The organism is Streptomyces sp. NPDC001507, from assembly GCF_042894765.1.
In the GTDB taxonomy this organism is placed as follows: Bacteria; Actinomycetota; Actinomycetes; order Streptomycetales; family Streptomycetaceae; genus Streptomyces.
This window is the reverse complement of record NZ_JBIAVV010000003.1, coordinates 170,301-226,695: the sequence shown is the minus strand read 5'-3', so window position 1 is coordinate 226,695 and position 56,395 is coordinate 170,301. Positions and strand designations below refer to the sequence as shown.

The window sequence follows — 56,395 nt, the reverse complement described above, 5'->3', positions numbered from 1 at the left end:
GGGCCTGTTCAGCCTGGGTCCCGGCAAGCTCTTCAACTACACCATGATGATCATCTTCTACCCGATGTCGGCCCTCAACTGGATCCTGGCGGCGCTGAGCTGCGCACTGTTCCTGGGCCTGGGCGCCTCGGGCGTGAACATCGACCCCGCCGTGTGGCTGATGCTCTACGGCAACGCCTCCGCGCTCCAGATCGGCCTCTACATCTGGAACCGCCGGCACAACGTCTCCCCGCACGAGCCGGAGGGCTCCGGCGGCGTCGCCGGCATGGTGATGTCGGCGCTCTCCGCACCCGTCTACGCCCGTTCCCTCATGGACGCCCTGCTGCGCCGCAAGAGCAGGTTCGTGGTCACGCCAAAGGGCGAGTCGGCGAGCCCCGACACCCTCTTCGGGACCTTCCGCATCCACTGGTTCTTCATCCTGGTCTTCGGCGGCTCGCTCGCCGCCGGCTTCGTCGAGGGCCACTCGCAGCCCGCGATGATCACCTGGGCCACGCTGGCGCTGCTGATCACGGCCGCCCCGATCTTCGCCTGGCGGTACACGCTGCGGAAGGAACGCCGGGCGCCCGGGGCGGTGCCCGAACCCGAGGACGCGATACCGGCGGGACACCTGCCCGCGGGACACCCACCGCAGCAGCGGCCGACCTGGACGCCACCCGCCGGCACCCCCGCGGAACAGACCCTGCGGATCGCGCTCGGCGGACTGGGAGGTCGTGAGGAATGAACGACAGCGCCGGCCGTCGCCGGGCCCGCCGGCTCGCGATCAGTACGGTGGTCGTCCTCGCCCTGGCCGGGATGAACGGGCCCTGGCTGTACCGCTTCGGGACCGACCGGTACCACCAGTACAAGATCAACAGAGCGGAGTACAAGGCCGCGAACGGCCACTGGGACATCATCGAGTTCCCGAAGGAGTACCGCCAGGACACCATCCACGCGGTGCTCCTGCACACCGGGAAGGTGCTGCTGGTCGCGGGCTCGGGCAACAACCAGGACAACTTCGACGCCAAGATCTACGACAGCCGGATCTGGGACCCGGTCAAGGGCACGATCAAGAAGGTGCCCACCCCGGCCGACCTGTTCTGCACCGGCCACACCCAGCTCGCCAACGGCAACATCCTGATCGCGGGCGGCACCAAGCAGTACGAGAAACTCAAGGGCGACGTCAAGAAGGCCGGCGGCGTCATGATCCTCTACAACGAGAACCCGGACAAACCGATGACCCTGCCCAAGGGCACCCGGTTCACCGGCAAGCAGAACGGCAAGACGTTCGTCTCCGACGACTCGGCGCTGATCCCGCGCGCGACGAAGGTCTTCGACAAGAAGACCGGCAGGTTCCTGCGGAACAACCCCGGTTACGCCCGGGTCGTCGTGGAGGCGCCCGAGCAGGGCACCAGGTACGAGACCGGCACCCAGGACAACTACAGCATCGGGGGACTGACCGGCGCCGACGCCCGCAACACCTACGGCATCGCCAACAAACTCGGCATGGACAAGCGGGACTTCGAGGGCATCAAGAACGCCTACGAATTCGATCCGGTCGCCGAGAAGTACATCAAGGTCGACCCGATGAACGAGGCACGCTGGTACCCGACGCTCACGACCCTGTCCGACGGGAAGATCCTCAGCGTCTCCGGCCTCGACGACATCGGGCAGCTGGTGCCCGGCAAGAACGAGGTCTTCGACCCGAGGACGAAGACCTGGACGTACACGAAGTACAAGCGCCAGTTCCCCACCTATCCGGCGCTGTTCCTGCTCCAGAACGGCAAGCTCTTCTACTCGGGTTCCAATGCCGGATACGGACCGGACGACGTCGGCCGGGACCCCGGCATCTGGGACGTCGACACCAACGAGTTCACCAGGCTGTCCGGGCTCAGCGACCCGAACATGCTGGAGACGTCCGGGACGGTGCTGCTGCCTCCGGCGCAGGACGAGAAGTACATGGTGGTCGGGGGCGGCGGGGTCGGCGAGTCCAGCCTGTCGACGAACAGGACGCGGCTGATCGACCTGAAGGACCCCGACCCGAGGTTCGTGGACGGCCCCTCACTGGAGAAAGGGACGCGGTACCCGCAGATCTCCGTCCTGCCCGACGACTCCGTGCTGGTGTCGGGCGGCTCCGAGGACTACCGGGGGCGCGGCGCCTCCGACATCAGGCAGGCGCGGCTCTACGACACCGCGACCGACTCCTTCCGGAGGGTGGCCGACCCGCTCGTGGGCCGCGACTACCACTCCGGGTCGATCCTGCTTCCCGACGGCCGGGTCATGTTCTTCGGCTCCAACCCGCTCTTCGCGGACAAGGCGAACACCAAGCCGGGGGTGTTCGAGCAGCGGATCGAGATCTACACGCCGCCGTACCTGTACCGGGACTCACGGCCGTCACTGAGCGGCGGCCCGCAGACCATCGCGCGGGGCGGGACCGGCACGTTCACCTCGCGGCACGCGTCGACGATCAGGAAGGTGCGGCTGATCCGGCCGAGTGCGACCACGCACGTGACGGACGTCGACCAGCGGTCGGTGGCCCTCGACTTCAAGACGTCGGGCGACCGGATCACGGTGACGGTGCCGGAGAACCGGAACCTGGTCCCTTCGGGCTGGTACATGATTTTCGTGGACGACGACCAGGGGACGCCGAGTGTGGCGCAGTGGGTGAAGGTGCCGTAGCGCTCCGCGCTGCCGCCGCGCTCCCGCGGGTGGGTCCTTCGGGCGCGGGAGCGTGGTGGCTGGTCGCGCCCGCGTGGCGGAGCCGCACATCGACTCCGCCCCGCGCCCCTGGGTGGGCCGCGCCACCGCCACTTCCCCGTCCCCGGGGCTCGTCGCGCCCCTAGGTATGTGAGGCTCGCGCCAGTTTCAAGGCGTAGGTCGGCCACCAGTTGCCTGCCTGGGGGCCTCCCTTGCAGGTGCCGTCGGACTCGCCGGGGCGCTTGACCCACAGGTAGGCGTCCACCAGGGGGTCCGCCGTCTTGGTGGTGGGCGTCTCCCCCAGTGCCCGCCCTGGCGGGTTGCACCAGCGTTCTTCCGGGTTGCCCCCCGTGTAGGGGCCGTTGCCGTTTCTGCTGGTGTCGATGACGAAGTGTTTGCCGCCCACCTTCGCCGAGAGCTGCTTGCCGTAGGTGATGGAGTCCTGGGTGGAGTAGAAGTTGGAGACGTTGACCGCGAAGCCGTCGGCCTGGCCGACGCCCGCCTGCTGGAGGGACTGGTAGATCTGGTCGGGGTGGCCCCAGCCCGCGTTGCCCGCGTCCAGGTAGACCTTGGTGTTCTTCAGGGACTTGAGTTTCGTGATCGCGCCGCGCAGGAGGTCGTAGCGCTCCTCGGCGAACCGGGCCGGGGTGCAGCCGTCGACGAGGTGCAGTACCGCGTCCGGTTCCAGGACGACGGTGGCCGGGCGGTCCTGGATGCCGTTCGCGACCCCGTCGATCCACGCCCGGTACGCGTCGCCGTCGGCCGCGCCGCCCTGGCTGTACTGGCCGCAGTCGCGGTGCGGGATGTCGTAGAGGACCAGCAGGGCCGTGCGGTCGGACTTCTGGGCGGCCTCGGTGAAGCCGCGCGCCTCCTGCTCCGGGTTCTCCGGGCCGATCCACTCGCCGGTCGGCTGTGCCGCTATCTTGCGGATCTGCTCGGCGTCGCCGTCCTTGCCGGCCTGCGCGTAGGCCTTCACCTGGCGGGCCGCGTTGGAGTCCGGGTTCACCCAGAACGGGTCGGCCTCCTTGGGTTGTTGGGTGATCGCCGCCCGCGGACTCGCGGCCGGCCGGTCCCCGTCCGAGCCGCCGCCCGAGGAGCAGCCGGCGAGCAGCAGCGCCGCCCCCAGTGCCCCGGCCCGGGCCGCCGAGCGGGCCCCCCTGCTGTCGTACATCCAATTCCCCCCTGGGTGCACTTGGCCAGAGCCCAATCGTGACATACCCACCGCACTCGTCACGAGATCGCCCAACCCTTGTCGGTGAGCTGTTACAGCCCGGGGTGACAACCGGCGCGGATGCTCGGCGGGCGGACACCTAGGCCCGGGCGCCCGTTGCCTCTAGAGTCGCTTGCGGGCGGCCCGGGCCCCGGCCCGCCCACCAGCCTCCCGCGCCTGACGCCGGGCTACTCCCGCGGCCCGTGCGCGCGCGGTTGAGGACCAGCCCGGTCGGTGGCTTCAGGGGGAGCGGGCCGCCGACCGGGCCGGGCCGGCGAGCCCCGGCCGGACCCCCGGTCAGGGCCTGCGGCGCCTGACGACGAACACCAGAGCGCCGCCGAGCAGCAGCGCGCCCGCGCCCGCCGCGGCGGCGACGGGCAGCATGCTGCTGCTTCCCGTGCTGGCGAGGGAGCCGGCCCCGGCCGTGTCGGCGACCGTCTGGGGGGTGACGTCGTTGCCGCCGGCCTTGCCGTCGGTGCCCGGGGTGGTGGCGGACGCGGAGGGCGAGGGGGTGGCACCGCTGTCGTCGCCCTCGACGTTGACGGTGACGGGCGCGGTGTTGTTGTCGGGGTTGTGGTCGAACTCCAGGGCGGTGTCGTACGACGTCGTCGCCCGGACCTCACCGGTGGTGGTCTTCGCACCCTCGCGGATCTTCAGGCCGAAGCCGAAGGTACGGGTGTCCCCGACCTCGAACTGGTTCGGCTCGGGGAAGCAGACGTACTGCGCGGCGCCAGGCGTCCGCTCTCCGGTGCTGGACTGCGCCTCGGGGTCCCACACCCGGCACCGGTCGGCGATCTCCACGGCCTTGGTGCCGGTGGGGACGGTGAACAGCAGCGCGGGCTGGTCGTCGCCGACGTTGTTGGCCATCCGGGCCGGTCCTTCGTCGCTCAGCGTGAGGTCCACGTGCACCAGGTCGCCCGGCGCGCCCGCGACGGTGTCGCCGCCCGCGGCCATGTCCGCCGTGTTGTCGACCATGACGTACTGGCTGCCGACCTTCGTGGCGCCGGTGTCCGCGGCCCCGGCGGCCACGAGGGAGAGCTTCGGGCCGCTCCCGGACGGCGCCTCGGCGTCCCTCACGGGCAGGGCCTCCCGGCGGATGTACTCGTACAGGGCCTGCTTGCTCACGTCCAGCTTGAGCGGCTGGTCCAACCGGTAGCTCTTGCCCGGCTCGACGGTCGTGTCGAAGGTGCACAACGCCTGCTGGGTGGAGCCGTACGGATCACCGGAGACCGTGGAGTAGGAGCAGTTGGAGAACCTGTCCGCGTAGGAGAGGCCGGGGGTGGTGAGCACCTGCAGCTGGACGCCGTTCGCGGGCAGGGAGCCGGTGTTGCTGATGGTGAGCGGGGACCCGATGGTGGAACCGGGCTTGTCGCCCTTGCGGTCGGCGAGCTTGTTGACCTTCAGCTCCACGTCACCCGCGGTCACTTCGACGTCCTTCGAGATCACGGTGCCGTTCGACGACGTGCCGCTGAGGGTCACCGTGCCCTTGGTGCCCAGCGGGGTGCCGCCCTTCGCCCGCAGGTCCACGAAGCCGCCTCCGTTGTCGCCCTCGTGGAGGTCGCCGAGCGCGGGCGCCGTGTAGGTGTCGACCGTCTTCCCGTTGACGGTGACCCAGTCCTTGACCTGGCTGAAGTCGAGCTTGACCGTGACGTCCTTCGCGGCGCCCGGCCCGTCGTTGTCCAGGCCCCAGCTGATCTGCGGCGGATCCTGGGTCGGCACCGGCACCCCGATGTTGTCGTTCACCACGAAGATGTGCACCACAGGACCGTCCGCGGCCTGTGCGGACATGGCGGGCAGCCATGCGGCGACGGCGGCCGCGAAGGCGGCCAGTACCGCCCCCGCCTTGCGCTGACGGTTGGTCATTCCGTGCCCCTCCCCACGGGACGCCTCTCGCCCCGCCACCCTTCAGACACCCCGGGGACGCCAAGGGTTGTCCGGGAGTTCGGGTCACCGCCGCGCGCTCTACGGACCGGTGCCCGTCAGGTACGCCGAGACCACCACGTTCGCCGTGTAGCGGTGCGTCGTCCGGTCGAAGGTGCCGCCGCAGGTGATCAGGCGGAGTTCGGCGCGTCCCGACTGCCGTGGGCCGTAGGCCTGTTGGGCGTCGAAGTGGTCGCGGGGCAGGACCCGGACGTCGTCGACGGTGAACTCCGCGACCGTGTTGTCGGCGCGGACCACGCGGATCGTCTCGCCGGGGCGCATCGTGCTGATCTTGTAGAAGACGGCGGGCCGGGTCTCGGTGTCGACGTGCCCGACCAGGACCGCGGTACCGGCCGCGCCGGGGTCGGTCCCGGAGCCGTACCAGCCGACCACGCCGGGCTGGTCGAAGGGCGGCGGATCGACCCCGCCGTCCTCGTCGAGGCCGCGGGCGACCACGGGGGCCTGCACGCCCAGTTCCGGTATGTCGACGCGCTCGGGCACGGCAGCGGGCAACGGCTTGGCCGCGGGCGGGAGTTCGGGATCCGAGGGCGGGCGGCCGACGGCGGCCACGTCGCCCGTGGTGGGCCCCGTCATCGCGTCGGGTATCTCGGTCACTCCGCGGCCCCACAGCCACAGCCCGAGCAGCAGGACCGCCCAGGCCACCCCGGTCAGCAGCCGTCCGGTGCCGGGGGAACGTTCGGTGTCGTCGGACATCGTGCTCCCGTCCTCAGCGCGCGCCCTGGCGGCGGCGGGCGCTCAGCAGCCCCACGGCGGCCACGGCGAAAGCGGCGAGGAGCAGGCCGGTGACCGCCTGCGCGGTGTCGGGACCGGCCGAGCGGGCGTCCGCCGAGGAGAGCGGGGCGGTACCGCCGCCGCCCGCGTGCACGGGTGCGAACGGCGAGGCGGGCACCACGCCGGGCACGTCCTGCCGGAACGACTGGGACGACGTCTGCGGTACGACGGTGACGCTGCCGGTGACGGCCGAGCCGCCGCAGCTGACCTGCACGGTGTAGGTGCCGGCGCCGGCCGTGGAGCGGACCTGGGCCTGGCCGGTCAGGTCGCCGCCGGTGCCGCCGAGGCGGGCGTCCGCGACGAAGGCCGTCGAGACGGCGGTGCCGGTCGTACCGGAGCAGCCGCTCGCCCGCAGCGCCACCACGGATCCGGCGGGCGGGGAAGCGGGGGTCACGGTGACGCCCTGGCCGTCCGCCGCGAGGGCGGCCGCCGGGGCGAGACCGGCGGCGCAGGCCAGGAGTCCGGTGCAGAGCGTGAGGGGAATAGAGCCCATCGTGAACCTCCAGATATCTGGAGGCTCCCCCGCACGGGGCGCCCCCGCATCCTCGGGGGGCGCCTTGTTGCTCCGTACGGGTGGTCTCAGGTTTGATCCCCGCCGGTCGCAGCCGGTTCAGAGGCGATCCGGATGGATCCGGAGCCGGTCAGATCCGGTCGACGAGGTCCGCGATCGAGTCCACGACCTCGGAGGGCCGGAACGGGTAGCGGTCGACGTCGTCCGGCTGGGTGACGCCGGAGAGCACCAGGAAGGTGCGCATCCCGGCCTCCAGACCCGCGAGGACGTCGGTGTCCATGCGGTCGCCGATCATCGCGGAGGTCTCCGAGTGGGCGCCGAGCGCGTTCAGCCCGGCCCGCATCATCAGCGGGTTGGGCTTGCCGACGAAGTACGGCTTCTTGCCGGTCGCGGCGGTGATCAGCGCGGCGACCGAGCCGGTGGCGGGCAGGTCGCCCTCCACGGACGGGCCGACGTTGTCGGGGTTGGTGGCGATGAACCGGGCACCGTCGTTGATCAGCCGCACGGCCTTGGTCAGCGCCTCGAAGGAGTAGGTGCGGGTCTCGCCGAGGATCACGAAGTCGGGCTCGTGGTCGGTGAGGATGTACCCGATGTCGTGCAGGGCGGTGGTCAGACCGGCCTCGCCGATGACGTAGGCGCTGCCGCCGGGCCGCTGGTCGTCCAGGAACTGGGCGGTGGCAAGCGCCGAGGTCCAGATGTTCTCCACCGGCACGTCGAGCCCCATCCGCCGCAGCCGTGCGTGCAGGTCACGGGCGGTGTAGATGGAGTTGTTGGTGAGCACCAGGAAGGGCCGTCCGGACTCCCGCAGCTTCTTCAGGAAGGCCTCCGCTCCGGGAATCGGTACCCCCTCGTGGATGAGGACCCCGTCCATGTCGGTGAGCCACGACTCGATGGGCTTGCGCTCTGCCATGTGGTGCGTCTCCTGGCGTGCGGATGGCGGACGTGCGGTCACGCGTGAGCTGTCCTGCGTGCGGTGTCGTGCGTGAGCCGGGGGCGCCGGAACCACGGTGTACCGACGGCCCCCAGCCTAGTCAGGACTGCGTGGGTACGACCCCGTCGATCATCCGGTCCAGGGGCGTAGCGGTCGTGCTCGGTGTTCCGGAGCGCGGTCAGCTGCCGGTGGCGGACTTCCAGGCGTCCACGTACGACGTGAGGTTCCTGTCGATGTCGTTCCAGTCCGGCGTGAACACGTCGACACCGGCCATGAGCCGGGTCAGCGCGGCCGCGTTGGCGTCGGTGGCCTTGACGTCGGTACGGGCGGTGAAGCCGCCGCCGATCGAGCTGACCTCCTCCTGCTGCTTCTCGGCGAGCATGAAGTCGAGGAGCTTCCTGCCGTTCTCGCTGTGCGGGGCGCCGGTGAGCAGGCCGGACGCGTAGGGCAGCGCGAAGGTGGTGGGCTTGCCGCCCCGGGCCGCCGGGAACCAGATGCCGAGGTCGGGCATGGTCCTGGTCTGGGCGTAGTTCATCTGGACGTCTCCGTTGGCGGCCAGCAGCTCGCCCTTGTCGACCTTGGGGGCGAGTTTGCCGGTGGAGGCGGACGGTCCTACGTTGTTGGCCTGCAGCCTGCCGAGGTAGTCCAGGGCCTGCTTCTCGCCGCCGAAGTCGTGGATCGCCTTGATCAGCACGGCGGTTCCGTCACCGGCGACACCGGGCGTGGAGTACTGGAGCTTGTTCTTGTACCTGCCTTCGAGCAGCTGCTCCCATGTCGTCGGCGCCTGCTTCAGCTCCTTCTTGTTGTAGACGAAGCCGAAGTAGTTGTTGACGACGGAGGTCCAGGTGCCGTCGGCGCCCTTGTCGGCGGCGCCGACCTGCGCGGAGCCGGCGGGCCGGTACTTCTGCAGCAGCCCCTTGCTGTCGGCCTGCTGGATGAACGGCGGGAGCGTGACCAGCACGTCGGCCTGCGGGTTGCTCTTCTCCCGCAGGGCGCGCTGCACCACTTCGCCGGAGCCGCCCTCGACGTACTTGACCTTGATGCCGGTCTGCTTGGTGAAGTCGGCGAAGACCTTGTCGTACCAGCCGTCGTTGTTCTCGCCCTTGAGACCGTCCGCGCTGTAGACGGTGACGGCCTTCTCGTCGGCTGCGGCCGAGGAGCCGCCGCAGGCGGAGAGCAGCGGGGTGGCGAGGAGGGAGACGGCTACGGCGATCTTGAGCGTGTTTCTGGGCATGGCGAGGCGAACTCCTTGCGTCGGTCAGGGGTGTGGATCAGCGGTACGAGGCCCGGTTGCGGACGCGGGAGACGGCGAACAGGACGATCAGGGTCGCCGTCATCAGGACCACCGCGAGTGCGGAGCCGGCGAACAGGGCGCCGCGGTCGGTGGCCGAGTAGATCAGGACCGGAAGCGGGGTCCAGTCGGGCGGATAGAGCATCATCGTGGCGCTCAGCTCGCCCATGGAGAGGGCGAAGCAGAGTCCCGCGGCGGCGGTGAGCGAGGGCAGCAGCAGCGGCAGCCGGACCCGCCACAGCACATAGGCCGGCCGGGCGCCGAGAGAGGCGGCGGCCTGCTCGTAGGCGGGGTCGAGGCGGGCGATCGCGGCCGACACCGACTGGTGGGCGAAGGCCGTCACCAGCACGGTGTGCGCGAGGATCACGATCCACCGGGTGCCGTTGAGCAGCATCGGCGGCTTGGAGAAGGCCACCAGCAGCGACAGCCCGACCACGACCGACGGCACGGCGACCGGCAGCACGAACAGGGCGTCGACGACCCGCCGCTGCCGCTTGTTCAGCCCGGCCGCGGCGAGCGCGGCCCAGGTGCCGACGGCCAGCGCGAGCAGACTCGCCGTGACGGCCGTGAGGAGGCTGGTGATCAGGGCCTGCAGGGCGTCGCCGCGGGCGGCGGACCTGAAGTTGGCCACCGTCGTCCCCGAGGGCAGCACACCGGACCAGTGGGTGGCGAACGAGGCACCGAGAACGACGAGGAGGGGAAGGGCGAACAGCGGCAGGAAGAGGACGGCGAACACCGCCCACACCACCCACCTGGCCCCGCGGTCATGCACCAGCACGACGGCTCACCACCCGGTAGAGGCCGTAGAGACCCACGGAGATCACGACGTTGACGACGGCGACGACACAGGCACCCGGGTAGTCGGACTCCAGGATCGCCTTGCTGTAGACGAGCATCGGCAGGGTGGTCACGCCCTTGGCCCCCGTGAAGAGCACGATCCCGAACTCGTTCAGGCAGAGCACCAGCACCAGACTCCCGCCGGCCGCCAGCGCGGGCAGCGCCTCCGGCAGGATCACCCGGCCCACGATCCGCGGCGCCCGCGCCCCGAGACTCGACGCCGCCTCGATCTGCGCGGTGTCCACCTGCGAGAACGCGGCGAGCAGCGGCCGCATCACGAACGGCGTGAAGTAGGTGACCTCGGCGAGCAGCACCCCCCACGGCGTGGTCAGGAACTGGAACGACCCGATGATCCCGGTCGTGCCGTAGATGAAGAGCAGGGCGAGGGTGATGAGGAAGGACGGGAAGGAGAGGTAGACGTCGACGAACCGGGCAACGGCTCTGGCCCCGGGAAACGGGATGAACGCGATGACCAGCGCCAGCCCGAAGCCGAGCACCATGCATCCGACGGTGGAGGAGACGGCGATCCAGACGGTGGTCCACAGAGCGTTCCGGAACGACTCGGAGGCGAACACGTCGGCGTAGGGCTGGAGGGAAGTGCCACCCGTGTCCGGGTGGACGGACTGCTGGACGACGAGGGCCAGTGGATAAAGGAAGAAGAGAGCCAGCAATGCAACTGGCGCCAGGATCAACGCGCCCCGAAAGGGGCGCGGGGAACTGCGCGACAGGCCCCCACCGGCCCGCTGCCGGGCAACAACCTCACCCACGGCCGACCCCCGCGGGCAGCAACACCGCAGCCTCCGGCGCGAAGTGCAACGCCACGTCGTCCCCGAACCCCGGCGGATCCTTCAACTCCCTCAGATCGGCCATCACCGCATGCCCGCCCACCTCGACGTACAAGCGATGCGTGGCCCCCCGCCACTGCACGTCGGTCACCCTGCCGACCAGCCTGTTCGGCCCGTCGCCGAGCCCGACCAGATGGGGCCGCACGCACAAGGTCGCCCGGGCCCCGGACGCGGCCCCCGCCGTGTCCACCTCCACCCCGACCCCTGCGAAGTCGACACCCCCCGCCGCCACGGTCACCGGCAGCAGGTTCGCCCCGCCGACGAAGGACGCCGTGAACTCGTCGGCCGGCGCCCGGTAGAGCTCCGTCGGCGTCCCGCACGCCCGCAGCCGTGTCTTGTCCATGACCGCGATCCGGTCGGCCAGCGTCAGCGCCTCGACCTGGTCGTGGGTGACGTACAGGATCGACACGTCCGGCAGCTCCCGGTGCAGCCGGGCCAGTTCCGCCAGCATCCCGGACCGCAGCTGCGCGTCGAGCGCGGACAGCGGCTCGTCCAGCAACAGCACCCCCGGCCGGATGGCCAGCGCCCGTGCGATGGCCACCCGTTGCTGCTGGCCGCCGGACAGCTCCCGCGGATAGCGGCGCGCGTACGCCGCCATCCCGGTCATCTCCAGCGCCTCGGCGACCCGTTCCCGGATCTCGCCCCCGGCCGTCCTGCGCGCCCGGAGCCCGAAGGCCACGTTGTCGGCGACCCGCATGTGCGGGAACAGCGCGTACTGCTGGACGACCATCCCGATCCCCCGCCGGTACGGCGGCAGCTCGGTCACGTCACGGTCACCGAGGAACACCCGCCCGGAGACGGGCCGTACGAACCCGGCGACCGCTCGCAGCGCGGTGGTCTTGCCGGAGCCGGACGGCCCGAGCAGGGCCATCACCTCGCCGGGGGCGACGGTGAGGTCGAGGGAGTCGAGGACCACGTTCCCGTCGTAGGCGACGCTCACCGAGTCGAAGCGGATGCCGCTGGTCATCCGAGCGCTCCCGGCAGGTCCGCGACGCTCTCCAGCACATGGGTCGCCCCGGCCGCCCACAGCGCGTCCGCGTCGTGCGCGCCGGTCAGCACCCCGGCGACCAGGCCCGCTCCGGCGCGGACGCCGGTGAGCATGTCGTAGGAGGTGTCGCCGGCGACGGCGACCTGGCGGACGTCGTCGGCGGCGGCCGTGCGCAGCAGCGCGGTGAGGACCATGTCGGGGTAGGGCCGGCCGCGGCCCCCGGCGTCGGCGGGGCACAGGGTGAGCGGCACCAGGTCCCGCCATCCGAGGGCGGCGAGGATCGCGTCCTGGGTGGCGCGGGCGAACCCGGTGGTGAGGACGACGGTACGGCCGTCCGCCCGGAGCTTCTCGATGGTCTCGCGGGCGCCGGGCAGGGCGTGCACCCTGCCTGCGTCGACGAGTTCGGCGTAGGCCGCCTCGAAGGCCCGGTTGGCCTCCTGGGCCCTGGTCTCCTCCCCGAACAGGTGCCGGAAGACGGAGATCTTCGACTCGCCCATGGTGGCGCGGACGTAGTCGATCATCTGGTCGGGGTCGGCGCCCAGACGGTGGGCGGCGGCTGTGAACGCGTGCTCGACGAGCCCGCCGTCCGCGACGGTCGTACCGGCCATGTCGAGCACGACGAGCCGGATGTCCTCGGTGGTCCCTGCCTTGTCGGTCATCTCTGTCACCAGCCCAGTTCGTCGGCGGTTGTCTCGGCTATCGCGGGCGAGCAGGTCATGCCGCGCCCGCCGGGCCCGGTGACCAGCCACACCCCGTCGGCCACCTGCTGCCGGTGCACGACCCGGGTCGGGTCGGTGCACTGCGCGTACACCCCGGCCCAGCGGTGCCGGATGCGCGGCAGTGGCCGGCCGAGGAGGGCTTCGACGACCCCGGTGAGGTGCTCGTAGGGCTCCTCGACGGTGTCGAAGGGGAAGGGGTGCTCGTACTCGTGGGTGTCGCCGATGGTCAGGCCGCCGTCGGCGCGCTGCACCATGAGCAGCTGCATGCGGTGGGCCGCCGCCGTCTCCGGCTGCGGTGAGCGGGCGTTGAGCTCGTCCAGGGCCGGGGAGGCGTAGGCCGGGTAGTAGCGGAAGCTGTCGGCGTCGGCGACCGAGGTGGGGAGGGGTTCGCCGAGCGGGTCGGTCTGCATCATCTGGAGGCGGACCCGGCGCACGGGCAGGCCGGGTCCGGCCAGCTCGCGGACCAGGCCGCCGAGCCAGGCGCCGGTGCACAGGACGACGGCGTCGGCGTGGTGGACGTCACCGTGGTCGTCACGGACCGTGCCGGGTCCGGTCACCTCGCGGACCTCGCGGCCCGGCAGGAAGGTGTAGTCCGGGGACTTCAGCAGCTCGGCGCGGAGGGCGAGCTGGGCGGTGCGCGGCTCGACGGCCGCGTCCCGCTCGCAGTGGAGGGCGGCGTCGAAGTCCCCGCGCAGGGCGGGGTTCAGGGCGCGGGCCTCGGCCGGGGTGAGCAGCTTGTGGCCGCGGGCGGCCGCGTCCTCGCGGGCCACCGCGGCCTCCGCGACGGCGAGTTCGTACGCGCCGCGCACCGGGGTCAGCGACCCGTTGGCGCGGAAGCCGAGCGCGGGCACCCGGCCGCCGATCTCCTCCCACAGCTCTCTGGCCCGCAGGGCGGTCTCGAGTTCCGCGCCCGCCGCGCGCCCGCTCACCCAGATCTGCCCGAAGTTGCGCAGTGAGGCGCCGCGGGCCTCGGCCTCGCGCTCGATCTGCACGACCTCGTGGCCGCGTTCCATTGCCTGCCAGGCGTGCATGGTGCCCACCACGCCTGCTCCGACGACTGTCACTCTCACGGCGGCCACGCTCCTCGCGACTGGGGAACCGGAAAGGTCCGGCTGACAACGAGAGCGTGAACCGGTCAATACGTTTGGGCTAGACCCGTTATCTTTTCGTGATACCCAGCCAAGATCAGAAGCAGCCGAAATCGGTACTTTTCAGCCGCCGAGGTGGGCCGAGAACGAGAACCGGTCCCCCCGGTACAGCGACCGCACCCGCTCCAGCGGCCGTCCCTCGGTGTCCCGTGACACCCGGTGGATCAGCAGCATCGGAAGGGCCGGCGGGGTGCCGATGAGCAGCGCCTCGCGCGGGGTGGCCAGCACGGTCTCGATGCGTTCGTCGGCGTCCCCGAAGGCGATGCCCTTCTCGTGCAGGTAGCCGTAGAAGGAGGAGTCGGGGTGGAAGTCGCTGTCGAGGTGCGGGACCCGGGCGACGGCGACGTACGTGCTCTCCAGGCCGACCCGCTCGTCGTCGGCGAGCAGCACGCGCTCCAGGTGCCAGACGGGTTCGCCGCGCTCCAGGCCGGTCTCGGCGGCGAGGGCGGCCGGGCAGGGGAAGCGGTCGAGGGTGACGAGGCTACGGCCGGGGGTACGGCCCTGCCGCCGTACCCCCTCGGTGTAGCTGGCGAGGGAGAGCGGCTGCTCCAGCTTGGGCCCCGCGACGACCGTGCCGCGACCCTGCCGGCGCAGCTTGCCCTCCAGGACCAGCTCGCGCAGCGCCTGCCGGACGGTCTCGCGGGCGACCCCGTACTCCTCGGACAGATCGCGCTCGGTGGGGATGACGCTGCCCTCCGCCAGCGCGCCGACGAGCTGGTCGATCCGCGCCTTCACCGCGTAGTACTTCGGGATGCGGCCGTGCTCCGGGATGCCGGAGCGGACGGGGGCGCCGGGGGCCTGGTCGTTCGGGTAGTCCACGCAGGGATCGTCGCAGACGACGCCGGTCCGGCCGGACGGGGGCGCCGCCCGCACCGTCACCCGGCAGGGGTCACCGCCGCCGGCGGGCCAGCAGGAACGCGCTCGCTCCTACGACGAGCAGGGCGACGGAGGCCGTGAACAGCCCGTGAGCGAGGCCCAGGCCGGTGCGGGCCAGTTCACGGGCGCGTTCCCCGGCCTCCCAGGGTCCGTCGGCACCTTCCCAGGAGTCTCGGTTGTCCCAGGCTTGCCGGCGGCGGTCCCAGGCTTGCCGGCGGCGGTCCGGGTTCCCGCCGGCCTCGTCGGTGAAGGGCGGGGCGCTGTCGCCGGGGGACGCGGCGGGGGTGGCTCCTGGGCTGGCCCCCTGGCTGCTGTCGGGACCGGGACTGGCGGGGCCGGTCCCCGAGGGTCCCGGACTCTGCGAGGGCGTGTCCGGGCCGGGCTGCGTGGAGCCGCCGGACGGGACGGCGGGGGCGGCGGTCGCGGGGGGCGGCGGCGGTTCGCCTCCGATGCCGAAGCGGTAGTCGTTCGACTCCCCCACCCACGCGCCGTCCGACCCCTGCCGCTGCACGGCGGCCGCGTTGACCGTGACCCCGTTGCGTACGGCGTCGGAGGTGATCGCCAGTCTCACCCTGACCGAGACGGTCGCCCCGGGCGCCACGGTGAGCCCCGGGAAGTCGGTCCCGTCGAAGACGCCGACCAGCTCGGACTCGTCGGTCTTCGTCAGCGGGACCGGGCGGGTGCGCGGGCCGTCGTAGAACTCCAGCTCGGTCTGGGACGGCTTGAGGGCCTTCTTGTCGTCGACGAGGACGACGACCGGGTGGACGTCGGCGCAGGTGTGGGCGGTGGTGTTGGTGAGGTCGAGGTACCAGGTGCCGAAACCGCCGCCGGGCTCGTAGGACGTGGGGCCGTCGTGGAGGCGGGTGGTGAGGGGGAAGCCCTGCCGGCCGGCGTCCGCGCAGGAGGACTCGGCGATCGCCTGCGGCGCGGGGACGAGTACGACGGCTGCGGCGGCCAGGCAGAGGGACAGGGGGGTGCTCAGTCGCATGCGCATGAACAGGTGAGCCTGCCGGGCACGGACCGGCGTCCCCGGCTGCCACACCGCGAAAACACCCACACTCCGCCCGATCGGCCGCCCCTCACCACCCGGCCGGCGGTGCCGAACGGCCGACGGCCACCTGCGGGCCGGTGGGGGCCGGCGCGCAGTTCCCCGCGCCCCTGGGTCGGCTGCGCCACCGATACTCAAAACGCCCCGCCGGACACCCCGCCGGTTCGCCTGATCGCCGCTCCCCCACCCCGCCGGTTCCCTGATCGCCGCTCCCCCACCCCGCCGGTCCGGCTGAACGCCGCTCCCCCACCCCGCCGGTTCCCTGATCGCCGCTCCCCCACCCCGCCGGTCCGGCTGAACGCCGCTCCCCCCACCCCGCCGCAACGGCGACCAGCCACGACGGCGGATCCCGGCGGCGCCGAACGGCCGGTGGGCACCTGCCGGCCGGCGGGGGCTGGCCGCGCAGTTCCCCGCGCCCCTTGGGTGACTGCGCCACCGGTACTCAAAACGCCCCGCCGGATGCCCCACCGGTCCGGCTGATCGCCGCTCATCCCCCCACCCCCGCCGCAACGGCGACCAGCCACGACGGCGGATCCCGGCGGTGCCGAACGGCCGACGGCCACCTGCGGGCCGGTGGGGGCGGTCGTGCAGTTCGCCGTGTCCCTTCTGGCCGGGCGGTGGTCAGCCGTCCGCGCGGCCGAAGAGTGGGGCGAGGAGCAGTTGGGCCGCGCCCTCCGCGACGCCCCGGCCGCCGCCGGGAGCGAGGCGGACCGGGACGGTCGTGCGCAGGCTGCCCTCCCGCCGGGTGTGGGCGTCGAGGACGGCGGCGACCCCCCGTACGAAGGGCTCCGGCGCGGCAGCGATCGTGCGGCCGCCGAGCAGCACGAGGTCGATGTCGAGCAGGCCGGCCAGGTTCGCGGCGCCGACGCCGAGGACCCGCGCCGCCTCGGCCACGTCGCCGCGGGCCACCGCCGCCAGGCACAGCGCCTCGATGCAGCCGCGGTTGCCGCAGTGGCAGGGCGGCCCGTCGAGCTGGACGACCTGGTGCCCGAACTCCCCGGCCCCGGTGCGCGCCCCCCGGTGCACGGTGTCGCCGATCACCAGGCCCGCGCCCAGCCCCGTACCGAGGAGCAGGCAGGCGAAGGAGCCGCCCTCGCCGCCGACGGCGAGTCCGAGGGCCGCCGCGTTGCTGTCCTTGTCGACGACGACCGGCACCCCGAGCCGTTCGGCCAGCGCGTCCCGCAGCGGGAAGCCGTCCCAGGAGGGGAAGCCGGTGACCCGGTGCAGCACCCCGTGGGTGTGGTCGAGCGGACCGGGCGCCCCGACCCCGACCCCGAGCAGGGTGTCGCCGCCGCGCTCGACCAGCTCACCGGCCACCTCCACGACCGCGCCGAGGACGGCCTCCGCCCCGGCGCCCATGTCCACCGCCGCCTGCCGCTCGGCGACCACCGTGCCGTCGAGGTCGACGAGCACCGCCCGCAGTTCGTCCCGGTCGAGCTGGATCCCCACCGCGTGCCCGGCGTCCGGCACCAGCCGCAGCACGGTGGCCGGCTTGCCCCCGGTGGACGCGCGCCGCCCGGCCTCCGCGGCGAGGCCCTCCTCCCGCAGCCGGGCGGTGATCTTGCTGACCGCCTGCGGGGTGAGCCCGGTCCGCTCGGCCAGTTCGAGCCGGCTGATGCCGCCCTCCCCCGCCGTGCGCAGCAGATCCAGCACCAGCGCGGTGTTGTGACTGCGCATGGCCGGCAGATTGGCCCCGACCGCACCCGGTCGCCCGCCGGCCGCCGTACCCGGCCGCCCGCTCCTCGTCCTGTTCACGCCACTCATTCTCCCTCCCACTTGCACTTTGGCAACAGCGTTGCGAAAGTAGGACGCATGACAGCAGCTGCCACTCCCCTTCGCGTCGGCCTCATCGGCTACGGCCTCGCCGGATCCGTCTTCCACGCCCCCCTGATCGCCGCCGCCGAGGGCCTCGCCCTGGACACGGTGGTCACCTCGAACCCCGAGCGGCAGGCGCAGGCGAAGGCCGAGTTCCCCGGCGTCCGGACGGTCGCAGGCCCCGACGAGCTGTTCGACCGCGCCGCCGAGCTCGACCTGGTCGTCATCGCGTCCCCGAACAAGACGCACGTCCCGCTGGCGACGACCGCCCTCAAGGCGGCCCTCCCGGTCGTGGTCGACAAGCCGGTCGCCGGCACCGCCGCCGAGGCGCGCGAGCTGGCCGCCCTCGCCGACGAGCGCGGCCTGCTGCTCTCGGTCTTCCAGAACCGCCGCTGGGACAACGACTTCCTGACCCTGCGCAGCCTTCTCGACGAAGGTGCGCTGGGCGACCCCTGGCGCTTCGAGTCCCGCTTCGAACGCTGGCGTCCGCAGCCCAAGGGCGGCTGGCGCGAGTCCGGCGACCCGGCAGAGATCGGAGGTCTCCTGTACGACCTCGGCAGCCACGTCGTCGACCAGGCCCTGGTCCTCTTCGGCCCCGCCACCGAGGTGTACGCCGAGTCGGTGATCCGCCGGGCCGGCGCCGAGACGGACGACGACACCTTCATCGCCGTCACGCACGCGAACGGCGTCCGCTCCCACCTGTACGCCTCGGCCACGGCGGCCCAGCTCGGCCCGCGCTTCCGGGTGCTGGGCTCGAAGGCGGGCTACGTCAAGTACGGCCTGGACCCGCAGGAGGACGCCCTGCGCAAGGGCGAGCGCCCGGGCACCGCGGCCGCCTGGGGCCAGGAACCGGAGTCGTTGTACGGCCGTGTCGGCGCTGGGGGTGCCCCCTCTGGGGGAGAGTCCCCGGTCACCGGCGGCGGCAGCACCGTCCCGACCCTCCCCGGTGACTACCCCGCGTACTACGCGGCCGTGGCCAAGGCCCTGCGGGGCGAGGGCCCCAACCCGGTGACCGCGCTGGAGGCGGCCGCCGCCCTGGACGTACTCGAAGCAGCCCGCCGTTCGGCACGCGACAAGGTGACGGTGACCCTCTGATGCACCACCCGCAGCTCACCCCGAGGACCACTCCCGAACTCACGCCGCCCGTGGAGGAGTTGGAGAAGCAGGAACGCCGCCTGGTGTTCCGGCAGTTCACGTACGACGACGCGTGGGCGCTCGGCTCGCTGCTGGTGGAGATGGCCCGGGAGCGCCAGGCCCCCGTCGCCATCGACATCCACCGCGCGGGCCAGCAGCTCTTCCACGCGGCCCTGCCCGGCTCCACCCCCGACAACGACGCCTGGATCGCCCGCAAGCGCCGCGTGGTCGAGCGCTACGGCTCGGCCTCCTACCTGGTCGGCGCCCGCTTCCGCGCCAAGGGCACGACCTTCGAGGAGTCCTCCCGCCTGGACCCGGACGAGTACGCGGCCCACGGCGGCTCCTTCCCGATCACCGTGGAGAACGTCGGCGTGATCGGCACGGTAACGGTCTCGGGCCTGCCCCAGCTGGAGGACCACCGCTTCGTGGTGGAGGCCCTGGAGAGTTTCCTGAAGCTGTAGCAGGCCCCACTGGGGTGCCCCCTCAGGGGCGCTGGGGGTACCCCCGGCCGAAGGCTGGGGGAGGAACTGCGCGAGCGACCACATCCGGCCCGCGGACGACCGACGAGCGCAGTTCCCCGGCTCTCCCAGCGGAGCGGCTACGCGTCCTTGAACTCCTGCCGCTGACGACCCAGCCCCGCGATCTCCAGCTCCACCACGTCCCCGGCCCGCAGGAACGGCTTCGGCTCCGGCGCTCCCAGCGCCACCCCCGCCGGAGTCCCGGTGTTGATGACGTCCCCGGGGTACAGCACCATGAACTGGCTGACGTACCGCACGACTTCCGCCACCGAGAAGATCTGCTCGGCGGTGGTCCCGTCCTGCTTCAGCTCGCCGTTCACCCAGAGCTTCAGCGACAGGTCCTGCGGGTCGGCGACCTCGTCGGCCGTCACCAGCCACGGCCCGAGCGGGTTGAACGTCTCGCAGTTCTTCCCCTTGTCCCAGGTCCCGCCCCGCTCGATCTGGAACTCCCGCTCGGACACGTCGTGCGCGACCGCGTACCCGGCGACGTACGCCAGCGGGTCTTCGTCGTCGGCCACGTAACGCGCCGTACGCCCGATGACCACCGCCAGCTCCACCTCCCAGTCGGTCTTCACCGACCCACGCGGCACCAGCACGGTGTCGTTCGGCCCCACGACCGTGTCCGCGGCCTTGAAGAAGACGACGGGCTCGGCCGGCGGCTCGGCCCCCGTCTCGCGGGCGTGGTCGTGGTAGTTGAGCCCGATGCACACGACCTTCCCGATCCGCCCCAGCGGCGGCCCGATCCGCAGCCCGGTCGCGTCGAGCGCCGGCAGTTCCCCGGCGTCGGCGGCGGCCCGGACCCGCCCGAGCGCCGCGGCGTCGGCGAGCAGCGCCCCGTCGATGTCGTCGACGATTCCCGTCAGGTCCCGCAGGACACCCTCGGCGTCGAGCAGCGCGGGCCGCTCCGCCCCCGCTGTACCGACTCGCAGCAGCTTCATGGTCGTCACCATCTCCCTTGACAGCAGTCGCCCGGCCGATGGGTGCAGCCATCGGAGGACTGGTCGATCCTCCAAGATGAGCGTGCAGCGGGCAAGAGTCTGTTCACGTACTGGACCGTAGGCACCACGGCCCTCACCTGTACAGCACCGCCCGCTCCACCGCGCTCCACGTCGTACTGGTCACCACGTACAGCGCCGCGGCCAGCGGTACCACGGCCACGGTGACCAGCGTGGCGTACGACAGGTACGGCATGACCTTGGTGACCGCGCCGACCCCGGGCACCTGCTGGTCCGCCGCGCCCGCCACCGGCGTCGCCGTCGCCCGCCGGGCGCGGCGGAAGTTGAAGGTGGCGACGGCGGCGACCAGCGCGAACAGCACCAGATAGACCAGCCCACCACCGCTCCCGAAGCCGCCGTCGGCGAGGACGTCGCTCCACCGGCCGCCGAGCGGAGCGCCCAGCAGCGCATGGGACAGCAGACCGTTGCCGTGCCCGCCGATCGTCGAGCTGGAGAAGAGGTGGTAGAGGACGAAGAACGCGGGCAGTTGCAGCATCCCCGGCAGGCATCCGGACAGCGGTGACACCTTTTCCGCCGCGTGGAGTTCCAGCACCGCCTTCTGCAGGGCCTCCTGGTTCTTCCCGTGCTTCTCGCGCAGTTCGGCGATTCTCGGCTGGAGCGCGGCCCGGGCGCGCTGGCCGCGGGCGGCGGCGCGGGACAGGGGATGCACGAGCAGTCGTACCAGAGCGGTGAACAGGACGATCGCGGCGGCGGCCGCGGAGGCGTGGAACAGCGGCTGGAGCAGGTCGGCGAGATGCTCGACCAGGCCGGCGAAAGCGGACATGAAGACGGACATGGGTGGGAGCCCTCCGGGGGGTCTCGTCGTGCCGTGCGTGCCGTGGGTGAAGAGGTGGAACGGCATGACGACGCACGCGAGGCCACCCGGGGCCAGGGACCGGGGTTGGTCTACGGGGCCAGGGACCGGGGTTGGTCTACGCGGGGGTCGCCGGGAGGGCGGGTCCGGGTGCTCGCGGGCGGCTGCGGCCCTTCGCGTCCGGGTCGCGTTGCGGCAGGAAGGCCGTACGCCGGGCCCGGTCGCGGATCGCCGTACGGACCCGGGTGGGCGGCACGGCGGGCGCGGAGCGGGCGGCGAGGACCGAGCAGAGGGCGAGAGCCGAGCCGGCGGCGGCGGTCGCGGCGAGCGCGACGGTGGTGAAGAGGCTGCCGGAGTCGAGCAGGAGGAGGTCGAGCAGGAGGAGCAGCAGGAGCGCGGCGGGCCGGGACGGCAGCACCCAGCGGCTGTTCACGTTCATGCGCATACCAGCCACCCCCCTCTCCGTCTCACCACCGTTTATACATGATCCGTCTCCAGCGGCTCCAGGAGCCTCTTGGGCCTGACGAGCGCCCTGCTGACGCGGGCTCCTGGCCCCGTCTGCTGCCGGGCCTGGTCCTGGGCGGCGCGGGCAGCGGCCTCCTCAACGCCGCGCTCCCCCTTCAGGCGGTGGAGTCGGTCCCCGCCGCCCGAGCCGCGATGGGCTCGGGCGCCCAGCAGACCTTCCGCTCCATCGGCTCCTGCGCCGGCGTGGCCCTGACCATCGCCCTCGCCACGTCGCCCGGCGACGGCCTGGCCCAGGGGGCGGACGTGGCGATGGCGGTCTCGGCGGGGCTGGCGGCGCTGGGAGCGGCCGGGGTGGCGGGGCTGCGGGAACGGGCCGGCTACCCGGCGGCGACGACCTGACCGGCCGTGACCTGGGGCGGATTGGGCAGCAGCGACGCGAGCTGGTCCCGCACGAAGGCCGCGGCCCTCCTGACCGACTCCTCGGCGCCGGCCTGGTCGTCGTAGACGCTGGTGGAGAGCATCACTCCGTCCCCGGCGTCGACCCAGTAGTAGGCCACGAAACCGGGGACCTGCCGGAGGAGGGGAACGAACCCCTCGTCCACCCGGCGTCCCGCCTCGGCGGGATCCGTCACCCCTTCGTACCGTCGAACCACCGCGTACATAGCCGATCTCCTCACGGATCTCCCGAAGCCACCTCTTTCGCATCGACATATCCCCCGACGCGCGTCTCCCCCTCGCGGCACGTCCGGAAGCCCCCCGGACAGCCGCATGAATCACCGCAACCGCGCCCCCCGGCCTTGTGTCCTTCGCCCTACGCCCGCGGCCGCGTCGACACCAGCTTCCCCCAGACCACCATCCGGTACCGGGACGTGAACTCGGGCGTGCAGGTGGTGAGCGTGATGTAGTACCCCGGCTCCGTGTACCCGTACGACGGCTTCACGACCGACCGCGGTACGGGCCGTACGACCCCCGAGTCACGCGCCGACGTCCGCGGCAGGACCTGGTCCACGACGTACGTGTAGGTCGCCGACGCCGTCTCCACCTCGACCGGGTCCCCGAGCCGGAGCCGGGGCAGGTACCGGAACGGCTCACCGTGGGTGTTCCGGTGCCCGGCGAGCGCGAAGTTCCCGGCCTGGCCCGGCTGCTGGGTGCCGGGGTAGTGACCGACGTACCCGTGGTTGAGCACCTTCGGCTTGCTGACGCCCTCGGCGACCGGCACGCGCAGCCCGAGCCGCGGGATGACGAGGACGGCGTAGGCCTGGGAGGCGACGACCCGGGTGGTGTACGACGTCCGCGCCCCACCGGCCCCACCGGCCCCGGTGGTACGGCCGGACCCCGCGGACCCCGCCTTACCGGAACCGCCCTTCCCCCCGCCGCTCCCCGATCCCCCGGAGCCGTCCACCGCTCCTCCTCCGCCGCCCCACTCCCGCTCCAGGGCCTCGACCTTCCGCTCAGCCCCCTGCTTCGCCTCCCGGTTGGTCCACCACAGCTGGTGCACGACCAGGAGCATCAGCACCACGCCCACCGTGACGAGGAGTTCGCCCCCGGTCCACAGCGCCCGCCGACGCCGGGCCCGCCACCGCCGCTCACCATGCCCCACGACCCGCACCGCGCACCTCCCGCCGGCCCTGCTGGTCTCACCGACCCCAGGCCGGTGTCACCGGTCCCCGGCCGGTCCCGCACGATAGGGCGCCCGCCGCCAACTCACCAGAGCCGCGCGGCCACCCGTCACCGCACCTCCCCACACCCTCTTCCTCCACGGGTTTTAGAAACCACTGTCAGAAACGGCCGTCACAACCCTCGACAACCTCACGCACCACACCCGATGCTTCCTGTTGGCATGCGGGGGGACGAGTCAACGCCGGTCCGGGAACCGGTGTTTGAGCCGCACGGAGAGGTTGAGAAACAGCCATGATCCGACGCAGAACACTCCTGGCCGCCGCGGGCGGCGGCCTCCTGGGCAGCGCCCTGGCCACCGGCACGGCCCGCGCCGACGCCACCATCGCCGTCAGCCCGTCCACCTCCTGGGGCACCTGGGAGGGCTGGGGCACCTCCCTGGCCTGGTGGGGCAACGTCTTCGGCACCCGCGACGACTTCGCCGACATCTTCTTCACCACCAAGTCGACGACGTACAACAGCACCTCACTGCCCGGCCTCGGCCTGAACATCGCCCGCTACAACCTGGGCGCGTGCAGCTGGAACAGCGTGAACGGCGAATCGATGGTCGCCTCCGCCAACATCCCCTCCTTCAAACAGATCGAGGGCTATTGGCAGGACTGGAACAACGAGGACCCCACCTCCTCGGCCTGGGACTGGACCGCCGACGCCACCCAGCGCGCCATGCTCGTGAAGGCCGTGAACCGCGGCGCGACCGCCGAGCTCTTCGCCAACTCCCCCATGTGGTGGATGTGTTACAACCACAACCCGTCCGGCGCCGCCGACGGCGGCAACAACCTCCAGTCCTGGAACTACCGCCAGCACGCCTCCCACCTCGCCTCCGTGGCCCTCTACGCCAAGAACAACTGGGGCGTGAACTTCGCGACGGTGGAGGCCTTCAACGAACCGTCCTCCTCCTGGTGGACGGCGACCGGCACCCAAGAGGGCTGCCACATCGACTCAACGGTCCAGTCGGCCGTACTCCCCTACCTGCGCAGCGAGTTGAACAGCCGAGGCCTGACGGCCACGAAGATCTCCGCATCGGACGAGACGAGCTACGACCTGGCCCGCACCACCTGGAGCTCCTTCTCCTCCACCACCAAGGGCTACGTGGACCGCGTCAACGTCCACGGCTACCAGGGCTCGGGCGGCCGCCGCGACCTCCTCTACACCGACGTCGTGACGACGGCCGGCAAGGCCCTCTGGAACTCCGAGACCGGCGACAACGACGGCACCGGCTACACCATGGCCTTCAACCTGCTCTACGACTTCCGCTGGCTGCACCCCACCGCCTGGGTCTACTGGCAGGTCATGGACCCGTCCACGAACTGGGCGATGATCGCGTACGACGCGAGCACCCTGGCGGCCGGCGCGGTCACCACCAAGTACTACGTGATGGCCCAGTTCAGCCGCCACATCCGCCCGGGGATGAAGATCCTGGACACGGGCGTGAGCAACGCGGTGGCCGCCTACGACTCCTCGGCCAAACGCCTGGTGATAGTGGCCCTCAACACCGCCACCTCCGCCCAGACCCTCACCTTCAACCTCTCCGGCTTCACGACGGTGACCGGCGGCACGAACGGCCTGGTCCCCCGCTGGAACACGGTGACGACGGGCGGCGACGCGTACAAGTCGTACTCGGACACCTACCTGTCCGGAAAGACGGTGGCGGTGTCGGTGGCGGCAAAGGCGGTCCAGACCCTCCAGATCGACGGCGTGACGATCTGACCCGACCGGCCCGGCGGCGGGTCACGCGGCTCACCGCGCCCGCCGCCCCCCATCCGCTACCCGACCCGCACCCGCATCACCACCCGCACCTCGTCCCCCGCCGCCACCCCCTGCGCCTTCCGCACCGCACTCTTCAACGGCAGCAGATACCCCCCGTCCTTGGGAAAAAGGGACGTCTCGAACACCAAGCCACCCACCCCACCCACCCCACCCAAGGTCACTTCAACGGGCACGACCCCCCACCCGTACGAGGCCATGCCCGCCACGGCCCGCACCTCCTCACACTCCTCCTCGGGCACCGGCACGAAGTAGTACGGAGCGGGCCCCCGCCACTCCACCACACACCCGCCGAACTCGAACCGCACGGACGACTCCCCTCACCACCGACCGCATCGACTGCACCGACTGCCCCCGATCCCTATCTCTTCTTTGTCACCGCCGGGCAGTACCGTGTCGTTCATGCGCCCCGACACGCCTGCCGAGAACGTCGACCACACCGCCGAAGCGGCACGCCTGGAGCGGACCGCCGGCCGCTACCCCGAGGACGCCGAAGCCCTCCTCCTCCAGGCCGCGGCCCACCTGGAACTGGCCGACGACCGCCCCGCCGCCACCGCGCTCTACGACCGGCTCCTCGCCACCCCCGACACCCTGGAGAACGCGCCCCTGGTCCGGGCCCTCAAGGCGTCGAACCTGTGGGAGTACGACCACGAGGCAGAGGCCAGGGCGATCATCGAGGGCATCCGGGCCACGGCCCCCCGCGACCCCGCCCCCTGGGTGATCGTCGCGGAGTCCCTCGAATCCCACGACGAGCTGGAGGCGGCCCACGACACGTTCACGCAGGCGGCGACCCTCCTCCTCACGGACGTGGCCGAACCCCCCTACGCCACGCGCCCGGTGTTGTTCGGCCGCCACCGGGTCCGCCGCATGCTCGGCCTCCCCCACGACGACTGGGACGCCCGCGCCGACACCCTCCACTCGTCCCCCATCTCCCTGGACGAACTCCACGACCCCAAGCGCGTCTGGTCCCTGGGCTCCGACAACCCCCAGGAGCTGGAGGCAGAAATCTCCCGACTCCGAGCCGAACTCGGCACCTACCGAGAGGCCCTCTCCCGCCCCTTCCCGGTAGCAGTCCTCCACTGGCCGGCGGAAGAACTGACGGAACTCCTCTCGGCCTACCCCGACCTGGCCACGGAGTACCCGTCCCACCCCGAGCACCTCGCGACCATAGAGACCTCCCTACGCGAACTCTCCACCTCCGGCACCGGCAACCTCGGCATCGTCACAGGCACCGTCCCCTCCTACGAGGCCTTCGCCGCCTCAGAGGGCTCGTCCCCGTCCGACACCGCCCTCCTCCCGCAGTACGCAACAACACTGGCGGCCCGGGGGCGAGCGGTGGCCTGGCCGCCGCAGCGGACGTCGGACTGCTGGTGCGGGGTGGGGCAGGCGTACGCGGAGTGCCACGGAAGTCCCACCGCCTGAGTCGATCTCCCCGTGGGCGACGTCAGGGACGGCCGCCACCGGAAAAACGCAGGCTCCGCAGAATGCCGGCGACGACCGGGGCGTAGCACTTCTCCGAGTGGGCGACCTGAGGCCTCACTCCCCTACCCTCCCTGGCCGAAGCGGCTGGGAGGGGGTGGAGGAGGCCCCACTCCGGCGGCTCGCTGCTGGTCGTAGAGATCCACCAGCCGCCGGTTCTTCTCGTACCAGCGCCTCGTCAGAGAGGGAACGAACGCCGCCAGGACGGCCAGGGCCACGGCGAACAACGCCGCCAGCACCACAGCTGCGACAGGTCCGTGGCGCAGCGCCCACGCGAGAACGAGGCAGCCCACGCCGAGCACGGCGACGAGGACGACCAGCCCGCGGACGCCGTTGCTCTCGTAGGCGGCGAGGCCTCGGCGTTTCGACGCCAACTCGACGGCGGTGAGGGTGGTCTGCGGCGCCGCATGTCCAGTGCCGGGCGCCTGAACGGCCCACGCCATGAGAAGCGGGCCTCCGGCACGTAGTCGGTCATGGGTCTGCGTGGCCCGTTGACGAGCTGTCGGGGAGTCGTTCCGTACGAAGACCAGGCTCATCGTGCTCCTGCTCCGTACTTCGGTCGCCGCGAGGTCGTAGCCGAACTCGAACCCGATCGCGGTGATCATGTCGGACTGCCCCGCCTCCAGCCCGCTCAGGCTGAACTCGACGCGGCCTCGCCCGTCGAAGTGGCCCGGAATCTCCCCTTCCTTCATCGCGACGCCTCCCCCTTCTGCCGAGCCGCCCTGTCCTTCTCGCTCCGGACATGCCGCGCGTTTTCGAAGGCCGTCAGCAGTGCACCACCCGGGACGACCATGTCCTCCGCACCCCGCCGCCCCTTCTCCGAAGCCCAGTATCCGAGTGCGATGGGCTCACTCCAGCGGTACCCCCCGGCGTCGGGCAGCCAGCTGTCCGCCCGTCAACCGATATCGCTCACACGCAGCACTCGTCCCTGCGCGGAGACAAGGTATGTCTACCGGGTTCGCATGTGCGCGACGCCTTCCACGGCCTCCAAGCCGCCCAAGCACCCGGCGGCCCCCCACCCGCCAGACGCGCCCCAACTCCGGCCGCGACCGCAGCCCACCCGAGGCACAGTCCGGCAAGCCGCCCACTTTCCCCGGGCCGCCCGCTCGCTTCTACCCCGTGCCGGAGCGGCCCGGGTCAAGGGTGGCCCGCAGGGCCATCGGCGCAGCCGACGCGGACGCGGAGCGCAGCGGAGCTGGAGCGCCCTTGAGGCGGGGCGCGGAGGCACGACAATGGCCAAGAAGCGGGCGGTCCCACGATAACTGCAGAGAAACCGAAGTCTTCCCTCGGGACTGTCAGCGTCACCTGCTACAACAGAGCCACTGCTGTGCATGAGGGATTGGGGAATCAGCGTGGCTCAGCCGGGGGACCTGTCTCAGCCTGTCGCGGGTGTTTACGAGGAACTCGTCACCCGGCGCATGCAAGAGCAGATGGAGCAGCTGAGTGCTGATGGCTGGAAGGCCATCGATGACGAGGTCAGCGAGGAATCTTCACCCCATGTGCTCGCCCGACACGTCGGCAGAGCCATAGGACGACGACTCAGCCAGTTGCCGAATGACAAACGCGTCGCCGTTGCCAACCAGATCATCGAATCCCTTGCCACCAACTCTGCCGAGCTCGAAGACAGTGACGCTGTCGACCTGGTCGCCGACGGTCCCCGCCAGCTCCTGGCTCTCGCCGAGAGAGAGGCCCCCGGCGTCTACGCGATACGACCGCTGACACCACTGTCCGAAACCGCGCTCATCACCAACTCCCCCGAAGACCCGAGCCTCGGCAGCGAACTGCGCGCCGAGTTGGCCACGGCGGACCGCATCGACCTGCTATGCGCGTTCGTGAAGTGGTACGGCATCCGTGTTCTGGAGAGCCCCCTCCGCGAAGCTGCCCAGCGCGGTGTGCCTATTCGTGTCATCACCACGACGTACATGGGCGCCACCGACCGGCACGCCCTCGATCGTCTCGTCCGTGACTTCGGCGCGGAAGTGAAGGTCAACTACGAGACTCGCTCGACGCGCCTGCACGCTAAGGCTTGGTTGTTCCGCCGCAACAGCGGCTTCGACACCGCGTACGTGGGCAGTTCCAATCTCTCCAAGGCCGCGCTTCTTGACGGCTTGGAGTGGAACGTCCGCCTGTCGTCCATCGCCACACCTGCCGTGTTGACGAAGTTCGAGGCCAGCTTCGACTCGTACTGGAATGACATTGCTTTTGAGGCTTATGACCCGGATCGCGACGCCCGCAAATTGGACGAGGCGCTGGGCGTGGCGGGTGGCTCGACGTCCGGCCAGGACGACAAGATCAGCCTCTCGGGCCTTGAGGTTCGGCCGTATCCACACCAGGCCGACATGCTGGAACGGCTGCGTGTCGAGCGTGAGGTCCGCGGCCACCACCACAACCTGCTGGTCGCAGCGACCGGCACGGGCAAGACCGTCATGGCCGCCCTTGACTACCGCTCCCTGCATAAGCAGTGGGGCAACAAGCAGTACCCGCGGCTGCTCTTTGTGGCACACCGCAAAGAGATCCTGAAGCAGTCGCTGCGCAAGTACCGCGAAGTGCTCGATGACGCGTCCTTCGGCGAGCCCCTCTTCAGCGGCGAGTTGCCCCGCGACTGGGAGCACGTCTTCGCAAGCGTCCAGTCCCTTACCGACCAGCGACTCGAGCAGTTCGACCCGGAACACTTCGACATCATCGTCGTCGACGAGTTCCATCACGCTACGGCTACGACATATCGCCGCGTCCTCAACCACTTCAAACCGAAGCAACTCCTCGGTCTGACTGCCACTCCTGAGCGTGCCGACGGACTCAACGTGCAGGACGAGTTCTTCGAGGGCCGGATCGCCGCCGAGATGCGGCTATGGGAGGCGCTCGACAACGACCTTCTCTGCCCGTTCCACTACTTCGGTGTGCCCGACGGCACGGACCTCACCCGCCTCAACTGGCGTACGGGAACGTACGACCAGAGCCAGCTCGGCGACTTGTTCTCCGCCGACCATTTCCGGGCCCGCATCGCCATCAAGCAGGTGCGGGACAAGGTATCCGACCCATCGCAGATGCGGGCGCTCGGCTTTTGTGTCACCAGGAAGCACGCCCACTTCATGGCGAAGTGCTTCCAGGAGGCAGGGTTCAAGGCTGCGGCCTTGGACAGCGAGTCGAAGCCCGAGGTCCGTGACCGGATCCTGTCCGAGCTCAAGGCCGGAGAGATCCAGGTCATCTTCTCCGTAGACCTGTTCAACGAGGGCTTGGACATCCCTGACGTCGACACGCTGCTGCTTCTGCGTCCCACGAACAGCGCCACGGTCTTCCTTCAGCAACTCGGCCGAGGCCTGCGCCGCACGCCCGACAAGCCAGTGCTCACCGTGCTTGACTTCATCGGCCAGCATCGTGCGGAGTTCCGCTTTGAGGAACAGTTCCGTGCGATGACCAACCTGTCCCGCAACCGGCTTCTTGACCACGCTGAGCGTGACTTTCCTCTGCTGCCGTCCGGTTGCCAGATCATCCTTGAGGGCAAGTCCAAGGACCTCGTACTGGAGAACATCCGTACGCAGATCAAGGCGACCATCCAGACCCTTGCCAAGGAGGTCAGGGCCTTCAACACACCATTCCTTGCCGACTATCTCAGGGAGAGTCGTCGCGAGATCAAGGAGTTGTACAAGTCGAACAACTCGTGGACGTCCGTCTTGCGCCGCGCCGGCCTGGCCGATCTACCTGAACAGACGGGTGAGGAAGACCTGTTGAAGCGCGTGCACGCATTCCTGCACGTCGACGACCTCGAGCGGGCTGACGCGTATACCCGGCTGCTGAGTGACGACGCCCCGTCGTACGAGGCTCTGAACCCGAGGGACGCCGCGTACGCGCGCATGCTCTTCTTTAACCTCTGGGACAAAGCTGGTGGTTTCACCTCATTTACTGAGGGCCTTGATTCACTGCGCGTGCAACAGGCTCTCCGTAGCGAACTGCGCCAGGTCCTCGACCACGTGATGGGCCATGCCGACCATTTCCCCATCTCCCTGAAGGGCCCGCACGCGCACATCCCGCTGAAGATCCACAGTGCGTACAACCGCTCCGAGATCCTGGCCGCGCTTGGCGTCGCTCGCCTCGGCGGGCAGATGCCCGGGTCCTTCGCCCAGGGCGTCCTGTGGGACGAACCCAACCAGACGGACGCTCTGCTGATCACTCTCGAGAAGAACGAGAAGGACTTTTCCCCCACCGTCCGGTACAAGGACTACGCGTTGAGCCCTGCCCTCTTCCACTGGGAGTCCCAGAGCACAACCGCAGACACCTCACCCACTGGACTGCGTTACCAACAGCACACTCAGCGCGGAAGCCACGTGCTGCTGTTCATGCGGCGCTACAAGGACACCGACATCGGCAAGGCCCAACCGTGGATGCTGCTTGGACCTGCAACATATGTCCGGCATGAGGGCAGCAAACCCATGGCCATCACTTGGCAGTTGCACCACGAGTTGCCTGCGGATGTGTGGTCGTACTCCGCTATCGCCGCCGGTTAGCAGAATCAACGGCCTTCACACGGGCCCACCGATCTCAGCCTCAAAGTGAGTCTGGGCCCGGTCGAGTACGTCGTCGGGGTCATGGCCGTGTGCACGCAGCCAATGCATCACGTCGGTCATGACCGCAACGGCGGCTTCTTCCGCCACCGCCAGACTCAACAGGCCGGCACCTCCGGCCATGCCTCCACCACTCCGCCGCGGCCGAGATCCATACAGTTCGAGGATCGCCGCAGCCCGCATGATGCGAGGACCGTTTGTCGGCCGACAGTCGGCGGAGGCTCCCACCGCGAGCTCACACCACACCACCTTCGTTTCGCCACGAAGGACCACACCCCATCGGTGGTCGGTCACCGCGTCGACCAACGCCATCCCCCGCCCCGACTCCAGGAGATCGCTGGCAGCGAGCAGGGTGGGCAACGCCCGCGGATCGGGATCCTCAACCTCCAAACGCAGATGCGGCCCGTTGACCTCCATGCGCAGCGTCGCGGGTGTGCCCTCGCCGACATGCTGAATGACGTTGGTCGCCAGCTCAGATACGCAAATCTGCGCCATGTCCACGTGATCGCGCAGCCCCCACAGGAGGAGCCGGAGCCTCACCATCCGCCGCAGCTGTGTGACTTCCTTCGGATGGGCAGTGAACTCGTGCCGCCAGGGCTCCCGAGCGACACGCCCGCTTACGTAGATCGCCATTGCTCACCTTCCACACGCACCGTTGCGCACTGGCACTTTCCGATGACTCCCAGTGACAGATTCGCAGCGGGGAATCCCTTCCTGCAACGTGCACGAAGGGATTCCTTCGTTAGGGTGATTGGTCTTTCGCACCTCTTCCGATGGGATGGATGTTCCGCTAACCCACGAGGAGTTGACATGGCCGGATCCCCCACGGCTCGCCGTCGCCGACTTGCGATCGAGCTCAAGCGGCTCCGTGAGGAGAGTGGCCTCACCTGTAGCCAGGTAGGCAAAGAGCTGGACTGGAGCAGCTCCAAGGTGAGTCGCATGGAGACGGGTCAGGGGCGCGTACAAGCCTCGGACGTCGATGCGCTCTGTCGCTTCTACACGACCTCTGAAGAGCTACGCGATCTCCTGAAGTCGCTGGCCAGGGAGTCCAAGACGAAGGGGTGGTGGCACGCCCACGGCGATGCGATCCCGGCCTGGTTCTCCGTGTATGTCGGCCTTGAGCAGGCCGTCTCCAACTTGCGCAGTTACCAAGCAGAGTTCGTTCCAGGCCTACTGCAGACAGCCGAATACGCAGCCGAGCAGTGCCGCGCGTGGGTGGACCACACTCCGGAGGACATTCAGCGCATGGTCGACGTCCGGATGCGCCGTCAGGAGCTACTCACCAGAGAGAGCGCGCCCGACCTATGGACTGTTGTCCACCAGAGCGCGCTGGAGCACATCGTCGGCAGCCGGCAGGTTATGATCCGTCAGCTCGAACGTATGCTGGAAATCGCTAAGTTGAAGAACGTGACCGTTCAGATCCTGCCGTTCGACGCGGGCGCCTACCCCACCACCGGGTCGTACACGATCCTCGGATTCCCAGAGCATGAGGACCCCGACGTGGTCTACCGAGAGGGCCTCACCGATTCGGTCTACCTCGAGGAACGCGAGGACGTGGCCCTCTACGCGAAGGCGTTTGATCATCTCAGGGCCCTGGCACTCAGCCCTCAACGTTCAGCCCTACTGATCACCAGACTCTTGGAGAAGCATTCCCGATGATGCCATCGCCCAGCACACAGTGGCACAGAAGTAGCTACAGCAACGGCATGGGGGGCGAGTGCCTCGAAGTAGCAGCTCTCGCCGAGGCAATCACAGTACGCGACTCCAAGGTCGCCTCGGGACCGCAGCTGATACTGAGCAACGCTGCATGGCAAGGCTTCATAAAGACCCTAGCCCCATTCAGTCAGAAAGCCGCTAGCTAACCGGCTGTCGAGGATCACGGACAATCTCACCGGGCCCGCTGGAGGAAACTGGCATACGCCTCCACCATCTCACCCCTAACCTGACAAAACGCGTAGGCCTGATGCCGCTGGCTACGTCCACCATCCAGTGGAACGATCCCGAGGTCAGGGAAATCCCGACCTTCCAGGTCGAGGGGGTGCTTGAACTTCCGTGATGGGTGCGGGACTTCTACGGGCTGGTGTGCTGAGCTTCGTCGACCAGTCGTACAGACGGTCGTCGAGGCCTTGTACGCAGCGCTCGGCCTGGCGGGGGCGTGAGTACGCGGCGCACCTCTCGTAGCCAATCCATGCCGGTCGATTACCGAGAGCCACCCGCAGTGCATGGGCCAACTCGGCAAGCATGTCGATGCGTAAAGGCTTGCACACGTCGGCTGCTCAGCCGTCGGCTGCAAAGTTGCCCCAACCGCCCGCTTCTTCGGCAGTGTCGTGCTTCCGTGAGCCGAGTAAAGGGCGCTCCCGCTCCGCTGCGCTCCGCGTCCGCGTCGGCTGGCGCCGATCGGCCTTCGGCCGACCCTTGACTCGGCTCACTCCAGCACGGGGAAGAAGCGAGCGGGCGGCTGGGAAGGGCGGGGTGGGCTTGCGTTGGACGGCCCTTGGGTGGGTCGCAGGGGGCCGTTGGCCTGACCTTCTGGAACCGGTTCGCGAGTCACGGGCGTTGCGCGCGTCGGAGGTGTGACCGGCCGTTTCCGGGGACTCCTCGGGCAGGGTTCCGGAGGCTCCGCGGGCAGGGTGTTTAAGACTCCTCGGGCAGGCTTCCGCAGCGTTCCTCGGTTGCCGCGTCCGTGTGGCCGGTGGTGGCCGTCGTTGTGTGGGGTTGTCCTCAGCGCGTTCAAGTGTCGTTTGAGGAGGTTGAGTTGACTCCACTTCTTGCGCAGGGGGATCATCCACTTCCAGGCGTCGACGGACGGGGCTCCGCGTAGGGCGCGGGGCCGAGCGCGTACCGGGTCGGGGGATGTGAACCGATGGCCCGTCGTGTGCATCCTCCAGTCCGCCAATGATCCGCCGAGGTTCGGGGACTTTTTCATGAGCTCAAGCAATTCCAGACGCGGGGACGCCGCGTCGAGGCGTCGTCGGCCGGTTCTGTTGACCGCCGTTGCCGCGCTCGCCGTTGCGGGTGGGGCGGCTGTGCCGGTGCCGGCGCTGGCCGACGGCGGGACCGCGGACAGCGCGACCACGCTGCAGCAGGAGTTCGCGGTCGCCGCCGACGCGTATCACGTGCCGCGGCAGGTGCTGCTGGCGGTGGCGTACGAGGAGTCGGCGTGGGACACGCACGCCGGACAGCACAGCACCGACGGCGGGTTCGGGCCGATGCACCTCACGGACGTGACTCCGGCGATGATGGCCGGCGGCGACGCGGGGGCCGTGGGGCGTGGGGATGTGGCGAAGCTCGCTGCGCAGCCCGCCCTGCACACCGTGCAGGGCGCCGCGAAGCTGACCGGGCTGTCGGTGGAGGAGTTGCGTACCGAGCCGGCGGCCAATATTCGTGGAGGTGCGGCGCTGCTCGCCTCCTACCAGGAGGCGGTGGCCGGTTCGAGGTCGGCGGATCCCGGCAACTGGTACGGGGCCGTGGCCCGTTACAGCCAGGCCGGTGAGCGGCAGGGCGCCGCCGCCTTCGCCGGTCGCGTGTTCGCCGCCATCGAGAAGGGCGTCAGCCGTACCACGGCCGACGGTGAGCAGGTGAGGCTGGCGGCGGACAGCGATGTCGTCGCGCGCAGCGGGCAGTTGAAAGCGCTGGACCTGAAGTCGGCCGCGACCACCGACACCGAGTGCCCGGCCACGGTCGCGTGCACCTTCGTCCCGGCGGCCGCGTCCAACGGGCAGGTCTCCAACCGGCCCGCCAACGGCATCCGGATCGACAGCATCGTCATCCACGACACGGAGTCGTCGTACGACGCCGCCGTCAACTTCTTCACGCAGCCGGGCGGGTCCGCCGCGCACTACGTCATGCGGTCCTCGGACGGCGCGGTGACGCAGATGGTGCCGACGAAGGACCTCGCCTTCCACGCGGGCAACTACTCCACCAACATGCACTCGATCGGCATCGAGCACGAGGGCTACGCCGCGCACGGTGCCACCTGGTACACCGAGGCGCAGTACGAGGCCACGGCCGAGTTGGTCAAGTACCTGGCCGAGCGGTTCGGCATACCTCTGGACCGGCAGCACGTCATCGGCCACGACAACGTCGCCGGGCCGAAGTCGTCCCTCGTCTCCGGCATGCACTGGGACCCGGGCCCGTCCTGGGACTGGAACCACCTGATGAGCCTGCTCGGGGTGCACACCGGGCGGCACGGCGTCGGTCCCGTCGGGTCGGTGGTGACCATCGCACCCCGGTTCGAGGACAACCTGCAGACCGTACAGATCTGTCCCTCCGACGACCCGACCGGCGCCACCACCGCGTGCACCGAGACGCAGCAGCCGTCGGACTTCCTCTACCTGCGCACCGGGCCCAGCGACACGGCGCCGCTGTTCGGGGACCAGGCGCTGCACCCGGGGGCGGCCGGCACCGACCGGATCAACGACTGGGGTGCCATGGCCGCGGCGGGACAGCAGTTCGTGGTCGCCGACCGGGACGGTGACTGGACCGCGATCTGGTACGGCGGCTCGAAGGTGTGGTTCTACAATCCGCACGGCTGCAACACCGCGCCCGCCCACGGCGTGAAGGTGATCTCGGCGGCCGGCGACGCGCCGGTGGCGGTGTACGGCTCCAGCTACCCGGACGCCTCCGAGTACCCGGCCGGTCTGTCTCCGTCGACGCAAGCCCCGCTGAGCATGTACACCGTCCCGGCCGGTCAGGCGTACGTGGCCACGACGGCGCCGTCGCTCACGGACGACTTCTTCCCGTCCAGCGGCAGGGTCGTCACCGGCGCCAAGGCGATGTACACCGTCCAGTACAACCACCGGGTCGCCCTGGTCTACGCCGCGGACGTCACGGCGACGGACGGCTGACCGCACACCCGCACACCCGCACACCCGCACACCCGCACACCCGCACACGCACGAGCATGTGGTGCCCAGGAGGTCCGTACCGGCCTCCTGGGCACCGTTCGTTCAGCGGTCGCCGTGCGCGGCGAGCCGCCTGGTGATCTCGGTCCTGACGGTCTCGTGCAGTTCCTCCGGCGTGAAGCCGAGGTTGCGGAGGATCCGGGCGGCCGTGCTGTCCGGGACGCGGATCAGGCCGAGGAGGGTGTGTTCCGTGCCGATCCAGTCGTGGCCGAGGTCGGCGGATGCGCGGCGGGCCTGGCCGATGGCCTCCTTGCTCTCCTCCCGGAACGGGATGTGGCCGCGCAGCGTCTTCTCGCCGGCCGGCGGCAGCGCCTCCTGGATCGCGTCGCGGACGCGTTGTTCCGACCCGGTCTTCGCGACCAGCACCTCGTACGCCAGGCCGCGCGGTTCGCCGAGCAGGCCGAGCAGGAGGTGTTCGGTGCCGATGGAGTCGTGCCTGTGCGTACGTGCGGCCTCCTGGGCCAGCACGATGCCGTGCCGGTTCAGGTTGGTGAACCGCTCGAACGCGGCGGGTGTGTGGCGTTGCTGGGCGGCCTGTTTGGAGACCCCGATGGCGTCGCCGATCTCGGTCCAGGACGCGCCGCTCTGCTTGGCCTTGCTGACGTAGTGGTCGATGAGCTGGTCACCGAGGTCGGACAGGGTCTGGGCGCGCAGTCGCGCCTCGCTGACGCGGGCCAGTTCGCCGGCTTCGGGGAGTTCCTCGTCGAGTCGGGCGATCAGGTCGGCAAGACTGATGTCGAGTGGGCTCATGCGTCAACTTTACATTGACGACGCCTCGCCGTCAACTTGTAATTGACGACGCTCGTTTCGGGACCGCACGAACCGAACCCGGTGCAGGATGAGGGGATGACGACCATCCACGGGGAAGTGGCCGACGGGTTCGAAGGTGTGCGGGAGGCGTTCCGCACCAACTTTGAGGAGCGGGGGGATGTGGGGGCCGCCGTGTGCGTGTACCGGGACGGGCGGCCGGTGGTGGATCTGTGGGGCGGGGTGGCGGATCCGGAGACCGGGCGGGAGTGGGAGCGGGACACCGTGCAGCTGGTGTACTCCGCGACCAAGGGGGTCACCGCGACCGTGGCCCATCTGCTCGCTCAGCGCGGGGAGTTGGACCTCGACGCTCCGGTGGCCGACTACTGGCCGGAGTTCGGGGCGGCGGGGAAGGCGGGGATCCCGGTGCGGTGGTTGCTGTCGCACCGGGCCGGGGTGGTCACGGTGCAGCCGCCCGTGCCTTTGGCGGACGCGTTGCGCTGGCAGCCGATGGCCGACGCGCTCGCCGCGCAGCGGCCGGAGTGGGAGCCGGGGACCGCGCACGGCTACCACGGGCGGACCTTCGGGTGGCTGGTCGGGGAGGTCGTACGGCGGGTCTCCGGGCGCACTCCGGGGCGGTTCTTCGCGGAGGAGGTCGCCGGGCCCCTGGGCCTCGACTTCTTCATCGGGCTGCCGGCGGCCGAGCGCGGGCGGGTCAGCCGGATGGTGTACCCGAAGCCGGAGGTCGATCTCAGCACCGTACCGCTGGACCTCGTGCCGCCGGAGGCGCGGGAGTTCGTCGCCGCGCTGCAGGATCCCGAGTCGCTGAGCAACCGGGCGTTCACCGTCACCGACCCCGCCGAGATCGACTTCAACTCGGCCGAGGTGCAGGCCGCGGAGCTGCCCGCCTCCAACGGGATCGGCACCGCGCGGAGCCTCGCGCGGATGTACGCGGCGCTGATCGGGGAGGTGGACGGGATACGGCTGTTCAGTCCCGAGACGCTCGCGTCGGCGACCGCGGAGCAGGCCGGCGGGGTGGACAAGGTCATCATGTTCCCGGTCCGGTTCGCCTCCGGGTACATGCTGCCCGTCGAGACCAACCCGCTCACCGGCCCCCGCGCCTTCGGGCATCCCGGACGCGGCGGCTCGCTGGGCTTCGCCGACCCCGAGCACGGCATCGCCTTCGGGTACGTCATGAACAGCATCGTCGAGGGCGCGGAGGACACGCGGGCGTCGGCGCTCGTCGAGGCGGTGCGGGCCGCGTTGTGAGCGGGTGAGTTCGGCGGCGGGGGGAGCGGGCGCGGCGGGGGGAGCGGGCGCGGCGGGGGGAGCGGGCGCGGCGGGGGGAAGTGCCCTGGCCGCACACGGAATCTCGTGCGGCCAGGGCACCTTCCGCCCGCCTACCGGAACGCCGGCAGGTTGCGCCCGACCCACCCCGCGAACCCGCCCGCCGGGCGGCCCAGCACCGTCGCCACGTCCGTGCTGACCCTCGACTCCGCCGGAAGCGGTGCGCCGAGGACGTCCAGCGTCCCCTCGACCGCCTCCTCCGGCATGAAGCGGGCCATGGCCGCGCGGGCCTCCTCGCGAGAGAGCTCCACGAACGTCACCTCCTCGCCCAGCGCCGCGGAGATGACCGCCGCCTGCTGACGCGGGCTGACCGGCTCCGGGCCGGTCAGCTCGTAGACGCGGCCCCCCTGACCGCCCGCACCGCCCGCGCCGCCGATGCCGCCCGCACCGCCCGCGCCGCCGATGCCGCCCGCGCGGAGCGCCGCCGCCGCCACCGCCGCGATGTCCGCCGGGTCGACGACCGGGAGGGCCACGTCGGCGAAGGGGGCGAAGACCGTGCGCTTGGCGCGGATCGTGTCGGCCCAGGCGAGGGCGTTGGAGGCGAAGCCGCCGGGGCGCAGGATCGTGGAGTCGAGGCCCGACGCGCGCACCGCCGCCTCGAACTCGCGCAGGCGGGCATGCGAGGGGGCCTCCGGGCGGGTCGCGCTGACCTGGGAGGAGACCAGGACGACGCGTTCGACGCCGGCGTCCGCGGCCGCCCGGAGCAGCAGCTTCGGGTCCTCGCCGAAGGCGTTGAGTTCGCCGCCCAGGACGATGAACAGGGCCGACGCCCCGGTCAGCGGCGCCCGCATGCTCGCGGTGTCCCCGACATGGCCCTCGGCCCACCGGACGGCGGACACGCCGGGAGCGACGGCGGCCGAGGCCTGCCGGGGGTGACGGGGACGCCGGGACACCGCCACCACCTCCTCGCCCGCCTCGGTCAGCAGGTCCACCAGCGTCCGGCCGATGTTGCCGGTCGCGCCCGTCACTGTGATCATCGGTTCCCCCTGCGAGTTAGTTAGCTGACTGACTTAGTCGGCTGGCTCAGACGCTAGCACGGCCGACTCCCCCGCTGTCTATAGTTAGTTGGGTGACCAACTCAGTGGACCGGCGCGTACGGGCGTCGCAGAAGCGGCAGCGGCTGATGGCGGCGGCCGCCCGGGTCCTGCACGAGCAGGGCGTCGAGCGCACCACCCTCGCGGACATCGCGCGGGAGGCCGACGTCCCGGTCGGGAACGTCTACTACTACTTCAAGACCAAGGACGAACTGGTCCGGGCCGCGCTCGGCGAACACACCGCTCACCTCGACGAACTCACGGCCCGCCTCGACCGGTTGCCCGACCCGCGCGACCGGCTCAAGGCGCTGGTCGAGGCCTGGGTCGAGCAGCGTGAGGTCGCCGCCCGGTACGGCTGCCCCACCGGCACCCTGGCCGCCGAGCTCGGCAAGCGCACCGACGGGTCCCTCGACGCCGAGGCCGGCGCGGTGATCCGGCGGCTGCTCGACTGGGCGGCGCGCCAGTTCCGCGAGATGCGGCTGTCCGGTGCGGACGGGGCGGACGGCGCGGACGGCGCGGACGAACCGTACGACCCGGACGACCTGGCCGTCACCCTCGTCTCCGGCTACCAGGGCATGTCACTGCTGGCCAACGCCCTGCGCGACCCGGACGTCATGACCCGCGAGGGCGCCCGGCTCGCCGGCTGGCTCGACTCGCTCCGGTGAGCCTCCCTGAGAATCCTTTGAAACATTTACCCCGGCCCACCGCATCAATGAGGTGGAACGGCAGAGCGCCGGAGCCGGGGACGGGGGAGCTTGCGGATGAGTCAGAGGGCCGGCGAGGACTACGCCGAGTTCGCCGCGGCGCGGGCCGGGCATCTGTACCGGTCCGCCTGTCTGCTCACCGCCGGGGACACCCACCTCGCCGAGGACCTGGTGCAGGAGGCCCTTGGGCGGATCTACGTCCGCTGGGGCCGGGTCTCCCGCGCCGAGAACCCCGCCGGGTACGCGCAGACCGTCCTCACCCGGACCTTCCTCGCCCACCGGCGGCGGTTCAGCAGCAGGGAGCGGGCCAGGGACTCGTTCCCCGAACTGGCCGACACCCGTGCCGATCCCGACGGTGCCGATCCCTCGCTGCGGCTGACCCTGCTCGACGCGCTGGCGCGGCTGCCGGCCAAGGACCGGGCCGTGGTCGTGCTGCGGTACTGGGAGGACCGGTCGGTGCACGAGGCCGCGGACGCGCTCAACATGAGCTCGGCCGCGGTCCGTACGCGGTGCGTGCGCGCCCTCGGGCGGTTGCGCGAGCTGCTGGGCGAGGACCTCGCCGAGTACGCCCGCCCCTGACATCAACCTTTGTGGAGACGGTGGTTCGTCATGCCCGTGGAGCGGCAGTACAACGACAGTGACAGCAGCGGTGAGCGCGCCTTCGAGGTGCGGCTCTCCGCCGCCCTGCACGACGCCGGTGACACCTTCGAGGCCGACCGGGGCGCGCTGGCGGCCGGCGGTACGGTGCGGGGGCGGCGGCTACGGCTGTGGCGGCGGACGACCGTGTTGGGCGGCGCGGCCGGCGTCGCGCTCGCCGGGGTCGGCGGGGCGCTGCTGGTGCCCCGGATCGGGTCGCCGTCCGGACAGCCTCCCGCCGCCGTGAGCACCACCCCGCGCCCCGCCGCCTCCCCCACCGCCCGCGCCGTCACCTCGGACGACATGATCAGCATGCTGGAGAAGCTGCTGCCCGAGGGGAAGTTCGCCAAGGCGGAGGGGCGGGGTGTCGACGTGAGCGAGCCGCTCGCGGCGCCGTACGCGCAGGTCGTGTTCGACGACGGGCACGGCCCCGGCGCCATCAGCGTCGCCGTGAACCGGGTGCTGCCGGGCGGGTCCGACGCCCGGCAGGCCGTGCAGTGCCCGGACAAGATCTACACGCCGTACGACGGTTGCGTCACCCGCCATCTGCCCGACGCGTCCGTCGTCACCGTCGTCAAGGGGTACGAGTATCCCGACCGGCGGGTGGACACCAAGCTCTGGACGGCGAACCTCGTCACCCCGGACGGCCATCACGTGTCCGTCAGCGAGTGGAACGCCGCCGCCGAGAAGGACGCGCCGATCAGCCGGGCCGAACCGCCGTTGTCCGTCGACCAGTTGACGGCGCTGGCTGCCGCGAGGGAGTGGCGGGGGGTCGTCGACGCCATTCCGGAGGACCCCCGGCAGACCCAGGAACCGCCCGTGGTGCAGGGGGACGGCAGGCCGATTCTGAGGACCCTCACCTCGCTCGCCCCCAAGGGGCTGAAGGTGGTCGCGCACGGGAGCGATGACGACAGCGAGTTCAGCTACGTCGTGGTCGACGACGGCAAGGGGCGGAGTCTCGTCCAGGTCAACGTGCAGCCGGACATGTCCGACGTCGCGAAACAGCTGTTCGGGTCCGGGTCCGAGACCCTTCCCGACGGGACCAGGGTCGCCGAGCGGAAGCAGCCCGGTGAGAAGGGCGGCGCCGGTGTCGTCATGTGGACCGTCGACACCATGCGCACCGACGGCTTCCGCGTGGTGATCAGCGCGTTCAACTCGGGCTCGCAGCAGAGCACCGCGACCCGCACCGCCCCGGCCCTGACCATGAAGCAGCTGCGCGCCGTCGCGCTCAGCCCCAAGTGGCGGTCGTAGATCGTGGGTGTCGCGTCCTGACCTGAGCGGTCGTCGCCGCCGTGGTTGACGGAGGCGACCTGGCCCCCTGCTTCGGCCTTCTCCTTTTCCCTCATCGCGAGTTCAACCAAGTCACGGGCTCCAGGAGTTGCGCGTCCTCGCAGGTGGCGAGAGCGTGGAGAAGGAGGGGCGCGTGTGGTACCGGCCGTCGTACGGGGGCGAGGCGACTGTCCGGTACACGGCGGATCCGCCCCCACGCACATCGGGTCATCGGTACACGGCAGATCCACCCCGCACGTCGAACCTGACCGCGCATCGGTGACGCGTGTCCGCATCCTGACGAACGGCGGGTGCACGGACACCGGGCACCCGCCGGAGAGCAGGAGACAGCACAGCGCGGAAAGGCAGAAGGCCATGGCTAACGGGTCCTTGGGAGGCTTTCCCGGCAGCGAGCCGCCGGGCCGGGCCGGGAACCCCACTCAGCGAAACGCGGAATACACCGGGCGGTACGTCGTCCTGCTCGACCAGTCCGATCCCGAGCGCGGGATGAACGCCCTGCGCTCCTCCGCCGGCATCGCGTCCGTCGAACGGGTCGCCGGGGCGGAGTCGGCGAGCGCGGTCGAACTGCTCTCCCGTCCCGAGACCTCGGTGCTCTTCGACGAACTCGCGGTCGCCGTCGTCGACGCGCAGCCCGACCAGCGGCATGCGCTGGTGACCGCGGCGGAGGCGGAGCCGCTGGTCATCGCCGCGGAGCCGGAGCGCGTGGTGTACGCGACCGCGATCACCGCGGCCCAGCAGACACTGACCGGGTTCTTCCCGGCGTACCGCAGCGACGAGGCGGAGATACGGCGGTTCACGCGGGCCGAGATCGCCGCCCAGCTCGGCCCGGCCTGGGACGAGTCCGACGTGACCTGGGGACTCCAGGCCGTGCGCGCGCACCTGTCCGGACAGACCGGGCAGGGCGTGAAGATCGCCGTACTCGACACCGGAGTGGACACCAACCATCCCGACCTGGCCGGCTGCCTGGAGGAGACCGCCTCCTTCGTGCCCGGTCAGAGCGTGGCGGACGGCCACGGTCACGGCACCCACTGCATCGGCACGGTGGCCGGTCCCGCCCAGCCGCACCAGGGGCCCCGCTACGGCATCGCGGGCGGGGCACGGGTCCTCGCCGGCAAGGTGCTGAACAACCAGGGCTCCGGCAGCGACGGCCAGATCCTGGCCGGCATGGCCTGGGCGATCGCGCACGGCGCACGGGCGATCTCGATGTCCCTCGGGGCCGCGGTGCAGCCCGGGGAGCCGTTCCCGCAGACGTACGAGAACATCGCGCAACGGGCCCTGCGGCTCGGCTCGGTGATCGTCGCCGCGGCCGGCAACGAGAGCCACCGGCCCGGTGACATCGAGCCGGTGGACCGGCCCGCCAACTGCCCGTCCATCCTCGCGGTGGGCGCGGTCGACAAGGCGCTGGCCGCCGCCTGGTTCTCGTGTGGCGCGATCAACGGCCAGGGCGGTGAGGTCGACATCGCCGCACCGGGCGTGGACATCATCTCGGCCGCGCCGGGCGGCGGGCGCCAGACGATGTCCGGCACCAGCATGGCCACGCCCCACGTCGCCGGCGCCCTGGCCCTCTTCGGCCAGGCGCACCCGAACGCCACGGCGGCCGAGCTGAAAGACCTGCTGCTGTCGGCCGCCTACCCGTTGTCGCAGCGTCCCGGTGACATCGGCAGCGGCCTGCTGCAGGTCCCGTGACCGAGGCACAGGGTTCCGCGAAGCCGGTCGGGGTCGTCGTCTCCGTCGATCCCGACCGGTTCGCCGAGGTGGTGGCGAGGCTGCGACACGCCGGACTCACCGTCACCGGGGAGCAGCCGCTGCTGGGCGCCCTGACGGGCACCGTCCCCGGCGAGGACCTCATCCCGGCGCTGGCGGCCCTGGACGGCGTCGACTCCGTCGACCGGGAGGTCACCTACCGAGCCGAGGAGAGTTGATGCCGGGCGACTCAGGTCCGCTCGGCGCACCCGTCTCCGCGTTAGCCTCGGAAGATCCAGGCAGAGACAGGAGACAGCATGGCCAGGGTTCCCAGTTCGGTGATCGCCGCGGGCGGGCTCGTCGGAGGGTACGGCGTCGCACGCTGGACCAGGAAGCGGCCGCTGGGCGGCGCCGTGCTGGCCGTCGCCGGGGCCGCGGCCGCGCAGCAGTGGCGGCAACAGGCGGGCGGGAAGGCGGCCGGGGCACTGTCCGCCGCGTACGTCGCCGCGTTCGCCGGGTCGCATCCGCTGGCCAAGAAGGTCGGCGCCTGGCCGTCGGTGCTCGGGGTGGCGGGTGCGGTGGCGCTGGCGTCCTGGGCCGTGGCGGACCGGCGGGCCTGAGCCCGGCGTTAGACGTCCGAAGCGCGGAACGCACGGCGGTAGGCCTGCGGGCTGGTGCCGACCACTCTCCTGAAGCGTTCGCGGAACGCCGTCGGGGAGCCGAAGCCCGACTGGCTCGCGATGCGTTCCACGGGGTGGGCGGTGGTCTCGAGCAGGTGCTGGGCCCTGCGCACCCGCGCCCGGTGCAGCCACTGCAGCGGGGTCGTGCCGGTCTGCTCGCGGAAGCGGCGGTTGAGGGTGCGGGTGCTCATGCCGGCCTGTGCCGCGACCTCGTCCAGGGTCAGGTCGCGGTCGCAGTTGTCCTCCAGCCAGGCCAACAGCGGCTCCAGGGTCGCGCCGGCCGGGGCCGGTGGCTGGTCGTGGACGATGAACTGGGCCTGACCGCCCTCCCGTTCCAGCGGCATGACCGACATCCGGGCGGTGTGCGCGGCGACCGCCGAGCCGTAGTCCTTGCGGACCATGTGCAGGCACATGTCCATCGCCGCGGCCGCGCCCGCCGAGGTCAGGAACTGGCCGTTGTCGACGTACAGGACGTTCGGGTCGACGTCGACGCCCGGGTGCAGCGCGGCCAGGGCGTCGGCCGCCGCCCAGTGCGTGGTGGCGCGCAGGCCGTCGAGCAGGCCGGTGGCCGCGAGGACGAACGCCCCGACGCAGACCGACGCGATCCGCGTGCCGTTCGCCGCCGCGGCGTGCAGGGCCTCGGCGACCTCGGGCGGCAGCGCGGGCGCGGGGTCCGCGACGCCCGGCACGATGATCGTGTCCGCCTCGGCCAGCGCGTCCAGCCCGTACGGCGCCTTCACCGTGAACGCGCCGCCCGCCGCGGTCACCTCGTCCGCGGGCCCGCACACCCGCACCCGGTAGGCGTCCCGGCCGTCGGGCAGCCGGGCCCAGCCGAAGGTGTCGATCGGCACGGTGAAGTCGGACGGGATGACCTGGTCCAGGACGAGGACGGCGACGGTGTGCATGGCAGGAACGTAGCCGTTCGACGGGTTGTCGCCAAGAGCGGGGCGGTTCGGGCGGCTGTGCGCGGAGTCTCCTGGCGAGAATCCGTCGAAGGGTGGCAGTATCGCCGGTTCTGCTCGATCATCCGGCCGCCTACGGTCGTCGCCGTGACCAAGTTCCTCCTCGCCGTCCATGTCCTCGCGGCGATCGTCGCGATCGGTCCCGTCACCGTCGCCGCCAGCATGTTCCCGCCGGCCGCCCGTCGCGCCATCGAGGCGCCCGACGACGTCCGGGCCGCCGAGACCGTCCAGCTGCTGCACCGGATATGCCGGGTGTACGCCGTCGTCGGGGTCGCCGTCCCCGCGTTCGGGTTCGCCACGGCGAGCAACATGCACGTGCTGGGCAGCGCCTGGCTGATCGCGTCGATCGTGCTCACCGCGCTCGCGGCGGTCGTCCTCGCAGCACTGGTACTGCCCCGGCAGAGCGCGCTGGTGGAGGCCGGCGCGGGTACCGGCACTCGGCAGATGACCGTACAACTGGCCATGTTCACGGGGGTGTTCAACCTGCTGTGGGCCGCCGTGACGGTGCTGATGATCGTGCGGCCGGGGTCGACGACGGGCGCCTGAGCGCCGCGCAGGGACGTCGTATCGGCCCCGGTACGGCCCCGGGGACACCGTTCGGCCGCGGCGCCGTCGTGGCTGGTCGCGCAGTTCCCCGCGCCCCTGACGGGGCGCTGCCCAGCCGGAGCGGACAGGGCCGACCCCGGTACAGCCCGCGGGGCCACCCTTCGGGGGGTGGTCCGTTTGCTCCACCCGTGGGGCCTGGGCGCCCGTTCGGCCGTATGCGGGGTGCTTGGGGTCTTCTGTCCCAGGCGGCAGACGCCAGGATGGCTGGAGGATCACGCCATGGAGCGTCTGGAGACACACACCGGTGACCGTTCTCAACGAGCCCGAGCCCTCGGCCGTCCCCCACTACGACAGCGAGGTGCCGCTGCGGGGCCGGCAGCCCGGCAACGTCGTGGTGAAGTGGCTGACCACCACCGACCACAAGACGATCGGCACGCTGTACCTGGCCACGTCGTTCGCGTTCTTCCTGATCGGTGGCGTGATGGCGCTGCTGATGCGCGCCGAGCTCGCTCGCCCCGGTCTGCAGATCATCTCGAAGGAGCAGTACAACCAGGCGTTCACGATGCACGGCACGGTGATGCTGCTGATGTTCGCGACGCCGCTGTTCGCCGGGTTCACGAACTGGATCATGCCGCTGCAGATCGGTGCGCCCGACGTCGCGTTCCCGCGGCTGAACATGTTCGCCTACTGGCTCTACCTGTTCGGCTCGACCATCGCGGTCGGCGGCTTCCTCACCCCGCAGGGCGCGGCCGACTTCGGCTGGTTCGCCTACTCCCCGCTGTCGGACGCGATCCGCTCGCCCGGCCTCGGCGCCGACATGTGGATCATGGGTCTGGCCTTCTCCGGTTTCGGCACCATCCTCGGCGCGGTCAACTTCATCACCACGATCGTCTGCATGCGGGCCCCCGGCATGACGATGTTCCGGATGCCGATCTTCGTGTGGAACGTGCTGCTGACCGCCGTGCTGGTCCTCTTCGCCTTCCCCGTGCTCGCCGCGGCGCTGTTCGCCCTTGAGGTGGACCGGAAGTTCGGCGCGCACGTGTTCGACGCGGCGAACGGCGGGGCGCTGCTCTGGCAGCACCTGTTCTGGTTCTTCGGCCACCCGGAGGTGTACATCATCGCGCTGCCGTTCTTCGGCATCGTGACCGAGGTCATCCCGGTCTTCTCCCGCAAGCCGGTCTTCGGCTACATGGGTCTGGTGGCGGCGACCATCTCGATCGCCGGTCTGTCCGTGACGGTGTGGGCCCACCACATGTACGTCACCGGAGGTGTGCTGCTGCCGTTCTTCTCCTTCATGACCTTCCTGATCGCCGTGCCGACCGGTGTGAAGTTCTTCAACTGGATCGGCACCATGTGGAAGGGCTCGGTGTCGTTCGAGACCCCGATGCTGTGGGCGACCGGCTTCCTCGTGACGTTCCTCTTCGGTGGTCTGACCGGTGTCATCCTGGCCTCGCCGCCGATGGACTTCCACGTCTCCGACTCGTACTTCGTGGTGGCCCACTTCCACTACGTGGTCTTCGGCACGGTCGTCTTCGCGATGTTCGCCGGATTCCACTTCTGGTGGCCGAAGATGACCGGCAAGATGCTCGACGAGCGGCTCGGCAAGATCACCTTCTGGACGCTGTTCGTCGGCTTCCACGGCACCTTCCTGGTCCAGCACTGGCTCGGTGCCGAGGGCATGCCGCGCCGGTACGCCGACTACCTGGCGGCCGACGGCTTCACCACCCTGAACACGGTCTCGTCGATCGCCTCGTTCCTGCTCGGCCTGTCGATGCTGCCGTTCCTCTACAACGTGTGGAAGACCGCCAGGTACGGCAAGCCGGTCGGCGTCGACGACCCGTGGGGTTACGGCCGTTCGCTGGAGTGGGCGACCTCCTGCCCGCCGCCGCGGCACAACTTCGTCACCCTGCCGCGGATCCGCAGCGAATCCCCGGCGTTCGACCTGCACCACCCCGGCCTCGCCCTGAGCGAGGGCGAGGCCCACAGGCTCCACACATGACCGACGCGGGACGTCGAGCGGGCGGCGGCCACCCGCCGGAAGCCGGCGGAGACCTCGGCAACGAGGTGGAGGGCTACCTGCTGTGGCGGGCCAGGATCACGGAGGCCGAGCAGCGGGCGCGGGAGTTCACGGGGCGCATGGACTGGCTGACCACGGGCCAGCGCGACGAGGTCGAACGCCACTACGTCGACGACAGCCTCCGGCGTGCCCGGCAGGACCTCGAACGGATCGCCGCCCGGTGTGTGTCCCTGCGGGACGAGTACGAGCGGCGCTACCGGGGGTTGCGGGCGCGCTGCGTGGGATGGGCGGTGGCCGTGTGCGGGGGCGCCGCCTTCGTGGCGACCGCGCTGACGGCCGTGTCGCTGAGCCGGTGAGCCGCTGTGGGGCCTCCTATGCGGGGGCCTTCGCCGGTCCGCCCTTCTCCGCCGCCGCGGCCGTCAGCGGACGTGCGATGTCCTCCAGGGACCGGCGTTCCGCGTTCACCGCGCACACCGCCGCCACCAGCCCCGCCGCGCACATCAGGCCCGCCCCGATCTGGAACGCCAGCACCGTGTCGGCCACCTTCCCCGTTCCCGTGAGGTCGGCGAAGAGCAGGGGGCCGCTGATGCCGCCCGCGGCCGTGCCGAGGGCGTAGAAGAACGCGATGGACATCGCCCGCGTCTCCATCGGGAAGATCTCGGAGACGGTCAGGTAGGCGCTGGACGCTCCCGCCGAGGCGAAGAAGAGGACCGCGCACCAGCACGCCGTCAGCGTTCCCGCCGTCAGCACGCCCTGGTCGAACAGCCAGGCCGTGAGGAAGAGCAGCAGGCCGGACAGGAGGTACGTCGACGAGATCATCGCCCTCCTGCCCACTGTGTCGAAGAGCTTGCCCAGGAGCAGGGGACCGAGGAAGTTGCCGACCGCGATGACCACGAAGTAGTAGCCGGTGTCCCCCGTCGGCACGTCGAAGAACTTGGTGAGGATCGCGCCGAAGCCGAAGGTGATCGCGTTGTAGAGGAACGCCTGGCCGATGAAGAGGGAGAAGCCGAGGAGGGCGCGGCGCCGGTAGTCGTGGAAGACGGTGCGGGCGATCTCGGCGAAGGTGACGCTCCCGCGCTGGTGGATCACCAGCTCGCTCTCCGGTGCCGGGAGCGGCTTCCCGGTCTCCTCCTCGACCTTTCGCTCGATCGAGGAGACGATCTCCTCGGCCTCCCGTTCCCTGCCGTGGATCAGCAGCCAGCGCGGGCTCTCCGGGACGTTGCGCCGTACCAGCAGGATGACCAGGCCGAGGACGACGCCCAGCGCGAAGGTCAGCCGCCAGCCGACGTCCTTCGCAAGGAAGTCCGTGTTCAGCGCGAGGATCGAGAGCAGCGAGCCGCCCACCGCGCCCACCCAGAAGCTGCCGTTGATGATCAGGTCGACGCGGCCCCGGTAGTACGCCGGGATCAGCTCGTCGATGGCCGAGTTGATCGCCGCGTACTCGCCGCCGATGCCGAAGCCGGTCAGGAAGCGGAAGGTGAAGAACCACCAGGGGGCGAAGGAGATCGAGGTCAGGGCGGTGGCGGCCAGGTAGACCGCCAGGGTGATCATGAAGAGCTTCTTGCGGCCGTAACGGTCGGTCAGGCGGCCCCAGAAGAGGGCGCCGGTGCAGGCGCCGGCCACGTAGAGGGCCGCGGCGGTGCCGGTGACCTGGGAGGAGGAGATCGCGAGGCCGCTGCCCGGTTCGGAGAGGCGGCTCGCGATGTTGCCGACGACCGTGACCTCCAGGCCGTCCAGGATCCACACGGTGCCGAGGCCGATGACGATCGTCCAGTGCCAGCGGGACCAGGGGAGCCGGTCCAGGCGGGCCGGGATGCGGGTGGTGACCGTCCGGCCGCCGTTTTCGTCCGAACCCATGTCCGTAGCCGTTCCCAACGCGCGCCTCCTTGCCCGGGGGTCCAGAACCGAAGCCGCCCGTTCGGGTGCCCCGGCCCGCGCGGTCTACGCCCCCATAGCTCGCGACACCGTGAAGATCAGCACGCCGGCCAGCGACCCCACCACCGTGCCATTGATCCGGATGAACTGCAGGTCGCGGCCGATGTGCGCCTCGATCTTCCGGGTGGTGTGCTCGGCGTCCCAGCCGGCCACGGTGTCGGTGATCAGGGAGGTGATCTCCTTGCGGTACGTCGACACGACGTGCACGGCCGCGCCCTCGACCCAGCTGTCGACCTTGTCCTGGACCTTGGGTTCGTTCGCCATCCGGGCGCCCAGGGAGATCAGGGAGGCGCGGACGCGCAGCCGCAGTTCGCTGCGCTCGTCCTCGGCCGCGGTGACGATCATGGATCGTACGGCCGTCCAGGCGGACGCGATCAGGTCCTGCACCTCGCCGCGGCCCAGGACCTCGCCCTTGAGCCGCTCGACGCGGGCGCGGGTGTCGGTGTCGGACTGGAGGTCGTTCGCGAAGTCCGTGAGGAAGCGGTCGAGGGCGCCGCGGGCCGGGTGGGAGGGCATGTCCCGCATCTCGGAGCAGAAGCGGAGCAGCTCCTTGTAGACGCGCTCGCCGACGCGCCGGTCGACGAACCGGGGGGTCCAGCCGGGGGCGCCGCCCTGGACGGCGTCCATCACGGAGTCGCCGTGCAGCACCAGCCAGTCGTAGGCCCGGGTGACGACGAGGTCCACGACGCGTTTGTGGCCGCCGTCGGCGACGACCCGCTCCAGCATCTTGCCGATGCCGGGGGCGATCTCCTGGGCGTCGGCGCGGCGGGTGATGGCCTCGCCGACGACCGCCTGGACATCGGAGTCCCGCAGCACGGTGAGCGCGCCGCGAAGCGCTGTCGCGAGCTCGGCCGTGACCCGGTCGGCGTTCTTCGGCTCGGCGAGCCAGGCGCCGAGGCGGCTGCCGATGCCGACGGCGCGCAGCCGTTGCCGTACGACGTCCTGGGAGAGGAAGTTCTCCCCCACGAACTCGCCGAGCGAGACGCCGAGCTGGTCCTTCTTGGTCGGGATGATCGCGGTGTGCGGGATGGGCAGGCCGAGGGGGTGCCGGAAGAGGGCGGTCACCGCGAACCAGTCGGCGAGCGCGCCGACCATGCCGGCCTCGGCGGCCGCGGCGACGTAGTCCGCCCAGGTGCCGGCGCCGGCGCCGGACGCCCACTTGGCCAGGGCGTAGACGAGGGCGACGAGCAGCAGCAGGCCGGTGGCCGTGGTCTTCATGCGCCGTACGCCGCGCTGGCGCTCCTCGTCGGCGGGCGTGAAGGCGTTCATGGACTTGTAGGACGGGGCGGCCGCCGCCCGGTCCACCGCTTCCGTACGTTCCTCCATCTGCTCCACCCGTTCGCACCCGGCACCACCCTCACGGTGATCCCCCACCCATTGTCCCTACACCTGACCGACTCCCACCCCGCCCCAAGAGTTCCCACCCCTGCACACCCAGGAACCTGCCCCACCGCACCCCACATCCCGCCGTACCCCATGCCTGCAGTTCCCCCACCCCGCCGCCACGGCGGTGCCCGGCGGCGCCGGACCGGCCGGTGGGTGCCTGCGGGCCGGTGGGGGCTCGTCGCGCAGTTTCCCGCGCCCCTTTGCGTCGGCTGTCCTGCCGTCGCGCTCAGTGGTCGTCGTGCCTTCGGTGGGTGCGGTTCTCGCGGCGTTGGTGGTGGCGGGCGGCGTGGAGTTCGTGGCGGGCGGACTGGCGGTCGAGACGGTCCTGGCGGCGTTCCTCCTTGAGGCGCTGGCGCTCGGCCTTCGTGACCTTGTGGGCCACCTCGACGCCGCCCCAGAACGCGAAGCCCGTCACCACGACCCTGGGGGCGCCCGGGTCAGGCGACATGTCGTGCTCGCGCTCGTCGAAGCCGCCCATGATGCCGATGCCGCGCATCACGACCTCGACGCCCGGCGGCACGATCACGCTCATCCCGCCCATGATCGCGATGCAGTTGATCACGACCTCGCCGTCCGCGAAGTTCGCCTCGCGCAGGTCGATCTCGCCGCCGCCCCAGAACGCGAAGGAGTTGAAGCGCCTCGGCACCGTCCAGCGCCCCTTGCGCTGGAACCCGGACATCACGGCCACCGCCCAGGACGAGGTGCCCTCGCCGCCGACGATCCGGTTTCCCCAACTCCCGCTCGCGGCAGGGGCCTTGCCGAGCGATACGGCGGCCGGTGATGGCGTCGCCGCCGGCAGGTCCCTGGTGATGGGCGTCAGCTCACCGTACGTACGGGCCTGGTACGTCGCCTCCAGCCGCTCCTCGAACTCCTCCATGTCGAGCCGCCCCTCCGCGAGGGCGTCCCGGAGGACCTCGGCGACTCGTTCACGATCGGCGTCGGAGGCACGCAGCTCCGGGGCATCGTCGGTCATAGAGTGCAGAGTACGAGTTCGCGGCCCCTGGGACCACGGGGCTACGAGGCCTATGCGGTGGCCCGGTCCGCGTACATCTTCGCGATCACCGCCTCGATGTCCGGCTCCCGGACCGAGAGGTCGGCCAACGGGTACTCCGCCGCGATCCGCGCCACCAGCGGCGCCGCCGACTCGGACGCCGGGAACGCCAGCCACTGCCTCGGCCCCTCCACCTTCACCACCCGCGCCGACGGGCCCGCGTCGATCGGCGGGAGCTCCCGCTCCAGGTCGACCACGAGGGTCCGTTCGCTCTCCCCTGCCTCGTGCAGGCCCGCGAGCGGACCGTCGTACATCAGCCGCCCGTGGTCGATGACCATCACGCGGGAGCACAACTGCTCGATGTCCTGGAGGTCGTGGGTGGTGAGCAGGACCGTGGTGCCGTGTTCGGCGTTCAGTTCGCGGAGGAAGTCGCGGACCCTGGCCTTCGAGATGACGTCCAGGCCGATCGTCGGCTCGTCGAGATAGAGGACGTCCGGGTCGTGCAGGAGCGCGGCCACGATGTCGCCGCGCATCCGCTGGCCGAGGGAGAGCTGCCGTACCGGGACGTCCAGGAGGGAGGCCAGGGAGAGGAGTTCGACCAGGCGGTCCAGGTTCTCGGCGTAACGGGCGTCCGGGATGCGGTACATGCGGTGCATCAGGCGGTAGGAGTCGATGAGGGGGAGGTCCCACCAGAGTGTCGTGCGCTGGCCGAAGACCACGCCGATGCGGTGGGCCAGGCGGGTGCGTTCGCGGGACGGGTCGATGCCGGCCACCCGGAGCCGGCCGCCGCTCGGGGTGAGGATGCCCGTCAGCATCTTGATCGTGGTCGACTTCCCGGCGCCGTTCGGGCCGATGTAGCCGACCATCTCGCCCCGCGCCACCGTGAAGGAGAGCGAGTCGACCGCCCGTACCTGCCGGCGTTCCCGTTTCAGGAAGCCGGTCTTCTTCCGGACCTCGAAGACCTTCTCGACCCCGTCCACCTCGATGAACACCTCGTCGGTCCCGTCCGCCCCGTCCGGCATCGGCTTCGCTCCCTGCGTCCCGGTCATCGGATCAGCTCCCCGTGCTTCGATACGACCTGAGGCCCACCCGCCAGGCCGCGCCCGCCAGTGCGCAGCACCCCGCCGCCACCAGCGGTGTCGACCACACCGTCCACGACGGCAGCGCCAGCGGATACGGCCGCCCCAGCACGTACGCGGCCGGCACCCAGTTGACGAAGGCCAGCGGCAGCATGAACGTCACCCCGCGCACGAAGTCCTTCCCGAACACCGTCGGCGGGTACTGGAGCAGCGTCGTACCGCCGTACGTGAACGCGTTCTGCACCTCCGCCGCGTCCTGCGCCAGGAACTGGAAGGCCGCGCCCGCCACGAACAGCGCGCAGAAGATCGCCGCGCCGCCGGCCAGTATCAGCGGGACCAGCAGCACCTTCGCCGGTGTCCACGCGACGTCCACGGAGACCAGCGCCCAGCCCAGCACCACCGCGCCCTGGGTGATCCGGCCGAGGCGGCGCAGCGCGAAACGGTCGGCGCCGATCTGGGCGAGCACCGGGGCCGGCCGGACCAGCAGGGTGTCGAAGGAACCGTCGCGGATCCGGGCGCCCAGCACGTCCATCGAGCCCAGCACCAGGTCGGCGACCCCGAACGCGGTCGCGGACAGGCCGTACAGGAAGCAGACCTCGGGCAGCGACCAGCCGCCGAGCGAGCGGACCTGCGTGAACATCAGCAGGATCGTGGCGAGGTCCAGCCCGGTCACCAGCAGGTTCCCGGTCATCGTGAGGGCGAAGGACGTGCGGTAGATCATCGTGGAGCGGATCCACATCCCGGCGATCAGCCGGTACGCCCGCAGCCCCTCCCGGACCCGTTCGCCCGCCCCGCGCCACCTGCCCGCAACCCGCTCACCCACCCTGCACCACCACCCTCCGCGTCGCCGCCGACTGCACCAGCCGCCCCGCCGCCAGCAGCACCACCGCCCACCCGGCCTGGAAGGCGAACGCCCCCGCCACCCCGGTCTCGCCCATCAGCACGTCCGCCGGCATCTGGATCTGCGCCGCCCAGGGCAGCACGCGCACGACGTCGCCCAGGGCGCCCGGGAAGACGTTCAGCGGCAGGGTCATGCCCGAGAAGAAGATCCCCGCGATCATCATCACCTGGTTGGCGCCCATGCCGTCCATCAGCCAGAACGCGCTCAGCGCGACCAGGTAGCGGATGGCGAAGCTGACGACCATCGCGAGCAGCAGCGAGACCAGGAAGGCGGCCCAGGTGCCGGAGTCCGCGGGCAGCGCCATCGGGAAGAACACCGCGCCGACCAGGAAGGGGACCACGCCGCGGCCCAGCAACTGGAACAGCGAGCGGCCAAGATCGGTCGCCAGCCACCACATCTGAAGATCGGCCGGACGGTACAGGTCGATCGCGATCGCGCCGGTGCGGATACGCTCCATCAGGTCTTTTTCCACGCCCCCGCCCTGGATCGCGAGCGTCGCGTACAGGCACTGCCCGAGCCACACATAGGTCACCGCCTGTGCCTGGTCATAGCCTCCGAGGTGCGGTTTCTCGTCCCACAGCGCCAAGTACGTGTAGACGAGGATGATTCCGAAGGCCGTGTTGGTGAAGACCCCGGCGGCGGTGGCCGCCCGATACGTCGCGTACCGTCGGAAACCCCCCGCAGCGACGGCCGTGTACAACCGTCCCGCACCCACGCCAACCGACCTCCCGGACCGCCCGACACCGAAGCGCAGGAGCCTACTGCGCCGGCGACACCGCAGGCCACGCAATTTCCGTGACCGAAGCGTGCCGGAATCCGGGAACGGAACGCGCGGTGCGAGAGTCTTCACCTGGGGGCGCAGAAGCGTACGAGGTCGTACGGGAAACGTATGTACGACGCGAAACAGGAGTCCGTGCACGACATGAGCGACGAGCCGCAGCCGCAACAGCCGAACCAGGGCGGCGGAGGCCCGACGGAGCCGCCGGCCGCGGCCGAGGATAAGCCGGCCCCGGCGCAGCCGACGGCCGGGGCGAAGCAGCCGGAGCCGCCCGCGGCGGCCGAGGAGAGGGCGCCGGAGGCATCCGGGCCGACGGGAACGGAGCGGAAGCCGGCGGCCGAGGACACCCAGACCCGGCAGCTCGCCGCGGTCAGGGTGCCGAAGGCGCGACCGCCCGTTGCGGCCGGGGACCGGAACACGCAGGACCCACAGAGCGCACAGGACAGGAAGAGCGCACAGAGCGGGCAGGGCGGGCAGGACACGCAGACCCGGCAGCTCGCGGCGATCAGGCCGCCGAAGGCGGAGGCGGTCACCGCGGCCGCCCCGGTCACCGCGGCCGGAGCGGCCGGAGCGGCCGGGGCGGCCGGGGCTGCCGGGGCTGCCGGGGCGGAACCGCCGGGCGCCGAGCCGCCCGCGGCCGGCGTGCAGACGACGGGGGGCGGGAAGAAGATGAAGCGGCCCAAGCGGACCGGATGGCGGCGGATCATCCCGACCTGGCGGATGGTGCTCGGCACCTTCGTCATCGGGGTACTGCTGCTGATCGGCCTGTTCTTCCTCGGTTACTCGATGGTGAAGATCCCGGCGGCCAACACGTTCGCCACCAAGCAGTCCAACGTGTACCTGTACGCCGACGGCTCCCAGCTCGCCCGCGACGGCGACGTCAACCGGGAGAACGTGGACCTGTCCCAGGTCTCCGTGGACGCCCAGCACGCCGTGCTCGCCGCCGAGGACCGCGACTTCTACACCGAGTCCGCCGTCGACCCCAAGGCGATGCTGCGCGCCGCCTGGAACACCGCGACCGGCAAGGGCACCCAGTCCGGCTCCACGATCACCCAGCAGTACGTGAAGAACTACTACCTGGCCCAGGAGCAGACCGTCACCCGCAAGGTGAAGGAGTTCTTCATCTCGGTCAAGCTGGACCGCAGCGAGTCCAAGGACCAGATCCTCGAGGGCTACCTCAACACCAGCTACTTCGGCCGCAACGCCTACGGCATCCAGGCCGCCGCCCAGGCCTACTACGGCAAGGACGCCATCGACCTCGACCCGGCCCGCGCCGCCTACCTCGCCGCGCTCGTCAACGCGCCGAGCGAGTACGACGTCGTCGCCCACCCCGAGAACAAGGCGGCCGCGGTCGCCCGCTGGAACTACGTCCTGGACGGCATGGTCAAGAAGGGCTGGCTCAGCGAGTCCAAGCGGGCCGCCATGAAGTTCCCGATGCCCAAGCAGCAGACCGTCTCCACCGGCATGTCCGGGCAGCGCGGCTACATCGTCAACGCGGTCAACGACTACCTGATCAAGAACAAGATCGTCGACTCGGACGCCCTGGAGGCCGGCGGCTACCGCATCACCACGACCCTGCAGAAGAGCCGGCAAGACGCCTTCGTCAAGGCGGTCGACGACAAGCTGATGTCGAAGCTGAGCAAGAACAACAAGGTCGACAACTACGTGCGGGCCGGCGGTGCCTCCGTCGACCCGAAGACCGGCAAGGTCGTCGCCATGTACGGCGGCATCGACTACGTGAAGCAGTACACCAACGGCGCGACCCG

The 56,395-nt window shown here is 70.8% G+C and carries 52 protein-coding genes and 1 pseudogene (2 of these 53 only partly in view); 22 read left to right on the top strand and 31 right to left on the bottom strand.

Translation table 11 applies throughout. The annotated features are described in order from the left end of the window. Positions 1-721, top strand: the final stretch of a protein-coding gene (locus ACFY0K_RS11390; protein ID WP_390639627.1) for a glycosyltransferase family 2 protein. Its footprint begins 1,238 nt before the window's first position; only the last 721 of its 1,959 coding nucleotides appear in the window; the start codon falls outside the window, past its left edge; its stop codon occupies positions 719-721. After that, the gene (locus tag ACFY0K_RS11385) at positions 718-2,655 is read left to right on the top strand and encodes a galactose oxidase-like domain-containing protein (protein WP_390639626.1); all 1,938 of its coding nucleotides are present in this window, start codon (positions 718-720) and stop codon (positions 2,653-2,655) included. The genes ACFY0K_RS11390 and ACFY0K_RS11385 overlap by 4 nt, the downstream gene beginning before the upstream one ends. Positions 2,656-2,815: 160 nt before the next feature. On the opposite strand, the gene ACFY0K_RS11380 is transcribed toward ACFY0K_RS11385, so the two are convergent. The 14 genes from ACFY0K_RS11380 to ACFY0K_RS11315 all read right to left on the bottom strand — a co-directional run bounded on the left by ACFY0K_RS11380 (position 2,816) and on the right by ACFY0K_RS11315 (position 17,553). Then, positions 2,816-3,844: a glycoside hydrolase family 6 protein gene (locus ACFY0K_RS11380; protein WP_390639625.1), complete on the bottom strand. Its 1,029-nt coding sequence runs from the start codon at positions 3,842-3,844 to the stop codon at positions 2,816-2,818. Between the two features lie 336 nt (positions 3,845-4,180). Beyond that, the gene (locus ACFY0K_RS11375) at positions 4,181-5,746 is read right to left on the bottom strand and encodes an LPXTG cell wall anchor domain-containing protein (protein ID WP_390639624.1); all 1,566 of its coding nucleotides are present in this window, start codon (positions 5,744-5,746) and stop codon (positions 4,181-4,183) included. A 99-nt stretch (positions 5,747-5,845) separates the two neighbouring features. Continuing rightward, on the bottom strand, positions 5,846-6,517 hold the full coding sequence (locus ACFY0K_RS11370; protein WP_390639623.1) for a class F sortase: 672 nt from the start codon (positions 6,515-6,517) through the stop codon (positions 5,846-5,848). Between the two features lie 13 nt (positions 6,518-6,530). After that, entirely contained in the window at positions 6,531-7,088 is a 558-nt protein-coding gene (locus ACFY0K_RS11365; protein WP_390639622.1) for a hypothetical protein, read from the bottom strand. Positions 7,089-7,236: 148 nt separating this feature from the next. Beyond that, the gene (locus ACFY0K_RS11360; RefSeq protein WP_352361531.1) at positions 7,237-8,016 is read right to left on the bottom strand and encodes an HAD-IIA family hydrolase; all 780 of its coding nucleotides are present in this window, start codon (positions 8,014-8,016) and stop codon (positions 7,237-7,239) included. Between the two features lie 199 nt (positions 8,017-8,215). Beyond that, a complete protein-coding gene (locus ACFY0K_RS11355; RefSeq protein ID WP_390639621.1) occupies positions 8,216-9,271 on the bottom strand; it encodes a 2-aminoethylphosphonate ABC transporter substrate-binding protein in 1,056 nt (351 codons plus the stop codon). A 37-nt stretch (positions 9,272-9,308) separates the two neighbouring features. Beyond that, entirely contained in the window at positions 9,309-10,106 is a 798-nt protein-coding gene (locus ACFY0K_RS11350) for an ABC transporter permease (protein WP_390639620.1), read from the bottom strand. Continuing rightward, positions 10,093-10,893 carry a 2-aminoethylphosphonate ABC transporter permease subunit gene (locus ACFY0K_RS11345; RefSeq protein ID WP_390639993.1) on the bottom strand — a complete coding sequence of 267 codons (801 nt, stop codon included), beginning with the start codon at positions 10,891-10,893 and terminating at the stop codon, positions 10,093-10,095. The genes ACFY0K_RS11350 and ACFY0K_RS11345 overlap by 14 nt, the downstream gene beginning before the upstream one ends. Before the next feature lie 31 nt (positions 10,894-10,924). Continuing rightward, positions 10,925-11,977: an ABC transporter ATP-binding protein gene (locus ACFY0K_RS11340; RefSeq protein WP_390639619.1), complete on the bottom strand. Its 1,053-nt coding sequence runs from the start codon at positions 11,975-11,977 to the stop codon at positions 10,925-10,927. After that, positions 11,974-12,657: a phosphonatase-like hydrolase gene (locus ACFY0K_RS11335; protein WP_390639618.1), complete on the bottom strand. Its 684-nt coding sequence runs from the start codon at positions 12,655-12,657 to the stop codon at positions 11,974-11,976. The genes ACFY0K_RS11340 and ACFY0K_RS11335 overlap by 4 nt, the downstream gene beginning before the upstream one ends. 5 nt (positions 12,658-12,662) lie before the next feature. After that, on the bottom strand, positions 12,663-13,787 hold the full coding sequence (locus ACFY0K_RS11330; protein WP_390639617.1) for a TIGR03364 family FAD-dependent oxidoreductase: 1,125 nt from the start codon (positions 13,785-13,787) through the stop codon (positions 12,663-12,665). Positions 13,788-13,928: 141 nt separating this feature from the next. Beyond that, positions 13,929-14,684 (bottom strand): GntR family transcriptional regulator, encoded by a 756-nt coding sequence (locus tag ACFY0K_RS11325; protein WP_390639616.1) that lies wholly within the window; start codon positions 14,682-14,684, stop codon positions 13,929-13,931. Between the two features lie 70 nt (positions 14,685-14,754). Next, positions 14,755-15,729, bottom strand: a complete 975-nt coding sequence (locus ACFY0K_RS11320; protein ID WP_390639615.1) for a hypothetical protein — start codon at positions 15,727-15,729, stop codon at positions 14,755-14,757. A 681-nt stretch (positions 15,730-16,410) separates the two neighbouring features. Beyond that, positions 16,411-17,553, bottom strand: coding sequence for an ROK family protein (locus ACFY0K_RS11315; RefSeq protein ID WP_388718355.1), 1,143 nt, complete (start codon positions 17,551-17,553; stop codon positions 16,411-16,413). A gap of 48 nt (positions 17,554-17,601) precedes the next feature. On the opposite strand from ACFY0K_RS11315, the gene ACFY0K_RS11310 reads away from it, so the two are divergent. Both ACFY0K_RS11310 and ACFY0K_RS11305 read left to right on the top strand, forming a co-directional pair. Next, positions 17,602-18,699: a Gfo/Idh/MocA family oxidoreductase gene (locus tag ACFY0K_RS11310; protein WP_390639614.1), complete on the top strand. Its 1,098-nt coding sequence runs from the start codon at positions 17,602-17,604 to the stop codon at positions 18,697-18,699. Beyond that, complete coding sequence (locus ACFY0K_RS11305; protein ID WP_390639613.1) at positions 18,699-19,199, top strand: heme-degrading domain-containing protein; 501 nt, start codon at positions 18,699-18,701, stop codon at positions 19,197-19,199. The genes ACFY0K_RS11310 and ACFY0K_RS11305 overlap by 1 nt, the downstream gene beginning before the upstream one ends. A 137-nt stretch (positions 19,200-19,336) precedes the next feature. Here the strand turns inward: ACFY0K_RS11305 and ACFY0K_RS11300 are convergent, their stop codons facing one another. The 3 genes from ACFY0K_RS11300 to ACFY0K_RS11290 form a co-directional block, all read right to left on the bottom strand. Beyond that, complete coding sequence (locus ACFY0K_RS11300; RefSeq protein ID WP_351958142.1) at positions 19,337-20,194, bottom strand: fumarylacetoacetate hydrolase family protein; 858 nt, start codon at positions 20,192-20,194, stop codon at positions 19,337-19,339. A 133-nt stretch (positions 20,195-20,327) separates the two neighbouring features. Continuing rightward, positions 20,328-21,047, bottom strand: a complete 720-nt coding sequence (locus ACFY0K_RS11295) for a YidC/Oxa1 family membrane protein insertase (RefSeq protein ID WP_390639612.1) — start codon at positions 21,045-21,047, stop codon at positions 20,328-20,330. A 136-nt stretch (positions 21,048-21,183) separates the two neighbouring features. After that, positions 21,184-21,510, bottom strand: a complete 327-nt coding sequence (locus ACFY0K_RS11290) for a DUF6412 domain-containing protein (RefSeq protein WP_390639611.1) — start codon at positions 21,508-21,510, stop codon at positions 21,184-21,186. Positions 21,511-21,605: 95 nt separating this feature from the next. Here ACFY0K_RS11290 and ACFY0K_RS11285 point away from each other — a divergent pair. Further along, a pseudogene (locus ACFY0K_RS11285) lies at positions 21,606-21,929 on the top strand (MFS transporter); the annotation flags it as partial. On the opposite strand, the gene ACFY0K_RS11280 reads toward ACFY0K_RS11285, so the two are convergent. Continuing rightward, positions 21,908-22,192 (bottom strand): hypothetical protein, encoded by a 285-nt coding sequence (locus ACFY0K_RS11280; protein ID WP_294011477.1) that lies wholly within the window; start codon positions 22,190-22,192, stop codon positions 21,908-21,910. The pseudogene ACFY0K_RS11285 and the gene ACFY0K_RS11280 sit on opposite strands and share 22 nt — an antisense overlap. A gap of 149 nt (positions 22,193-22,341) precedes the next feature. After that, entirely contained in the window at positions 22,342-23,130 is a 789-nt protein-coding gene (locus ACFY0K_RS11275) for a class E sortase (protein ID WP_390639610.1), read from the bottom strand. Positions 23,131-23,441: 311 nt separating this feature from the next. Between ACFY0K_RS11275 and ACFY0K_RS11270 the strand changes: the two genes are divergently transcribed. Beyond that, positions 23,442-24,914, top strand: a complete 1,473-nt coding sequence (locus ACFY0K_RS11270; RefSeq protein ID WP_390639609.1) for a beta-1,6-galactanase — start codon at positions 23,442-23,444, stop codon at positions 24,912-24,914. 56 nt (positions 24,915-24,970) lie between these two features. Here ACFY0K_RS11270 and ACFY0K_RS11265 read toward each other — a convergent pair whose 3' ends face one another. Then, on the bottom strand, positions 24,971-25,279 hold the full coding sequence (locus ACFY0K_RS11265) for a DUF1905 domain-containing protein (RefSeq protein ID WP_351958146.1): 309 nt from the start codon (positions 25,277-25,279) through the stop codon (positions 24,971-24,973). Between the two features lie 94 nt (positions 25,280-25,373). Between ACFY0K_RS11265 and ACFY0K_RS11260 the strand changes: the two genes are divergently transcribed. Then, positions 25,374-26,393, top strand: coding sequence for an SEC-C domain-containing protein (locus tag ACFY0K_RS11260; protein WP_390639608.1), 1,020 nt, complete (start codon positions 25,374-25,376; stop codon positions 26,391-26,393). 122 nt (positions 26,394-26,515) lie between these two features. Here the strand turns inward: ACFY0K_RS11260 and ACFY0K_RS11255 are convergent, their stop codons facing one another. Further along, complete coding sequence (locus ACFY0K_RS11255; RefSeq protein WP_390639607.1) at positions 26,516-27,142, bottom strand: hypothetical protein; 627 nt, start codon at positions 27,140-27,142, stop codon at positions 26,516-26,518. 639 nt (positions 27,143-27,781) lie between these two features. On the opposite strand from ACFY0K_RS11255, the gene ACFY0K_RS11250 reads away from it, so the two are divergent. Further along, positions 27,782-30,952, top strand: a complete 3,171-nt coding sequence (locus ACFY0K_RS11250) for a DUF3427 domain-containing protein (protein WP_390639606.1) — start codon at positions 27,782-27,784, stop codon at positions 30,950-30,952. Positions 30,953-30,967: 15 nt separating this feature from the next. Here the strand turns inward: ACFY0K_RS11250 and ACFY0K_RS11245 are convergent, their stop codons facing one another. Then, positions 30,968-31,642 carry an ATP-binding protein gene (locus ACFY0K_RS11245; RefSeq protein WP_390639605.1) on the bottom strand — a complete coding sequence of 225 codons (675 nt, stop codon included), beginning with the start codon at positions 31,640-31,642 and terminating at the stop codon, positions 30,968-30,970. 177 nt (positions 31,643-31,819) lie between these two features. Here ACFY0K_RS11245 and ACFY0K_RS11240 point away from each other — a divergent pair, with 177 nt between their 5' ends. From ACFY0K_RS11240 to ACFY0K_RS11230, 3 genes are all read left to right on the top strand, one after another. Continuing rightward, positions 31,820-32,668 (top strand): helix-turn-helix domain-containing protein, encoded by an 849-nt coding sequence (locus tag ACFY0K_RS11240; protein WP_390639604.1) that lies wholly within the window; start codon positions 31,820-31,822, stop codon positions 32,666-32,668. Next, a complete protein-coding gene (locus ACFY0K_RS11235) occupies positions 32,665-32,871 on the top strand; it encodes a DUF397 domain-containing protein (protein ID WP_390639603.1) in 207 nt (68 codons plus the stop codon). Before ACFY0K_RS11240 ends, ACFY0K_RS11235 begins: the two co-directional genes overlap by 4 nt. A gap of 1,062 nt (positions 32,872-33,933) precedes the next feature. Beyond that, entirely contained in the window at positions 33,934-35,856 is a 1,923-nt protein-coding gene (locus ACFY0K_RS11230; protein WP_390639601.1) for an N-acetylmuramoyl-L-alanine amidase, read from the top strand. A gap of 102 nt (positions 35,857-35,958) precedes the next feature. Here ACFY0K_RS11230 and ACFY0K_RS11225 read toward each other — a convergent pair whose 3' ends face one another. Further along, positions 35,959-36,663: a Clp protease N-terminal domain-containing protein gene (locus tag ACFY0K_RS11225; RefSeq protein ID WP_390639600.1), complete on the bottom strand. Its 705-nt coding sequence runs from the start codon at positions 36,661-36,663 to the stop codon at positions 35,959-35,961. 96 nt (positions 36,664-36,759) lie between these two features. Between ACFY0K_RS11225 and ACFY0K_RS11220 the strand changes: the two genes are divergently transcribed. Further along, entirely contained in the window at positions 36,760-37,929 is a 1,170-nt protein-coding gene (locus tag ACFY0K_RS11220) for a serine hydrolase domain-containing protein (RefSeq protein ID WP_390639599.1), read from the top strand. Positions 37,930-38,060: 131 nt separating this feature from the next. Here the strand turns inward: ACFY0K_RS11220 and ACFY0K_RS11215 are convergent, their stop codons facing one another. Beyond that, positions 38,061-38,984, bottom strand: a complete 924-nt coding sequence (locus tag ACFY0K_RS11215) for an SDR family oxidoreductase (protein WP_390639598.1) — start codon at positions 38,982-38,984, stop codon at positions 38,061-38,063. Positions 38,985-39,130: 146 nt separating this feature from the next. Between ACFY0K_RS11215 and ACFY0K_RS11210 the strand changes: the two genes are divergently transcribed. From ACFY0K_RS11210 to ACFY0K_RS11185, 6 genes are all read left to right on the top strand, one after another. Further along, entirely contained in the window at positions 39,131-39,706 is a 576-nt protein-coding gene (locus tag ACFY0K_RS11210; RefSeq protein ID WP_390639992.1) for a TetR/AcrR family transcriptional regulator, read from the top strand. A 96-nt stretch (positions 39,707-39,802) separates the two neighbouring features. Beyond that, positions 39,803-40,324 (top strand): SigE family RNA polymerase sigma factor, encoded by a 522-nt coding sequence (locus ACFY0K_RS11205; protein WP_390639597.1) that lies wholly within the window; start codon positions 39,803-39,805, stop codon positions 40,322-40,324. Positions 40,325-40,354: 30 nt separating this feature from the next. Then, positions 40,355-41,632, top strand: a complete 1,278-nt coding sequence (locus ACFY0K_RS11200) for a hypothetical protein (protein WP_390639596.1) — start codon at positions 40,355-40,357, stop codon at positions 41,630-41,632. Positions 41,633-42,025: 393 nt separating this feature from the next. After that, positions 42,026-43,357 (top strand): S8 family serine peptidase, encoded by a 1,332-nt coding sequence (locus ACFY0K_RS11195; protein WP_390639595.1) that lies wholly within the window; start codon positions 42,026-42,028, stop codon positions 43,355-43,357. Further along, positions 43,354-43,593: a hypothetical protein gene (locus ACFY0K_RS11190; protein WP_388718301.1), complete on the top strand. Its 240-nt coding sequence runs from the start codon at positions 43,354-43,356 to the stop codon at positions 43,591-43,593. Before ACFY0K_RS11195 ends, ACFY0K_RS11190 begins: the two co-directional genes overlap by 4 nt. A gap of 78 nt (positions 43,594-43,671) precedes the next feature. Then, entirely contained in the window at positions 43,672-43,974 is a 303-nt protein-coding gene (locus ACFY0K_RS11185) for a hypothetical protein (protein WP_388602973.1), read from the top strand. An 8-nt stretch (positions 43,975-43,982) separates the two neighbouring features. Here ACFY0K_RS11185 and ACFY0K_RS11180 read toward each other — a convergent pair whose 3' ends face one another. Further along, positions 43,983-44,939, bottom strand: a complete 957-nt coding sequence (locus ACFY0K_RS11180) for a GlxA family transcriptional regulator (RefSeq protein WP_390639593.1) — start codon at positions 44,937-44,939, stop codon at positions 43,983-43,985. A 144-nt stretch (positions 44,940-45,083) separates the two neighbouring features. Between ACFY0K_RS11180 and ACFY0K_RS11175 the strand changes: the two genes are divergently transcribed. The 3 genes from ACFY0K_RS11175 to ACFY0K_RS11165 all read left to right on the top strand — a co-directional run bounded on the left by ACFY0K_RS11175 (position 45,084) and on the right by ACFY0K_RS11165 (position 47,915). Next, positions 45,084-45,542, top strand: a complete 459-nt coding sequence (locus ACFY0K_RS11175; protein ID WP_390639591.1) for a hypothetical protein — start codon at positions 45,084-45,086, stop codon at positions 45,540-45,542. 304 nt (positions 45,543-45,846) lie between these two features. Next, positions 45,847-47,541, top strand: a complete 1,695-nt coding sequence (gene ctaD, locus ACFY0K_RS11170; protein ID WP_390639590.1) for a cytochrome c oxidase subunit I — start codon at positions 45,847-45,849, stop codon at positions 47,539-47,541. After that, the gene (locus tag ACFY0K_RS11165; protein WP_390639589.1) at positions 47,538-47,915 is read left to right on the top strand and encodes a cytochrome C oxidase subunit I; all 378 of its coding nucleotides are present in this window, start codon (positions 47,538-47,540) and stop codon (positions 47,913-47,915) included. The genes ctaD and ACFY0K_RS11165 overlap by 4 nt, the downstream gene beginning before the upstream one ends. 16 nt (positions 47,916-47,931) lie before the next feature. Here the strand turns inward: ACFY0K_RS11165 and ACFY0K_RS11160 are convergent, their stop codons facing one another. The 6 genes from ACFY0K_RS11160 to ACFY0K_RS11135 form a co-directional block, all read right to left on the bottom strand. Continuing rightward, the gene (locus ACFY0K_RS11160) at positions 47,932-49,416 is read right to left on the bottom strand and encodes an MFS transporter (protein ID WP_390639588.1); all 1,485 of its coding nucleotides are present in this window, start codon (positions 49,414-49,416) and stop codon (positions 47,932-47,934) included. Between the two features lie 84 nt (positions 49,417-49,500). Next, positions 49,501-50,820, bottom strand: a complete 1,320-nt coding sequence (locus ACFY0K_RS11155; RefSeq protein WP_390639587.1) for a DUF445 domain-containing protein — start codon at positions 50,818-50,820, stop codon at positions 49,501-49,503. A gap of 286 nt (positions 50,821-51,106) precedes the next feature. Next, positions 51,107-51,853, bottom strand: a complete 747-nt coding sequence (locus ACFY0K_RS11150) for a DUF1707 domain-containing protein (protein ID WP_390639586.1) — start codon at positions 51,851-51,853, stop codon at positions 51,107-51,109. A gap of 50 nt (positions 51,854-51,903) precedes the next feature. Beyond that, the gene (locus ACFY0K_RS11145) at positions 51,904-52,920 is read right to left on the bottom strand and encodes an ATP-binding cassette domain-containing protein (RefSeq protein ID WP_390639585.1); all 1,017 of its coding nucleotides are present in this window, start codon (positions 52,918-52,920) and stop codon (positions 51,904-51,906) included. Positions 52,921-52,924: 4 nt separating this feature from the next. Further along, positions 52,925-53,689: an ABC transporter permease gene (locus ACFY0K_RS11140; protein ID WP_351958298.1), complete on the bottom strand. Its 765-nt coding sequence runs from the start codon at positions 53,687-53,689 to the stop codon at positions 52,925-52,927. A gap of 76 nt (positions 53,690-53,765) precedes the next feature. Next, complete coding sequence (locus tag ACFY0K_RS11135) at positions 53,766-54,566, bottom strand: ABC transporter permease (RefSeq protein ID WP_390639584.1); 801 nt, start codon at positions 54,564-54,566, stop codon at positions 53,766-53,768. Positions 54,567-55,298: 732 nt separating this feature from the next. Between ACFY0K_RS11135 and ACFY0K_RS11130 the strand changes: the two genes are divergently transcribed. Further along, a protein-coding gene (locus ACFY0K_RS11130; RefSeq protein WP_390639991.1) for a transglycosylase domain-containing protein crosses the window boundary here: on the top strand, positions 55,299-56,395 show its start. The gene runs 1,228 nt beyond the window's last position; 1,097 of the gene's 2,325 nt are visible here — the first part of the coding sequence; the start codon lies at positions 55,299-55,301; its stop codon lies off the right edge, out of view.

Bases quoted from the DNA above. Each gene is read 5' to 3' on its own strand.
- ACFY0K_RS11305 (WP_390639613.1), top strand. From the start codon at position 18,699: ATGCACCACCCGCAGCTCACCCCGAGGACCACTCCCGAACTCACGCCG.
- ACFY0K_RS11290 (WP_390639611.1), bottom strand. From the start codon at position 21,510: ATGCGCATGAACGTGAACAGCCGCTGGGTGCTGCCGTCCCGGCCCGCC.
- ACFY0K_RS11205 (WP_390639597.1), top strand. From the start codon at position 39,803: ATGAGTCAGAGGGCCGGCGAGGACTACGCCGAGTTCGCCGCGGCGCGG.
- ACFY0K_RS11145 (WP_390639585.1), bottom strand. From the start codon at position 52,920: ATGACCGGGACGCAGGGAGCGAAGCCGATGCCGGACGGGGCGGACGGG.
- ACFY0K_RS11150 (WP_390639586.1), bottom strand. From the start codon at position 51,853: ATGACCGACGATGCCCCGGAGCTGCGTGCCTCCGACGCCGATCGTGAA.
- ACFY0K_RS11240 (WP_390639604.1), top strand. From the start codon at position 31,820: ATGGCCGGATCCCCCACGGCTCGCCGTCGCCGACTTGCGATCGAGCTC.
- ACFY0K_RS11375 (WP_390639624.1), bottom strand. From the start codon at position 5,746: ATGACCAACCGTCAGCGCAAGGCGGGGGCGGTACTGGCCGCCTTCGCG.
- ACFY0K_RS11315 (WP_388718355.1), bottom strand. From the start codon at position 17,553: ATGAGTGGCGTGAACAGGACGAGGAGCGGGCGGCCGGGTACGGCGGCC.
- ACFY0K_RS11300 (WP_351958142.1), bottom strand. From the start codon at position 20,194: ATGAAGCTGCTGCGAGTCGGTACAGCGGGGGCGGAGCGGCCCGCGCTG.
- ACFY0K_RS11270 (WP_390639609.1), top strand. From the start codon at position 23,442: ATGATCCGACGCAGAACACTCCTGGCCGCCGCGGGCGGCGGCCTCCTG.
- ACFY0K_RS11140 (WP_351958298.1), bottom strand. From the start codon at position 53,689: ATGTGGATCCGCTCCACGATGATCTACCGCACGTCCTTCGCCCTCACG.
- ACFY0K_RS11235 (WP_390639603.1), top strand. From the start codon at position 32,665: ATGATGCCATCGCCCAGCACACAGTGGCACAGAAGTAGCTACAGCAAC.
- ACFY0K_RS11160 (WP_390639588.1), bottom strand. From the start codon at position 49,416: ATGGGTTCGGACGAAAACGGCGGCCGGACGGTCACCACCCGCATCCCG.
- ACFY0K_RS11250 (WP_390639606.1), top strand. From the start codon at position 27,782: ATGAGGGATTGGGGAATCAGCGTGGCTCAGCCGGGGGACCTGTCTCAG.
- ACFY0K_RS11360 (WP_352361531.1), bottom strand. From the start codon at position 8,016: ATGGCAGAGCGCAAGCCCATCGAGTCGTGGCTCACCGACATGGACGGG.
- ACFY0K_RS11355 (WP_390639621.1), bottom strand. From the start codon at position 9,271: ATGCCCAGAAACACGCTCAAGATCGCCGTAGCCGTCTCCCTCCTCGCC.
- ACFY0K_RS11365 (WP_390639622.1), bottom strand. From the start codon at position 7,088: ATGGGCTCTATTCCCCTCACGCTCTGCACCGGACTCCTGGCCTGCGCC.
- ACFY0K_RS11215 (WP_390639598.1), bottom strand. From the start codon at position 38,984: ATGATCACAGTGACGGGCGCGACCGGCAACATCGGCCGGACGCTGGTG.
- ACFY0K_RS11380 (WP_390639625.1), bottom strand. From the start codon at position 3,844: ATGTACGACAGCAGGGGGGCCCGCTCGGCGGCCCGGGCCGGGGCACTG.
- ACFY0K_RS11255 (WP_390639607.1), bottom strand. From the start codon at position 27,142: ATGAAGGAAGGGGAGATTCCGGGCCACTTCGACGGGCGAGGCCGCGTC.
- ACFY0K_RS11310 (WP_390639614.1), top strand. From the start codon at position 17,602: ATGACAGCAGCTGCCACTCCCCTTCGCGTCGGCCTCATCGGCTACGGC.
- ACFY0K_RS11335 (WP_390639618.1), bottom strand. From the start codon at position 12,657: ATGACCGACAAGGCAGGGACCACCGAGGACATCCGGCTCGTCGTGCTC.
- ACFY0K_RS11280 (WP_294011477.1), bottom strand. From the start codon at position 22,192: ATGTACGCGGTGGTTCGACGGTACGAAGGGGTGACGGATCCCGCCGAG.
- ACFY0K_RS11295 (WP_390639612.1), bottom strand. From the start codon at position 21,047: ATGTCCGTCTTCATGTCCGCTTTCGCCGGCCTGGTCGAGCATCTCGCC.
- ACFY0K_RS11245 (WP_390639605.1), bottom strand. From the start codon at position 31,642: ATGGCGATCTACGTAAGCGGGCGTGTCGCTCGGGAGCCCTGGCGGCAC.
- ACFY0K_RS11220 (WP_390639599.1), top strand. From the start codon at position 36,760: ATGACGACCATCCACGGGGAAGTGGCCGACGGGTTCGAAGGTGTGCGG.
- ACFY0K_RS11210 (WP_390639992.1), top strand. From the start codon at position 39,131: ATGGCGGCGGCCGCCCGGGTCCTGCACGAGCAGGGCGTCGAGCGCACC.
- ACFY0K_RS11385 (WP_390639626.1), top strand. From the start codon at position 718: ATGAACGACAGCGCCGGCCGTCGCCGGGCCCGCCGGCTCGCGATCAGT.
- ACFY0K_RS11185 (WP_388602973.1), top strand. From the start codon at position 43,672: ATGGCCAGGGTTCCCAGTTCGGTGATCGCCGCGGGCGGGCTCGTCGGA.
- ACFY0K_RS11260 (WP_390639608.1), top strand. From the start codon at position 25,374: ATGCGCCCCGACACGCCTGCCGAGAACGTCGACCACACCGCCGAAGCG.
- ACFY0K_RS11340 (WP_390639619.1), bottom strand. From the start codon at position 11,977: ATGACCAGCGGCATCCGCTTCGACTCGGTGAGCGTCGCCTACGACGGG.
- ACFY0K_RS11370 (WP_390639623.1), bottom strand. From the start codon at position 6,517: ATGTCCGACGACACCGAACGTTCCCCCGGCACCGGACGGCTGCTGACC.
- ACFY0K_RS11155 (WP_390639587.1), bottom strand. From the start codon at position 50,820: ATGGAGGAACGTACGGAAGCGGTGGACCGGGCGGCGGCCGCCCCGTCC.
- ACFY0K_RS11230 (WP_390639601.1), top strand. From the start codon at position 33,934: ATGAGCTCAAGCAATTCCAGACGCGGGGACGCCGCGTCGAGGCGTCGT.
- ACFY0K_RS11320 (WP_390639615.1), bottom strand. From the start codon at position 15,729: ATGCGACTGAGCACCCCCCTGTCCCTCTGCCTGGCCGCCGCAGCCGTC.
- ACFY0K_RS11180 (WP_390639593.1), bottom strand. From the start codon at position 44,939: ATGCACACCGTCGCCGTCCTCGTCCTGGACCAGGTCATCCCGTCCGAC.
- ACFY0K_RS11165 (WP_390639589.1), top strand. From the start codon at position 47,538: ATGACCGACGCGGGACGTCGAGCGGGCGGCGGCCACCCGCCGGAAGCC.
- ACFY0K_RS11195 (WP_390639595.1), top strand. From the start codon at position 42,026: ATGGCTAACGGGTCCTTGGGAGGCTTTCCCGGCAGCGAGCCGCCGGGC.
- ACFY0K_RS11200 (WP_390639596.1), top strand. From the start codon at position 40,355: ATGCCCGTGGAGCGGCAGTACAACGACAGTGACAGCAGCGGTGAGCGC.
- ACFY0K_RS11225 (WP_390639600.1), bottom strand. From the start codon at position 36,663: ATGAGCCCACTCGACATCAGTCTTGCCGACCTGATCGCCCGACTCGAC.